The sequence below is a fragment of the Sphingomonas sp. P4_G3 genome, assembly GCF_056401105.1.
Genome location: NZ_JBFUJZ010000015.1, coordinates 1 through 56547 on the forward strand (window position 1 = coordinate 1; position 56547 = coordinate 56547).

Annotated in this window: 50 protein-coding genes (1 of these 50 only partly in view); 17 read left to right on the top strand and 33 right to left on the bottom strand. The window is 65.2% G+C overall.

Annotated elements, in window-relative coordinates; translation table 11 throughout:
• Positions 1-107 precede the first annotated feature (107 nt).
• The 14 genes from AC1DQQ_RS21535 to AC1DQQ_RS21600 all read right to left on the bottom strand — a co-directional run bounded on the left by AC1DQQ_RS21535 (position 108) and on the right by AC1DQQ_RS21600 (position 16286).
• Positions 108-1487, bottom strand: a complete 1380-nt coding sequence (locus AC1DQQ_RS21535; protein ID WP_478046718.1) for a glycoside hydrolase family 28 protein — start codon at positions 1485-1487, stop codon at positions 108-110.
• 333 nt (positions 1488-1820) lie between these two features.
• A complete protein-coding gene (locus tag AC1DQQ_RS21540; RefSeq protein WP_478046719.1) occupies positions 1821-4352 on the bottom strand; it encodes a TonB-dependent receptor in 2532 nt (843 codons plus the stop codon).
• 29 nt (positions 4353-4381) lie between these two features.
• Entirely contained in the window at positions 4382-5116 is a 735-nt protein-coding gene (locus AC1DQQ_RS21545; protein ID WP_478046720.1) for a phosphatase PAP2 family protein, read from the bottom strand.
• Between the two features lie 209 nt (positions 5117-5325).
• Positions 5326-6729 (bottom strand): sensor histidine kinase, encoded by a 1404-nt coding sequence (locus tag AC1DQQ_RS21550; RefSeq protein ID WP_478046721.1) that lies wholly within the window; start codon positions 6727-6729, stop codon positions 5326-5328.
• The gene (locus AC1DQQ_RS21555) at positions 6720-7400 is read right to left on the bottom strand and encodes a response regulator transcription factor (RefSeq protein WP_478042724.1); all 681 of its coding nucleotides are present in this window, start codon (positions 7398-7400) and stop codon (positions 6720-6722) included. Before AC1DQQ_RS21555 ends, AC1DQQ_RS21550 begins: the two co-directional genes overlap by 10 nt.
• Before the next feature lie 95 nt (positions 7401-7495).
• Positions 7496-7900, bottom strand: a complete 405-nt coding sequence (locus AC1DQQ_RS21560; protein ID WP_478042725.1) for a RidA family protein — start codon at positions 7898-7900, stop codon at positions 7496-7498.
• On the bottom strand, positions 7893-9542 hold the full coding sequence (locus AC1DQQ_RS21565) for an AMP-binding protein (RefSeq protein WP_478042726.1): 1650 nt from the start codon (positions 9540-9542) through the stop codon (positions 7893-7895). The genes AC1DQQ_RS21560 and AC1DQQ_RS21565 overlap by 8 nt, the downstream gene beginning before the upstream one ends.
• Entirely contained in the window at positions 9542-10354 is an 813-nt protein-coding gene (locus tag AC1DQQ_RS21570; protein WP_478046722.1) for an enoyl-CoA hydratase family protein, read from the bottom strand. Before AC1DQQ_RS21570 ends, AC1DQQ_RS21565 begins: the two co-directional genes overlap by 1 nt.
• Positions 10351-10818, bottom strand: coding sequence for a MarR family winged helix-turn-helix transcriptional regulator (locus AC1DQQ_RS21575; RefSeq protein ID WP_478031958.1), 468 nt, complete (start codon positions 10816-10818; stop codon positions 10351-10353). Before AC1DQQ_RS21575 ends, AC1DQQ_RS21570 begins: the two co-directional genes overlap by 4 nt.
• On the bottom strand, positions 10812-11561 hold the full coding sequence (locus tag AC1DQQ_RS21580) for an SDR family NAD(P)-dependent oxidoreductase (protein ID WP_478046723.1): 750 nt from the start codon (positions 11559-11561) through the stop codon (positions 10812-10814). The genes AC1DQQ_RS21575 and AC1DQQ_RS21580 overlap by 7 nt, the downstream gene beginning before the upstream one ends.
• On the bottom strand, positions 11558-13834 hold the full coding sequence (locus AC1DQQ_RS21585) for a bifunctional salicylyl-CoA 5-hydroxylase/oxidoreductase (RefSeq protein WP_478046724.1): 2277 nt from the start codon (positions 13832-13834) through the stop codon (positions 11558-11560). Before AC1DQQ_RS21585 ends, AC1DQQ_RS21580 begins: the two co-directional genes overlap by 4 nt.
• 82 nt (positions 13835-13916) lie before the next feature.
• A complete protein-coding gene (locus AC1DQQ_RS21590; protein WP_478046725.1) occupies positions 13917-14153 on the bottom strand; it encodes a hypothetical protein in 237 nt (78 codons plus the stop codon).
• Positions 14150-15607, bottom strand: a complete 1458-nt coding sequence (locus AC1DQQ_RS21595; RefSeq protein ID WP_478046726.1) for a radical SAM protein — start codon at positions 15605-15607, stop codon at positions 14150-14152. Before AC1DQQ_RS21595 ends, AC1DQQ_RS21590 begins: the two co-directional genes overlap by 4 nt.
• Entirely contained in the window at positions 15552-16286 is a 735-nt protein-coding gene (locus AC1DQQ_RS21600) for a prolipoprotein diacylglyceryl transferase family protein (protein WP_478031965.1), read from the bottom strand. Before AC1DQQ_RS21600 ends, AC1DQQ_RS21595 begins: the two co-directional genes overlap by 56 nt.
• Before the next feature lie 77 nt (positions 16287-16363).
• Here AC1DQQ_RS21600 and AC1DQQ_RS21605 point away from each other — a divergent pair, with 77 nt between their 5' ends.
• Complete coding sequence (locus AC1DQQ_RS21605) at positions 16364-16516, top strand: hypothetical protein (protein ID WP_478031966.1); 153 nt, start codon at positions 16364-16366, stop codon at positions 16514-16516.
• 9 nt (positions 16517-16525) lie between these two features.
• On the opposite strand, the gene AC1DQQ_RS21610 is transcribed toward AC1DQQ_RS21605, so the two are convergent.
• Entirely contained in the window at positions 16526-16906 is a 381-nt protein-coding gene (locus tag AC1DQQ_RS21610; RefSeq protein WP_478031968.1) for a VOC family protein, read from the bottom strand.
• A gap of 144 nt (positions 16907-17050) precedes the next feature.
• Complete coding sequence (locus AC1DQQ_RS21615; RefSeq protein ID WP_478046727.1) at positions 17051-17653, bottom strand: LmrA/YxaF family transcription factor; 603 nt, start codon at positions 17651-17653, stop codon at positions 17051-17053.
• Between the two features lie 134 nt (positions 17654-17787).
• On the opposite strand from AC1DQQ_RS21615, the gene AC1DQQ_RS21620 reads away from it, so the two are divergent.
• Complete coding sequence (locus AC1DQQ_RS21620; RefSeq protein ID WP_478046728.1) at positions 17788-18462, top strand: hypothetical protein; 675 nt, start codon at positions 17788-17790, stop codon at positions 18460-18462.
• A gap of 56 nt (positions 18463-18518) precedes the next feature.
• Here AC1DQQ_RS21620 and AC1DQQ_RS21625 read toward each other — a convergent pair whose 3' ends face one another.
• Entirely contained in the window at positions 18519-19598 is a 1080-nt protein-coding gene (locus AC1DQQ_RS21625) for a DUF3667 domain-containing protein (protein WP_478031973.1), read from the bottom strand.
• A 77-nt stretch (positions 19599-19675) separates the two neighbouring features.
• Between AC1DQQ_RS21625 and AC1DQQ_RS21630 the strand changes: the two genes are divergently transcribed.
• Positions 19676-20950: a glutamate-5-semialdehyde dehydrogenase gene (locus tag AC1DQQ_RS21630; protein ID WP_478046729.1), complete on the top strand. Its 1275-nt coding sequence runs from the start codon at positions 19676-19678 to the stop codon at positions 20948-20950.
• Between the two features lie 52 nt (positions 20951-21002).
• On the opposite strand, the gene map is transcribed toward AC1DQQ_RS21630, so the two are convergent.
• Together map and AC1DQQ_RS21640 are read right to left on the bottom strand one after the other, a co-directional pair.
• Positions 21003-21830 (bottom strand): type I methionyl aminopeptidase, encoded by an 828-nt coding sequence (map, locus tag AC1DQQ_RS21635; protein WP_478046730.1) that lies wholly within the window; start codon positions 21828-21830, stop codon positions 21003-21005.
• Between the two features lie 92 nt (positions 21831-21922).
• Complete coding sequence (locus AC1DQQ_RS21640) at positions 21923-22327, bottom strand: DUF2147 domain-containing protein (RefSeq protein WP_478042738.1); 405 nt, start codon at positions 22325-22327, stop codon at positions 21923-21925.
• Between the two features lie 126 nt (positions 22328-22453).
• Here AC1DQQ_RS21640 and AC1DQQ_RS21645 point away from each other — a divergent pair, with 126 nt between their 5' ends.
• The 3 genes from AC1DQQ_RS21645 (at position 22454) to AC1DQQ_RS21655 (ending at position 25287) form a co-directional block, all read left to right on the top strand.
• Positions 22454-22597, top strand: coding sequence for a hypothetical protein (locus tag AC1DQQ_RS21645; protein WP_169804917.1), 144 nt, complete (start codon positions 22454-22456; stop codon positions 22595-22597).
• Between the two features lie 53 nt (positions 22598-22650).
• Positions 22651-23508, top strand: a complete 858-nt coding sequence (locus tag AC1DQQ_RS21650; RefSeq protein WP_478031978.1) for an ion channel — start codon at positions 22651-22653, stop codon at positions 23506-23508.
• Positions 23509-23703: 195 nt separating this feature from the next.
• On the top strand, positions 23704-25287 hold the full coding sequence (locus AC1DQQ_RS21655) for a Na+/H+ antiporter (protein ID WP_478031979.1): 1584 nt from the start codon (positions 23704-23706) through the stop codon (positions 25285-25287).
• A gap of 156 nt (positions 25288-25443) precedes the next feature.
• On the opposite strand, the gene AC1DQQ_RS21660 is transcribed toward AC1DQQ_RS21655, so the two are convergent.
• Both AC1DQQ_RS21660 and AC1DQQ_RS21665 read right to left on the bottom strand, forming a co-directional pair.
• Complete coding sequence (locus AC1DQQ_RS21660) at positions 25444-27069, bottom strand: alkaline phosphatase D family protein (protein ID WP_478031980.1); 1626 nt, start codon at positions 27067-27069, stop codon at positions 25444-25446.
• Between the two features lie 34 nt (positions 27070-27103).
• Positions 27104-30307, bottom strand: a complete 3204-nt coding sequence (locus tag AC1DQQ_RS21665) for a TonB-dependent receptor (RefSeq protein ID WP_478046731.1) — start codon at positions 30305-30307, stop codon at positions 27104-27106.
• A gap of 122 nt (positions 30308-30429) precedes the next feature.
• Here AC1DQQ_RS21665 and AC1DQQ_RS21670 point away from each other — a divergent pair, with 122 nt between their 5' ends.
• From AC1DQQ_RS21670 to AC1DQQ_RS21680, 3 genes are read left to right on the top strand one after another with little or no spacing between them, the layout of a single operon-like run.
• The gene (locus AC1DQQ_RS21670; RefSeq protein ID WP_478046732.1) at positions 30430-31035 is read left to right on the top strand and encodes an RNA polymerase sigma factor; all 606 of its coding nucleotides are present in this window, start codon (positions 30430-30432) and stop codon (positions 31033-31035) included.
• Entirely contained in the window at positions 30969-31196 is a 228-nt protein-coding gene (locus AC1DQQ_RS21675; RefSeq protein WP_478046733.1) for a sigma factor-like helix-turn-helix DNA-binding protein, read from the top strand. The genes AC1DQQ_RS21670 and AC1DQQ_RS21675 overlap by 67 nt, the downstream gene beginning before the upstream one ends.
• On the top strand, positions 31165-32184 hold the full coding sequence (locus tag AC1DQQ_RS21680) for a FecR family protein (protein WP_478046734.1): 1020 nt from the start codon (positions 31165-31167) through the stop codon (positions 32182-32184). The genes AC1DQQ_RS21675 and AC1DQQ_RS21680 overlap by 32 nt, the downstream gene beginning before the upstream one ends.
• Positions 32185-32203: 19 nt before the next feature.
• On the opposite strand, the gene AC1DQQ_RS21685 is transcribed toward AC1DQQ_RS21680, so the two are convergent.
• Both AC1DQQ_RS21685 and AC1DQQ_RS21690 read right to left on the bottom strand, forming a co-directional pair.
• Entirely contained in the window at positions 32204-32608 is a 405-nt protein-coding gene (locus AC1DQQ_RS21685; RefSeq protein ID WP_478046735.1) for an MAPEG family protein, read from the bottom strand.
• Positions 32609-32662: 54 nt separating this feature from the next.
• Entirely contained in the window at positions 32663-34702 is a 2040-nt protein-coding gene (locus tag AC1DQQ_RS21690; RefSeq protein WP_478046736.1) for an amidohydrolase family protein, read from the bottom strand.
• 167 nt (positions 34703-34869) lie between these two features.
• On the opposite strand from AC1DQQ_RS21690, the gene AC1DQQ_RS21695 reads away from it, so the two are divergent.
• Positions 34870-35082: a hypothetical protein gene (locus tag AC1DQQ_RS21695; RefSeq protein ID WP_478046737.1), complete on the top strand. Its 213-nt coding sequence runs from the start codon at positions 34870-34872 to the stop codon at positions 35080-35082.
• 33 nt (positions 35083-35115) lie between these two features.
• On the opposite strand, the gene AC1DQQ_RS21700 is transcribed toward AC1DQQ_RS21695, so the two are convergent.
• A complete protein-coding gene (locus tag AC1DQQ_RS21700) occupies positions 35116-36213 on the bottom strand; it encodes a glycosyltransferase family 2 protein (RefSeq protein ID WP_478046738.1) in 1098 nt (365 codons plus the stop codon).
• Between the two features lie 113 nt (positions 36214-36326).
• Between AC1DQQ_RS21700 and AC1DQQ_RS21705 the strand changes: the two genes are divergently transcribed.
• On the top strand, positions 36327-38120 hold the full coding sequence (locus tag AC1DQQ_RS21705) for an ABC transporter ATP-binding protein (RefSeq protein WP_478046739.1): 1794 nt from the start codon (positions 36327-36329) through the stop codon (positions 38118-38120).
• A gap of 4 nt (positions 38121-38124) precedes the next feature.
• Complete coding sequence (locus AC1DQQ_RS21710; RefSeq protein ID WP_478046740.1) at positions 38125-38889, top strand: 2OG-Fe(II) oxygenase; 765 nt, start codon at positions 38125-38127, stop codon at positions 38887-38889.
• On the opposite strand, the gene AC1DQQ_RS21715 is transcribed toward AC1DQQ_RS21710, so the two are convergent.
• A complete protein-coding gene (locus AC1DQQ_RS21715) occupies positions 38886-39701 on the bottom strand; it encodes a Stf0 family sulfotransferase (protein WP_478046741.1) in 816 nt (271 codons plus the stop codon). The two genes, AC1DQQ_RS21710 and AC1DQQ_RS21715, sit on opposite strands and share 4 nt — an antisense overlap.
• Positions 39702-39745: 44 nt before the next feature.
• Between AC1DQQ_RS21715 and AC1DQQ_RS21720 the strand changes: the two genes are divergently transcribed.
• The 3 genes from AC1DQQ_RS21720 (at position 39746) to AC1DQQ_RS21730 (ending at position 42567) form a co-directional block, all read left to right on the top strand.
• Positions 39746-40525, top strand: coding sequence for a hypothetical protein (locus tag AC1DQQ_RS21720; protein WP_478046742.1), 780 nt, complete (start codon positions 39746-39748; stop codon positions 40523-40525).
• Positions 40522-41403, top strand: coding sequence for a polysaccharide pyruvyl transferase family protein (locus tag AC1DQQ_RS21725; protein WP_478046743.1), 882 nt, complete (start codon positions 40522-40524; stop codon positions 41401-41403). The genes AC1DQQ_RS21720 and AC1DQQ_RS21725 overlap by 4 nt, the downstream gene beginning before the upstream one ends.
• A gap of 384 nt (positions 41404-41787) precedes the next feature.
• Positions 41788-42567 carry a right-handed parallel beta-helix repeat-containing protein gene (locus tag AC1DQQ_RS21730; RefSeq protein ID WP_478046744.1) on the top strand — a complete coding sequence of 260 codons (780 nt, stop codon included), beginning with the start codon at positions 41788-41790 and terminating at the stop codon, positions 42565-42567.
• 200 nt (positions 42568-42767) lie between these two features.
• Here AC1DQQ_RS21730 and AC1DQQ_RS21735 read toward each other — a convergent pair whose 3' ends face one another.
• The 3 genes from AC1DQQ_RS21735 to AC1DQQ_RS21745 form a co-directional block, all read right to left on the bottom strand.
• Complete coding sequence (locus AC1DQQ_RS21735) at positions 42768-44117, bottom strand: DEAD/DEAH box helicase (RefSeq protein WP_478046745.1); 1350 nt, start codon at positions 44115-44117, stop codon at positions 42768-42770.
• Between the two features lie 216 nt (positions 44118-44333).
• On the bottom strand, positions 44334-44720 hold the full coding sequence (locus tag AC1DQQ_RS21740) for a hypothetical protein (RefSeq protein ID WP_478046746.1): 387 nt from the start codon (positions 44718-44720) through the stop codon (positions 44334-44336).
• 1 nt (position 44721) lies between these two features.
• Positions 44722-45072, bottom strand: a complete 351-nt coding sequence (locus AC1DQQ_RS21745; RefSeq protein WP_478046747.1) for a hypothetical protein — start codon at positions 45070-45072, stop codon at positions 44722-44724.
• A gap of 194 nt (positions 45073-45266) precedes the next feature.
• Here AC1DQQ_RS21745 and AC1DQQ_RS21750 point away from each other — a divergent pair, with 194 nt between their 5' ends.
• Entirely contained in the window at positions 45267-46841 is a 1575-nt protein-coding gene (locus AC1DQQ_RS21750; RefSeq protein WP_478046748.1) for an ABC-F family ATP-binding cassette domain-containing protein, read from the top strand.
• A gap of 19 nt (positions 46842-46860) precedes the next feature.
• Here AC1DQQ_RS21750 and AC1DQQ_RS21755 read toward each other — a convergent pair whose 3' ends face one another.
• The 3 genes from AC1DQQ_RS21755 to AC1DQQ_RS21765 all read right to left on the bottom strand — a co-directional run bounded on the left by AC1DQQ_RS21755 (position 46861) and on the right by AC1DQQ_RS21765 (position 52518).
• Positions 46861-48081 (bottom strand): NAD(P)/FAD-dependent oxidoreductase, encoded by a 1221-nt coding sequence (locus AC1DQQ_RS21755; RefSeq protein WP_478046749.1) that lies wholly within the window; start codon positions 48079-48081, stop codon positions 46861-46863.
• 111 nt (positions 48082-48192) lie between these two features.
• A complete protein-coding gene (locus AC1DQQ_RS21760) occupies positions 48193-50796 on the bottom strand; it encodes a TonB-dependent receptor (protein ID WP_478046750.1) in 2604 nt (867 codons plus the stop codon).
• A gap of 105 nt (positions 50797-50901) precedes the next feature.
• Positions 50902-52518, bottom strand: coding sequence for a tetratricopeptide repeat-containing sulfotransferase family protein (locus AC1DQQ_RS21765; protein WP_478032007.1), 1617 nt, complete (start codon positions 52516-52518; stop codon positions 50902-50904).
• Between the two features lie 88 nt (positions 52519-52606).
• Between AC1DQQ_RS21765 and AC1DQQ_RS21770 the strand changes: the two genes are divergently transcribed.
• Positions 52607-53893 carry an APC family permease gene (locus tag AC1DQQ_RS21770; protein ID WP_478046751.1) on the top strand — a complete coding sequence of 429 codons (1287 nt, stop codon included), beginning with the start codon at positions 52607-52609 and terminating at the stop codon, positions 53891-53893.
• Here AC1DQQ_RS21770 and AC1DQQ_RS21775 read toward each other — a convergent pair.
• Both AC1DQQ_RS21775 and AC1DQQ_RS21780 read right to left on the bottom strand, forming a co-directional pair.
• On the bottom strand, positions 53873-55480 hold the full coding sequence (locus AC1DQQ_RS21775; RefSeq protein WP_478046752.1) for a phytoene desaturase family protein: 1608 nt from the start codon (positions 55478-55480) through the stop codon (positions 53873-53875). The two genes, AC1DQQ_RS21770 and AC1DQQ_RS21775, sit on opposite strands and share 21 nt — an antisense overlap.
• A gap of 161 nt (positions 55481-55641) precedes the next feature.
• A protein-coding gene (locus tag AC1DQQ_RS21780) for an aromatic ring-hydroxylating oxygenase subunit alpha (RefSeq protein WP_478046753.1) crosses the window boundary here: on the bottom strand, positions 55642-56547 show its 3' portion. The gene runs 294 nt beyond the window's last position; 906 of the gene's 1200 nt are visible here — the last part of the coding sequence; the start codon falls outside the window, past its right edge — the gene reads right to left on this strand; its stop codon occupies positions 55642-55644.

A 56547-nucleotide genomic window follows, 5' to 3' on the forward strand; every position in this document is an offset into this window, starting at 1 on the left:
CCTCTCCCCCTCTCCCCCACCCGGCCTCCCATAGAATACCCTGATTGGGAGGTCGGGTGGGGGAGAGGGCCGGCACCGCTACCGTTTCAGCTTTGCTGAAACAAACTCTAGGCCACCAACACCTGTCCATTCACCCGCACGCCGTCCAACCGCAGATCCCGGGTATGCGCGATCACGTTCCGCTCGCGCGCTTTGCCGACCGTCACGTCGCGGATCAGCACGTCCTCGACCGGCGCCGCTTCCACGCCGACGATGCGCAGCGCGCGGCCAGTATTGTGGCAATCGACGCGCTCGACGGTGAATTGCTTGTAGGTCGGGGGCGCGTTGCCGCCGCGGCTATGGTGATAGGCGGTGGTGAAATCGATCAGCGTGTCGCTGTCGCGCACCTTCACATCGCGCACGCGGACCTGGGCGATGGTGCCGCCGCGGTCGAGATTGGCCTTGAAGTACAGCGCCTGCTTGGCGTGGTGGACCTCCAGCCGTTCGGCGAAGATGTTGGACGCGCCGCCCGACATCTCGCTGCCGATCGCGATCGCGCCGGCGATATGGGTCGACATCTGGCAATCGCGGATGACGACGTTACGGGTCGGCCGACCGACCCGCCAGCCGTCCTGGTCGCGGCCCGATTTGATCGCGATACAGTCATCGGAAACGTCGAAGCGGCAATGTTCGATCAGCACGTCCTGGCACGAATCGGGGTCACAGCCGTCCGAATTGAGGTGGTGGCTGATCACCGTGACGTTGCGCACGATGACATTGGTCGAATAGACCGGGTGGATCGTCCAGAACGGCGAATCGACGAATTTCGGCCCGTCGATCAGCACATTGGTACAGCGGAAGAACTGGACGAAGGCCGGACGCAGGAAATGGCCGGGACCGAAGCGGCGATCGGCGACCGGCGTGCCGGCCTCGCCCATGTCGCGCAGCGCCGCCTTGTCGCGATCCTGGTGCGGGCGCCATTGGAAGAAGCCCTGCCCGCCCTGACCATCGCACACGCCCTGCCCGGTGATCGCGACGTTGGTGCAATCGCGCGCGTAAATCAGCGGCGAGTAATTATAGACTTCGATCCCTTCCCAGCGGGTGAGGACGATCGGCAGCACGATCTCCCCCGGTTTGCCGAAACGGAGCACGGCGTCGCGATCGAGATGGAGATCGACATTGGAACGGAGATGGATCGCACCGTTGATCCGCCACACCCCTGCCGGGACGAGCACGCGGCCGCCGCCGGCCGCGGCGCAGGTATCGATCGCCGCCTGGACGGCGAGGTGCGCCGGGGTGCCATGCCTGGCGCCGTGATCGAGGATCGAGAAGGTGGCGGCGGGGAAGACCGGTGCCCGCATTCGCGCGACGATCGCGTCGACCGGAGCCCAATCGTCGCGGGCGATATCGCGCGGATCGGAGCGAGGATCGGCGGCACGGCCGATCCCGGCGCGCGCCGCGGCGGCAAATGCCAGAGATCCCGCGACGACCGCGCGGCGATTGACCATCAAACCCCACCCTCTGCCGGGCAGTGCGCAACGACCTTGGCCGTCGCCGCGCCCGGACCCTATACGTGTCGGTCGGCGCGCCCGAACTGGGGACGCCCAATGAGCAACGCCCAGTGAGCAGCGGATGCGACCCCGCGCCGACCGATCGTGACTGGTCCGCCCATCTCGCGTGCCCCCACAGCCGCGAGTACCCGGGCAACTGACCGACCCTCGATCTACCTGACCTTACCAGCCGGCTGCAGTCCGGAAAAGACCGGAGGCGCGGCGCGACGTGCCGATCTTTTTGCTTGCTGGCTGTTTTTGCACGGCCGGCCGCAGGGCGCTGGCGCGCGATCAGAACTTCAGCCGCGCCGAGACCTGGAACGAGCGCGGTGGCAGGTAATTGAACTGGTCGAGCTGACCATAGCCGCTCTGATAGCTGGTGCCGTTGATCGTGACGGTCGGCGCGCCCGACGAGCTGTTGGCGATCGCGGTGACAGCGCGGCTGTTGAACACGTTGTTGACGGTTACGCCCAGCCGCAGGTTCCTGCCGATCTCCTGGCTGATCGCGAAATCGCCGATGCTATAGGGCTTGATGCGATACAGCCGCAGGTTCGGGTTGCCGTTGAACTCGGTGGCATATTGCGGACCGGTATATTTCTGATTGAACGACAGGCGGAAGCCGCCGTTGCGATAGATGAACCCCGCCGCCGCGGTGGAGAATGGCGCCTTGGCGATCTGCGCCCCGGTCGAAACGCTACGCGCATAATTGTACGATCCGTTGGCGAACAGAGTCAGGCCGGTGAGCGGCATATAGCTGACCTGGCCCTCGACGCCCTTGTACCGGACCTGGCCGATATTCACGAGCAGGGTCGTGTCGCAGCCGACCGTGGTGCAGGTGCCGATCTTGTTGTTGACGTTGATGATATAACCGTCGGCGTCGACCGAGAACTTGCTGCCGTGCCACACGGTGCCGATTTGATAATTGGTCGTGGTCTGCGGCTTGAGGCTATCGAGCGCGGTCGAAAGCTGGCCCGAGGACGAATAGAAACTCGACAGATCGGGGACGTACATGCCCTGGGCATATTGCGCGTAGAACGACCAGTTGGTCATCGCCTGCCAATTGACCGTCAGGAACGGCAGCGTCTTGGTCCAGGTCGCCGAGGTATCGAGCGGCAGGCGCGACTTCTGGTTGACCGCGGCATCGATCGAGCGGTTGAAATGCACGTATTTGACGCCTGGGGTGATCGACAGGCTGGCGATCGGCCGGAATTCGAATTCGGCGAACAGCTGATACTGGTTCCATGTCGAATGCTGGACGTAGCCGATGTTGGCAAGTGTCGTCGGAGGCAGCGCGCTCGTCGCGGGGGTGCCGAGATTGGCTTTCTCATTATAGCTCGGTTGGCCCGTCGTGAGATCGAAATCGATATTGTGGCGGTCGGTGACGGCATATTCATACCAGCCGCCGACGCGAATTTTGCCCATCGAGAAATCGTAGTTGAGCTGGCCGATATAGCCGAACACGCGATATTTGTTCATCTTGCTATAGCCGAGGATGTCGGTCGCCGGCCCCGCCACCGCCTTGTATGGCGAGGCGGGCGTGCCCGCGCCGGAGAAGCCGGTGACGACATTGCCGGTATTTCCCGACCAGGTATTGTTGGTGTAGCCGTACATGTACGCACGGTTGTCCATCGAGAACCCCGATCCGACATCGCTCTGCAGCCGCAGGTAGGAGAAATCGGTGGTCTTGTCGGTGCGGTTGTACTTCCAGTAATCCTGCTGCGTCGGATCGTTGCCCAGGCCGTAATTGCGGCCATAGACTCCGACGTTCGAAGCGGTCGAGCAATTCTCCCCGGTCAATTGGGACAGCGGCTGGCCGTCGGCGCCGAGGGCCGCATTGGCGAAGGTTACCGTCTTTCCGGTGACGGGATCGACGGTCGTGTAACCCTTTTGCGCGCTGCCGCAGGTCGCACCTTTCAGCACGTCCGACTGATAATAATGGTTGCGGTTCCACGTACTCATGATGGTCAGCGTGTTGGCGCTGCCGATCGGCACCACCGCCTTGGCATAGAGGTTCTTCGAGCCGACCGGCGAATAGGTCAGCGCGCCGTCGGAGCGCAGATACTGGCCGGTCAGCACGATACGCGTGCCGCCCAGGCTGTCGATCTTGCCCGATTGGAGCTCGGCGCGGGCGACGAAGGTGTTCCAATTGCCCAGGATCGCCTCGACCTGGCCGCCCATCTGGTCCTTCACGCCGCGCGAATACATGTTGATGTTGCCGCCGAAGCTGGCCTGACCGAGCTGGCTGGCATTGCCCGGACCGCGGTCGACGACGACGGTCTCGATCGTGTTCGACGGGAAGAACGAGGTCGAATGGTGGGTCGGGTTGTTGGTATCGGCGAAGGGGATCGAATCGTAAGTGACGTTATATTCGCCATCCTGGAACCCGCGGATCGTCGCCTTGGTCTCGCCCAGGCCATAGCCGTTGCCGGCACCCGAGATCGACACGCCCGGAGTCAGCGCGATCAGCTCGTTGAAGTCCGAAGTCGCGGTCGCATTGTCGATATAATCGCGGCTGACCGCCGATTGCGGCTGGGTGGTGGTAAGCGACGCGGTGATCGGCGCGCTTTCGGCGGCCCGCGACCCGGTGACGATGATGTCGGAGGAGGTCAGCGACTGCTTGTCGTTGGCCTGCCCCTTCTGGTTGGCACTGGTCGACTGGTCGTCGGCAGCGGGGGTCGACGCGTCCTTGGCGGGTGCGTTGGCATTGGCATCCTTGGCCACGGGCGCGGCGGCATCGGGGCCTGCGACCGCGGCCGCGGGAAGCAGGAAGGCGCCGGTCGCGGCGGCCGCGAGCAAGGTGGCACGGAAAACACGTCGGTTCATCGTCATCCCCAGTTCGGCAAATAGGTCGGTTACGGTCGGGCGAGTTCGCGGCGCGCGGCGGCGACCTGATCGGCCAGGCGCGGATCGGCGAGCAGGCGGTCGGCGATCATCACCGCGACGCCGTGGCTGGCTTCCAGATCGGACTGGAAGTGAACGCCGCAGATTTCGCGGCTGAGCGAATAATCCTGCGCCCGCGCGATGATGGCGGGCGCGCGGTCGGGCATCAGCCGGGCGAGCGCCCAGCCGACCGACCAGGCCATGCCGCCATGGCCGCTGGGATAGCCGCGATCGGCGACCTTCCCCTTGCCGCAATGCGCCATCTGCGGGTCGACACCATAAGGCCTCAGCCGCCGAAAATAGTCTTTGCCCGCGCTGACTACGCGGTTGGTTTCGCGCTGGATCCGCGTGAGCAGCGCGTACGTCGCGGGAAGCCCGGCGAGGTCGCGCCCCGCCGCCTGATCGAACGCGGTGGGATTTTCAGTTTCGCCGTCGCGCTCGGCCTGGGCGAGGCGCTCGGGCGAGGCGGCGGCACGCAACGCTTTCACCCGCTGGAGCTCGAGCGCTTCGAGCCGCGAATTGCGTGGCGGCGGGGGCGCGAAGGTGCGGTCAGGCGCGAATTCGGTGGGGTCGAGCAGCGGCGGCGTGGCGTCCTTCTCGGCGGCGGCGGGCGCTGCAGCCATTTGCGGCGGCAACGGGCTCGCCTGGACGCACGACACGGCTAGGCCCGCCGCGAGCGCGGACGGCACCCAGTATCTGGCGATCATCACTGCTTCCTTCGTTGTCACCCCTGGGACCGACGGTGCCCGAAAGCGCCGACGTCATGAGCGGCCGCTAGGTGCGCGTGATGACGGTTCCGTGACTCTGCGGCCCGCGACCGGGTCGAAAGTGGCAACATTGCAAACTTAGAATTTTGCCATCACCGGCTTGTCACATCTCCGGTGTCAAATCGGACCAGCGCCAACGACAATATGGATCAGACAGCCGCAGCGCCGGCGTCGGCGAGCGGGCCAGGCGAATCGTTGGCGGGGATGCGCACGCGCACCTCGAGCCCTGGCGCGGCGTCGGCCAGGTCGATCCGCCCGTGGTGGAAGCGGACGATCGCCTGCGCGATGGCGAGCCCGAGCCCGCTGCCCCGCGCGGCCGACGCGCTCGCCCCGCGCTCGAACGGGCGAGTCACCCGTACCAGGTCGGCGGCGGCCAGGCCCGGCCCATCGTCGCGGATCGTGATCACCGCGCCATCGGCATCGCGTTCGAGCGACAGCCGCGCGCGCGTCCCAGCGGGCGTGTGCGTGGCTACATTTTCGAGCAGGTTGATCAGCAACTGGTTGATCAGGTCGGAATCGCCGGTGATCGAAACGTCGTCGAGCCGCCCGACTTCGAGCGTGCCGCCGCGATCGGCGATCACCGGGTCCATCGTGTCGGCGACATCCTCGATCAGCGGCCGGAGCGACAGCGTGGCCATCGCCGAAGGATGCCGGCCGGTCTCGATCTCGGCGAGGCGCAACAACGCGTCGAAGATCGCGATGATCGACGCGCATTCGCGTTCGGCCCGCTCGAACGTGCCCGACAGGGCCGGGTCGCCATCGGCGACACCGCGCGCGAGCGTGCCGCGCAAACGGGTCAGCGGCGTGCGCAAATCGTGCGCGAGGTTGCTCGAGAACAGGCGCTGGGCGCGGACCAGTTCCTCCATCCGGTCAATCATGCGGTTGAGGCTGTCGGCCTGGACCGCGAACATGCCGTCGAGCCGGTCGGTCGGAATGCGCCGGCTGAGATCGCCCGCGGCGATGGCGTCCGCGGTGCTCTGCGTCTCCGCGAGCCGATTCGCCGTCAGCCGCGCGAACAGGAAGGTCGCCGATACGCCCATCACCAACGCAACCAGCGAGATCGCCAATACGATGCCGGGCAGCAGCGCGTGAAGGCTGGCCGCCGCCTCGCTATGCTGGACGATCACCAGCAAGCTGCCGCTCGGTAGCCGCGTCGCAAGAGCGCGCCCTTCCTGATAGTTATGGCCGCCGCCGAGAAAACGAACGTCGGAAAAGCCCGGCGGCAGTGGCGTGATGTCGAGCCGTCCCGCGATCCGGGCGCCGTCGCGGCCGAACAGCACATAAGTCCGCTCGCTGAGCACCTTGCGGCGCTGCCAGTCGAGGATCTTGGCCGCCACCGCGGCATCGTCCGCACCATGGCCGTCGACCGGCTGGAGATATTTGGCGGCGTGATAGCGCAGCGACGCGTCGATGCGGCTCGACACCCAGGAATCCGCCGCGCTGAATCCGATCATGCCGACCGCGAGCATCGCGATCGCGAACGCCATGCCGAACTGGATCGCGAGCCGGCCGACACGCGGCGACCGCGCCAAAGCCCACGGGATCAGGCGCACCGATCCGACCGCAAGATATAGCCGGCGCCGCGCTGGGTCTCGATCGGGTCGCAGCCGAGCGCCAACAATGCCGTGCGCAGCCGGCTCATATTGCTCTCGACGATATTGGTGGTCGGCGAGAAGGAATAGGCCCAGACGCTTTCGAGCAGCATCGACCGGGTGACGAGGCGATCGGTATTGCGCATCAGATGGGCGAGCAGCGAATATTGCTTGCGGTTGAGCGCGGCCGAGGCGTCGCAATAGCGCGCGCGGTGACTGCTCGGGTCGAGTTCGAGCCGACCGACCTGGAGTCGCGATCCTTCCGGCCGGGATACGTTGCGGCGCGCGATCGCGCTCAGCCGCGCGGCGAGCTCGTCCATGTCGAACGGCTTGGCGAGATAATCGTCGGCGCCGACCTCGAGCCCCTCGATCCGGTCCTTGACCGAGCCCAATGCGCTCAACATCAGCACCGGCACCGTATTGCCTTGGCGCCGGACATGATCGATCACCGACAGGCCATTGATGTCGGGCAACAGGCGATCGAGCACGACGGCGTCGTGCGGCCGCCGGTCGAGCATCAGGATCGCCTCCGACCCGGTCTGAGCGAGCGTCGTCTCGTGGCCATGCAGACCCAGCCCGGCAACAATATGCTCGGCGATCACCGGATCGTCCTCGACTATCAGGAAGCGCACGCCCGTCTCCGTCGTCCGGATCCTTCGTTGCGTCCGCCATGTGACAGGCCGATGTCAGCACCGTGACGGTTTGCAGTCGCTCCGACGTTCGGGTTCTAGGCCGGGTCGCTTGGCACCACTGCCATCGCCTGGATCTCGACCTTGGCTCGTGGTTCGACCAGGCGGACGACCTGGACCAGCGCCATGGCGGGGAAGTGTTTGCCGATCGTGTCGCGATAGGCGCGGCCGATGTCTTTTTGGCGCGCGACATAGTCCTCGATATCGGTGACGTACCAGGTCAGCGAGACGAGATGCTCGGGCGCGGCGCCGCCCGCGGCGAGCACCGCGACCACATTGGCGAGCGTCTGGCGCACCTGATCGACCAGGTCGTCGCTGTCGAATTGCTGCTGGGCATTCCAGCCGATCTGACCGCCGACGGCGATCAGCCGCCCTTCCGCCGCGACGCCATTGGCATAGCCGAGCGGGGGCGCCCAACCGGCGGGCTGCAATATGTCATGCATGATCGGCCTTTCGCGAAGCGGCGGCGGCCTGGCGCAGCCGGAAGCGCTGGATCTTGCCCGTCGCGGTCTTGGGCAGAGCGTCGACGAAGCGGATCGCGCGCGGATATTTGTACGGGGCGATCACCGCCTTGACGTGATCCTGGAGCAATTTGACGGTGAGCGCGTCGGGCGCGGCGTCCTCGATCAGCACGACATGCGCCTCGACGATCTGGCCGCGATCGGGATCGGGCGCGCCGATCACCGCGCATTCGCGCACGATCGGATGCGCAAGCAGCGCCGCCTCGACCTCCGGTCCTGCGATATTATAGCCGGCCGAGACGATCATATCGTCCGAGCGCGCGGCAAAATGGTAACGGCCATCCGCGTCCTGGCGGAAGCTGTCGCCGGTCAGGTTCCAGCCGTCGCGGACATAGTCGCGCTGGCGCGGATCGGCGAGATAGCGGCAGCCGGTCGGCCCGCGCACCGCCAGGCGGCCGACCTCGCCCACCGGCACATCGCGCATCGCATCGTCGACGATCCGCGCTTCGTATCCGCCGACCGCGCGGCCGGTCGCGCCCGGCGCGCGATCGTCGACCCGGTTGGTGATGAAGATGTGGAGTAATTCGGTCGAGCCGATGCCGTCGAGGATCGGCTTGCCCGTCCGCCGCGCCCATTCCTCATAGACCGGTGCGGGCAAGGTCTCGCCCGCCGACACCGCGAGGCGCAGCGACGAGAGATCGGCGCCTTCCTCCATCGCCGCCATCATCGCGCGGTAGGCGGTCGGCGCAGTGAAGCTGATCGTCGCGCGGTGGCGTTCGATCAACTCGACCATGTTGGCGGGCGAGGCCTGTTCGAGCAGGGCGGCGGCAGCGCCGAAGCGCAGCGGGAAGATCGCGAGGCCGCCGAGCCCGAAAGTGAAGGCGAGCGGCGGCGAGCCGACGAAGATGTCGTCTGGCGTGACTCCCAGCACTTCGCGGGCATAGCCGTCGGCGATGATCAGCAGGTCGCGATGGAAATGCATCGTCGCCTTGGGCTCGCCGGTGGTGCCCGAAGTGAAGCCGAGCAAGGCGACGTCGTCGCGCCCGGTGCGAACCGCGTCGAACCGCACCGGCTTGGACAAAGCGGCACGGTCGAGTTCGGCATCGTGATTGGCGGTGCCGTCGAAGCCGATTACCTTGGCAAGGAATCTGCTGCTTTTAGCGCAGGCGACGAGCTCGTCGAGCGCTCGCGTGTCGCACAGCGCCAGGCTTACTTCCGCCTTGTCGACGATCTTGGCGAGTTCGGCGGCGCGCAGCATCGGCATGGTGTTGACCACCACCGCACCCGCCTTGGTCGCGGCGAGCCAGCAGGCGACCATCGCCGGGTTGTTGGGGCCGCGGATCAGCACGCGATGGCCCGGCACGACGCCATAATCCTCGACCAGCGCATGCGCGATGCGGTTCGACCAGTCGGCGAGCTCTTTGTACGTCCGCGCGCGCCCATTGCCGATCAGCGCGACGCGGTCGCCATGCCCGGCGACGACCTGGGCATCGCACAATTCGACCCCGGCATTGAGCCAATCTGGATAATCGAACCCGTCGAGCAACAGATCGGGCCATTGCTCGGGCGGCGGCAGATTGGCGCGCGCGAAGCCGTCGACATGACCGGTGGGGCCGAGCGCCATCAGTTGCCCTCGAACACCGGCTGCTGTTTGGCGACGAAGGCGCGATAGGCGCGTTCGAAGTCGCGCGTCTGCATGCAGATCGCCTGTGCTTGTGCCTCCGCCTCGATCGCCTGGTCGAGCCCCATCGACCATTCCTGGTTGAGCTGGGTCTTGGTGATACCGTGCGCGAAGGTCGGTCCGGCGACGATGCGCGCGGCGAGCGCCAGCGCTTCGTCCTCGAGTGCATCTGCGGCGACTAGCCGGTTGTAGAAGCCCCAGCGCTCGCCTTCCTCGGCGCTCATCGTGCGGCCGGTATAGAGCAGATCGGCGGCGCGACCCTGGCCGATGATCCGCGGCAGCATCGCGCACGCGCCCATGTCGCAGCCGGCGAGCCCGACGCGGGTAAACAGGAACGCGGTCTTGGCCGCGGGCGTGGCGAGACGCAGGTCGCTTGCCATCGCCATGATCGCGCCGGCGCCGACCGCGACACCATCGACCGCGGCGATCACCGGCTTGCCGCAGCCGATCATCGCCTTGACCAGGTCGCCGGTCATCCGGGTGAAGCGCAGCAGGCCTTTCATGTCCATGCCGACCAGCGGGCCGATGATGTCGTGGACGTCGCCGCCCGAACAGAAATTGCCGCCATTGGGCAGGATCACCACGGCGTCGACATCGTCGGCATCGACCAGGCCACGGAACGTGTCGCGCAGTTCGGCATAGCTGTCGAAGGTCAGCGGGTTCTTGCGCGCCGGATTGTCGAGCCGGATGCGCGCGATGCGATCGGCCACATCCCAGCGGAAATGCGCCGGCTTCAACTCCGCCATCGCGGTCATGCGTCATTCTCCCATTGGCTGCGGAACGTGGCGAGCGTGGTGCTGAGGTCGCGCGCGGCATCGGGGTCGATCGGGCCGAGCAATTCGTCGATCCAGCGCGCATGCGCCGCGGCCATCGCGGCGAAGGCGGTGCGGCCGGCATCGCTCAGCCGCACGATCGCGGCGCGGCGGTCACCGTCGCGATGGCTGCGTACAACCAATCCGTCGGCGACGAGGCGCTCGACGATCCCGGTGACGTTGCCGTTGGAGACGAGCAGGAAGCGCGACAATTCGCCCATCATCATTCCCTCGGGCGCGCGGTCGAGCGCGGCCATGACGTCGAAGCGCGGCAAGGTGGTGTCGAACACATTGGCAAGGCGTTCGCGCAATTCGCGCTCGATCGCGCGCGTCGTGCGCAACAGGCGCAGCCACAGCCGAAGCCGCGCGCGGTCGTCGTCGGCGACGCGGGCGACCGCGCTCACCATGTCTCGCCGCCCGACACCGAAATCGCCTGGCCGGTGACCGACCCTGCCCCCTTGCTGATGAGCCATAGCACGGCCGCCGCGACTTCCTCGGGGGTAACAAAGCGCCCTTGCGGGTTGACGAGCGCGGCGCGCGCCTCTTCCTCGGATCGGCCGGTCTTGGCAGTGATCTCATCGAGCGAACGTGCGAGCATTTCGGTCTCGGCAAAACCCGGGCACACCGCATTGACGGTGACGCCACTCTTGGCGGTTTCGGCAGCAAGCGCGCGCATCAGGCCGACCACTCCATGCTTGGCCGCGACGTAAGGCGCGACATAGGCATAGCCCTTCAAGCCGGCGGTCGAGGCGACGAACACGATCCGGCCCCTGCCGGCTTTGGTCATCGGCGCGATCGCCGGCTGGACCGAGAGGAACGCGCCGGTGAGGTTGACCGCGAGGCTCGCCTGCCAGTCGTCGAGCGTCACCCGCGCGGCGGGCGCGCTCATCGCCGCACCGGCATTGGCGATGACGATATCGAACGGCCCGCGCGCCAGTTGCGCGGTCTCGTACAGTGCGGCGATCGAGGCCGGGTCAGTGACGTCGGCGGCCACGCCATGGATGCGCGGATGCTCAACCGCGTCGAGTGCGTCCTGACGGCGGCCGCAGATCGTTACCTCGATCCCAGCCTCGGCCAGCGCCAGCGCGATCGCGCGGCCGATCCCGCTGCCGCCGCCGGTGACCAAAGCATGGCTGCCCGCGATCGTCATGGCATCTCTCCGCGCTCGGCAAGGCGATAAAGCTGGTCGCGCCCGGCGAGATACGGGTCGGGCCAGCGCGTCCCCTGGTCACCGAGCCGGGCTGCGGCATGAAGCGTCCAATAGGGATCGGCGAGGTGCGGGCGGGCGAGGCAGACGAGATCGGCGCGCCCCGCCATCAGGATCGAATTGACGTGATCGGGCGAATAGATGTTGCCGACCGCCATCGTCGCGATGCCGACCTCGTTGCGGATACGGTCGGAGAACGGCGTCTGGAACATGCGGCCATAGACCGGGCGCGCCTGGAGCGAGGTCTGGCCGGCCGAGACATCGACGATATCGACCCCAGCATGTTTGAGCATCCGCGCGATCGCCACTGCTTCCTGCGGCGTCACCCCGTCCTCGCCGACCCAGTCGCTCGCCGAGATCCGCACCGAGATGGGTTTGTCCTCGGGCCACTCGGCGCGCACCGCGGCGAACACCTCCAACGGGAAACGCATCCGGTTGTCGAGGCTGCCGCCATAGTCGTCGTCGCGGCGGTTGGTCAGCGGGGTGATGAAGCTCGACAGCAGATAGCCATGCGCCATGTGCAGTTCGATCATGTCGAAGCCGGCGCGGTCGGCCATGCGCGCGGCGGCGACGAACTGGTCGCGCACCATGTCCATGTCGGCGCGGTCCATCGCCTTGGGCATTTGATTGGCGGGCGACCAGGGGATCGCCGACGCTGCAACCACCGGCCAATTGCCCTCGCCAAGCGGCGCGTCCATTTCCTCCCAGCCCAATTGGGTCGAGCCCTTGGCGCCCGAATGGCCGAGCTGCGCGCAGATCTTCGCGTCGGTCTCGGCATGGACGAAATCGACCAGCCGCTTCCACGCCGCTTCGTGTTCGGGGGCATAGAAACCGGGACAGCCCGGCGTGATCCGTCCGTCGGCGCTGACGCAAGTCATCTCGGTATAGACCAGCCCCGCGCCGCCTTTCGCGCGCTCGGCATAATGCGCGAAATGCCAGTCGGTCGGGCAGCCGTCGATCGCCTTGTACTGCGCCATCGGCGAGACGACGACGCGGTTGACGAGCGTCATGCCGCGGAGCGTGAACGGCGCGAACATCGGCGCGCGCGGGGCGTTGCCGGCGCCGGCCTGTTGCTGGAACCAGCCTTCGGCAGCGCCCAGCCAGGCATGGTCGCGCAGGCGGAGATTCTCGTGGCTGATGCGCTGCGAGCGGGTGAGCAGCGAATAAGTGAACTGGACCGGGTCGAGGTCGAGATAGCGTTCGACTTCCTCGAACCATTCGGCCGAGTTGCGCGCCGCCGATTGCAGCCGCAGCACTTCGATCCGCCGCGCGTCCTCATAGCGCACCAGCGCGTCATCGAGCGGGCGATCGGCGTGGAGTTCCTCGGCCAGCGCCACCGCGCTTTCGAGCGCGAGCTTGGTGCCCGAGCCGATCGAGAAATGCGCGCTCGCCGCGGCATCGCCCGCCAGCACCACATTGCCGCGGCGCCACGTCTCGCACAGCACGCGCGGAAAGCTGATCCAGGCCGAACCGCGCAAATGGCCGGCGTTGGACATGAGGGGTTGGCCGCCGAGATGCGCGGCAAAAATGGCCTCGCACGTCGCGATGGACTCCTCGCGGCTCATGTCGCCAAACCCGGCGCGTGCCCAGGTCTCGGCCGAGCATTCGACGATGAAGGTCGCGGTTCCAGGCTCGAATTGATAGGCGTGCGCCCACATCCAGCCATGCTCGGTAGGCTCGAAGATAAAGGTGAACGCGTCGTCGAACGTCTGGTGCGTGCCGAGCCAGACGAACTTGTTGGCATAGAGCTGCACATCAGGCCGGAAGGTATCGGCGAATGCATCGCGGACGCGTGAATTGAGCCCGTCGGCAGCGACGACGAGGTCGTAGTCGGCCGCCAGCGCCGCGACGTCAGCGACCTCATTCTCGAACTTCAGCGCGACGCCGAGGTCCCGCGCGCGCTCCTGCAACAACAGCAGCAATCGCCGCCGCCCGATCCCGCAAAAACCGTGCCCGGTCGAGACGGTGCGGGTGCCGCGATGCACCACCGCGACATCGTCCCAATAAGCGAAATGCGCACGGATCGCCGCTGCGCTGACCGGATCGTTGGCGGCGAGGTTCTGGAGCGTCTCTTCGGACAGCACGACGCCCCAGCCGAACGTGTCGTCCGCGCGATTGCGCTCGAATACGGCGATGTCGTGGCGCGCATCGCGCAGCTTCATGCTGATCGCGAAATAGAGTCCCGCCGGGCCCCCGCCGACAATCGCGATCCGCATTCGACTCCTCGCCTGATTATCGCGGGAGGGTCGGCCTGTCGGGAAAAAGTTTCAAGTATAAAATATTCGCGGTAAGCGCCGCTTACGGCTGCGGCGGCGTCCTCGATGGATCGGTGCGCAACAACCACCGTCCCCACCAGAACAAGCCGAAGCCGATCGCGAACGGGACGCCGCCGACGACCAGCGGCAGCATGATGATCGAGGGATCGCGCATCGCCTCGCTGAATCCCATGAACACGACCACCAGCGAGCACAGCCCGCTGCACGTCATGATCAGGATACCGATGCCGAGCAGCAGGCCGCCGAACAATCCCCTCATCGATCCCTCCTTGCGTCTTGCCGTGCCCTAGCCACGACCGCAGCGCCTTCCGCGCCCGGGCGGTAGAAAGTGTTGTAGGTGTCGAAGGGTATTATCTGCCGGTCCGGCGTGACGAAATGGACGCAGCTGCGCTTCACCGTCGCCAGGTCGAAATTGTAGCGGTCGAGGAATTGCAGGATGACGACGCGGAAGCTGTTGGCATAGCCGAGCTGCTCGGGCACCAGCGCCTGGGGCAGGCAGCACAAAACGCCGGCCAGTTTCTCCTCGGTATTGCATTGCGTGGTGGCGAGGCTGAGCAGGTCGAGCACGCCCTGGCGCAGTGCCGGATAGGCTTCGTAGCTGATCGTGTTGGGGCCGTTGAGGATCAGCTCGCGCGGCAAGAGCGAGGTGATCGGCGTCACGCTGCGCCCGGCGCGCAGGCCGTAGCCGATACAGATCTGGTCGGGATTGCACGGCAAGGGGATCATGTCCTCGATGCCGAACACACCCGCCTTGGCCACTTCGCGCCTGATCTGCGACAGCAGCACGCGGTTGGCCTTGGCGTCGAATCCTTCATTGCGGCCGGCATCCTGGACCGGCTGGAAGGTCACGCCGCGCACGCACGACCAGTCGAGCGCATGATCGACGATCGCCGCAACTTCGTGATCGTTGACCCCGCGCTTCACGACCGCGACCAGGGTGGTCGACAGCCCGACGCGTTCGAGTTGCTCGAGCGCGGCCTGGCGGATGCGCGACAGCCGCGCGCCGCGCAGATTCATCAGCGCATCGTCATTGAGGCTGTCGAACTGGAGATAGACTTCGAGCCGCGGCGCGTAGCTGGCCAGCCGATCGACGAATTCCGGCTCCTGCGCGATCCGCAGGCCGTTGGTGTTGATCATGACATGGCGGATCGGGCGGCGCTTCACGGCGTCGAGGATGTCGAAGAAGCGCGGATGGAGCGTGGGCTCGCCGCCCGACAGCTGAACGAGATCCGGCTCGCCTTCGCTCTCGACCAACGCGTCGAGCATCCCTTCGATCACCTCGAGCGACAGATGCCCTCCATGCATGTCCTCGGCATCGGCGAAGCAGACCGGGCAAGCGAGGTTGCAGGCTGAATTGATCTCGACGATCGCCAGGCAGCTATGCTGTTCGTGGTCGGGGCAGAGACCACAATCGAACGGGCAGCCGGCCTCGGTCCTTGTCTGGGTATGCAAGGGGCGGTCGCCGGGCTTGAGCCAGTCCTTTTGCGAGCGCCAATAGGCCAGGTCGTCGCTGATCAGCGTCTTTTGCACGCCGTGCGTTCGGCAGCGCTTGAGGTAATAGACGCACTCATCCTCGATGATGACCTTGGCCGGCACGGTCTCGAGGCAGGTCTCGCACAGGCTCGTGGTCTGGCCGTGGAAGATATAGGGCGCCGCCTTACGGTCGGGCGGGGAGTGGAGCGGCGCGTCCGCGAGCGATCCAGAGGAGTGCATAGGCGCTGAGTCCGATCATCACGAAGTGGAACACGTTGAACGGGCCGATCAATGTTGGATAGGGCTTGAGGAACTCCCAGGCAAATCGCTGGACGGCATAGAAGAGGACGAAGGCGTGAAAGCCGTGCTCGACCGCCCAGCGGCGATGGCGGACCAGCGCGCGCCAATAAAGTGCGAGGAACAGCGCCATCGCCAGCGATTCGTAGATCTCGACCGGGTGGCGCGATACGCCGTCGCCAAGATCGACTCCCCAGGGGAGCGCGGTCGGCACACCATAAGTCTGGTCGCCTAACCCCGCGAACAGGCACCCCCAGCGGCCGACGACGATGCCGAGCGCGAGCGGGATGACGAACGGCCCACCGGTCGACCCGCGCACCCCGCGCGCCCATTTCCACAGCTCAACCGCGACGATCGCCCCCGCCAGCGCGCCGGCGATCGAATGCGAGACGACCGGGCGCGTATCGCGAAGCGTGTTGAGCGAACCCAGCAACCAGGCACCGAGCGCGCCCCCGACCGCAAGGTTGACGAAATAGCCTGGAGCAGTCTGACTCGCGAGCCCATCAACGCTGGCGCGACGGTGGCGATAGACCCACCGCGCACCAAGGAACGCCGCGACCCACGCAGCGAGATCGCCGACATAATGGTACCAAGGCGCGGTCAGGACATGGATCACGCGCATTGGGTAGCATGATCGACATAAGAGGCGAGAGAGCCAGCCCTATTTGCGGGCGCGACGACCCTCGCTATAGTTGTCTGATGGAAGACATAGTCTTCATCTCGTTGGCCGAAACTCTCATCCACCAGGTCGATGACAGGTTCGGGCGTGCGGCGGCGTGGGCAGTCGCCGTTATCATGTGCGTCCTGCCTATCGCGCTGATCGCCGGTGCGGTGGTCTGGCTGAAGGCTTAGAAGGGGGCATTACTCCCAACTGATCGCGTCGTCCGAAAACCCGTCGCGCTGCACGCGGACCACGCAAAAGCGCTGGCCGCTCGGCGCGCGCATCACCACCCAGCGCTCCAATTGCTTATCGATCGTCGCGCCGAGTTTCTGCAGACGCTCGACTTCGGCGGGAATGTCGTCGGTTTCGATATCGAGATGGATCCGGCTGTCATGCTCGACGCGCTGAATCTGCACGCTGATCTCGCCCTCCGGGGTTGCCAGCATCCGGTAATTGCCCCGCGTACCGGGATGATCGGGGTCGACCGGCCGGCCCAGCGCTTCCGCCCAGAAGTGCGCGGCGGCGTCGATATCGTCCGTGTTGCAGTCGATCAGAATGCCATTGATGCGCGATCTATGCACGACAACATCTCCAATGCGGGCATGAGGCAGGCAGACGCCTCTGCCCTATTATCGCGAGCAGTTTAGGCATGGCTGTCCGTGGTTTACAAATCAACGTCGCGAGCATCCGGATAAACGGAGCTTATCGATCTCCGCCGCTCGCCCCTATCGCATGATCGCGCGAAGCTGGCCGGCAGCGGCCTTGAGCGCGGTACTATCCTGTTCGGCCTTGGCGATGGTCATCGCGCCCGTGAACAGGGCGATGACGACATTGGCGAAAGCCTCCGGATCGGGAGCATAGGACGCCTCGCCTTTTTCGCGGTCACGGCGGATGCGGTCGGCGATGGCGTCGCGCCAGACGCGATATTCGCTCGCCAGCGCGCCGCGTAGATCGGCATCGGCCAGCGACAATTCGAGCGCGAGATTGCCGAGCGGGCAGCCCGAGACGGAGCCCTGCGCATCGAGTGCGGCGGCGACCGTGTCGAATGCCTGCAGGATGCCGGCGGCGGCGCTCGGCGCATCGCGGACCGTGGCCACCCAGGTTTCGCCCAATTCGGCCGCGACCCGCTCGCCGATCACCGCCAGCGCGAGCGCTTTCTTGGTCGGGAAATGATGATGGAGCGCTCCGCCGGTAACCCCCGCCATGCGCACCAGGTCATGCGTGCTGGTCGCGGCGAAACCCGACGACTGGAACGATCGCGCCGCAACGTCGAGCACGCGATTGCGCAACCCGATCGGATCGTTGGTGCGGATTTTCGATCTAGTCATGCCGCCCTTTCCTTTCTGCTGACCATATCGCCAGGATAGATACCGGGCAACCGGTCGGTTCGAGGCGCCACCCGACCTTTGCGAAGGATTAACTATCGGCGTCCATCATTGCCGCGACATCACGGATTAAAGGCATGTTCGAGCGCAAGATCATGTTTTCGGACAGGCAAAGGCGGCGTCCGGCACTGCCGAACGACGTGCGCCTGTCGCTCGACGAGGTCGATCGGTACGTCATCGCCGCGGCGCGCGCACGGGGGTATCCCGAAGATTTCCTGACCGACGCGGCCAGGCAGGTGCGCTTCCTGGAAGCGCGCGGCTTGCCGGGCTTCGCTTCGTTCCGGCGCGAAATGCTGGAACATGGCACCGAGACGCTGACCCAGCGCGGGCAGCTTACGCGGCCCGATGGGCAACGGGGCGGACACTGCCCGATGATCGACGCGCTACGGATCGCCGAGCGGTTCGACCGGATCGTCGCGCTGCCGCCCGGCCGCGAGGCCGATTACCCGATGCCGTCCAATCCGCTGCTCGCAATACCCGTGCTGGCCGAATGTGCCGGACGCCACGGCGTCATCATGATGACGACCTTCTACATCCACGAGCGGCCCGGGGCGTATGTGTTCGTCGACGGAGATCGCGCCGCGCTGCACGGAGCGTACCACGCGCTGTTCGAGGCCGATTCCTGGGGTATAGCGCGCTTTCCGGAGGAGACGCACGGCGCGCCACCGCTGCGCGAAGCTCATGTCGAGGCGATCGACTTTCCGGCGGACGCGCTACGCGACCTGATGACGCTGATCGAAAGCCAGCCGTAACCGGCGCCGGCCGCCACTCCGGGAAGAGGACGAACAGTGACGGCGGCTGCCGCGCTCTACTCCATCAACCCCAGTCCGAGCAGCAGGATCCCGAACAAGGTCAGCGTGATCGTGGCGAAGATCAGCAGCGCGAAGGTGCGCCACAGGGCCGAGAACCAGTTGAGCTGATAGGCGCCGCGCAGCTGGAAGAAGATGTGTACCGGCGGGCCAAACGCGATCAGATTGCCGTAGAGCCAGGCCGGCGCGCCGATCGTCATCAGCAGCGAGATGGTCGTCGCCAGCAGCATCATGAATGCCAGCGAATAGGTCACGAAGATGGCGTGGTCGTAGAGCTTGAAGCGCCGCCGCCACAGGAACAGCAACGCCACGAACGGCACCGAGATCGGGATCAGCGCCCAGCTATATTTGTACGCCGAGGACTGCAGCTTGTAGAGCGCGAGTTCGGGATTCTCGTTGGCTTTGCGGATGCCCTTGTCGAGCGCGGGCCACCCGGTGCTGACGTTGTTCACCGCCTCCTTGCGGCCCTGCTCGGGACCCGCCGCGATGCTGGTGCGCGCGACCCGCAGTCCGCTGAGCGTCGCCTGATATCCGACGATATCGCCCTGATCGTCGTCATCGGCCTTGCCCTGGGCGACGCGCTGTTGCGCGCGGTCGAGCTTGGCCTGGGTGCTGGCAATCTCTCCATCCAGCTTCGCCAGTTTCTCGGCCTTGGTCGCCGGCGTTTTGTCGAAGTTGAAGTTGGTGCCGCTTTCCAGCGAATGGAAAGTCGCGAACATCAGAAAGACGAAGAACAGGAACATCGCCAGCGGCGACACGAAGCGCGCGCGCTCGCCATCGATATAGCGCCGCGTCAGCCCGCCGGGCCGCGTGACCAGCATCGGCACGGTGCGCCACACCTTGCCTTCGAAATGGAACACGCCGTGAAGGAGATCATGCCCGATCGAGGTCAGGGTCTTGTGGACATGCCCGTTCTGGCCACAGGCATGACAGAACGAGCCGATCAGCGCGGTGCCGCAATTGAGGCAGACGCCGTGCGCACCCTCCCCGACCCCGTGTTCGCCCGCGCTTGGTTCGACCGCACGCCCGATCAGCGCCCCGGTGGCGATATCGCCTGCTGCCGCAAATTCCCCGCTCATGGCGCGATGGATAGCATTGGCCGCAGGAAAGGCGATAGGGCTTTGGCGACCGGTTTCGGCGTGATAATCGGCCCGCCATGGAAACGACCGTCGACATCGAAATCGATCCCGTCGCGCTGATCGCGTCGATGGGCCGGCATGCGCGATCCGCGGCCCTGGTACTCGCCGGGCTGTCGAGCGCTGATAAGGCGCGCGCGCTGAACGCCATGGCGCAGGCGATCCGCGATGCCGAGCCGGACATCCTGGCCGCGAACAAGATCGACATGGCCAACGGCACTGCCGCCGGGCTGTCGGCGGCGCTGCTCGACCGGCTGAAGCTGACGCCCGAGCGCGTCGCCGCGACCGCCGACGGAGTCGCCACCGTGGCGACACTCAAGGACCCGGTCGGCGAGATAATCGACGAGATCGAGCGGCCCAACGGCCTGAAGCTCGCGCGCGTGCGCGTGCCGATCGGCGTGATCGGCATCATCTATGAAAGCCGGCCCAATGTGACCGCCGACGCTGCGGCGCTCTGCATCGGATCGGGCAATGCGGTGATCCTGCGCGGCGGGTCCGAGGCGATCGAAAGCAATCGCGCGATCCACGCGGCGCTGGTCCGCGGGCTGGAGGCCGCCGGCCTTCCCGGCGAGGCCGTGCAATTGGTGCCGGTGACCGACCGCGCCGCGGTCGGCGCGATGCTGGCGGGCGAAGGCGTGATCGACATGATCGTCCCGCGCGGCGGCAAGGGACTCGTTGCGCGCGTTCAGGCAGAGGCGCGGGTGCCGGTGCTCGCGCATCTCGACGGGATCAACCACATCTATGTCCACGCCTCGGCCGATCAGGCAATGGCCGAGGACATCGTCGTCAACGCCAAGATGCGCCGCACCGGCGTGTGCGGCGCGATGGAGACGTTGCTGATCGACCGCGACTATCCCAACGCCGGCCGGCTGATCCAGAAACTGCAGGCGGCGGGGTGCGAGGTCCGCGGCGATCCGTTGCTCAAGCAATTGGTGCCCGGCGTGGTGTCGGCGGGCAGCGAGGATTGGGATACCGAATATCTCGACGCGATCGCTTCCGCGCGTTTGGTCGGTGGGGTCGACGAGGCGCTGAGCTTCATCGCCGCGCACGGTTCGCACCATACCGATGCGATCATCGCCGAGGACGCAGCCGTCGCCGAGCGCTTCCTGGCCGCGGTCGACAGCGCGATCGTGCTGTGGAACGCCTCGACCCAATTCGCCGATGGCGGCGAGTTCGGATTGGGCGCCGAGATCGGCATCGCCACGGGACGACTGCATGCGCGTGGACCCGTCGCGCTCGAAGGACTGACGACGTACAAATGGATCGGGCGAGGGACCGGACAGATCCGGCCATAAGCGGAGCGGTATCGCCAATCGCCGGTCGGACTAATCGGGCCGAGCCATCACCTCACGCGTAAGGCGGGCGGTGACGCCCCATCGGGCTGGTGGTGAAGATCTCGCAGCCGGTTTCGGTGATGCCGATCGAATGTTCGAACTGCGCCGAGAGCGAGCGGTCGCGCGTCACCGCGGTCCAACCGTCGTCGAGCATCTTCACGTCGGGGCGTCCGGCGTTGATCATCGGTTCGATGGTGAAGATCATGCCAGGCCTCAGTTCGGGGCCAGTGTCGGGCCGGCCATAATGCAGGACATCGGGCGCGTCGTGATAGACGCGGCCGACGCCATGGCCGACAAAATCCCGGACGACGCCATAGCGATGACGTTCGGCATGCTGCTGGATCGCATGTCCGATATCGCCCAGCCGATTGCCCGGTCTGGCCTGCTCGATCCCGCGCATCAGGCATTCGTAGGTGACGTCGACCAGTCGCCGCGCCTTCACCGACACGTTACCGACCAGATACATCCTGCTGGAATCGCCGTGCCAGCCATCGACGATCGAAGTCAGGTCGATATTGACGATATCGCCGTCCTTCAGCGTGCGCGCGCCGGGAATGCCGTGGCAAACGACATGGTTGATCGAAATGCAGCTGGTATGGGCATAGCCGCGATAGCCGATATTCGCCGGAACCGCCCCGGCGGCCACGATCGCGTCATGGGCGAAGACGTCGATCGCCTCGGTGCTGACGCCGGGTTGCACTATGTCGGCGAGAGCGTCGAGCACCGACGCTGTCACCTGCCCTGCCTTGCGCATGCCGGCGAAATCCTCGGCTCCGTGGAGCTTGATCGCGCCGGTGCGGCGATCGGCGCCTTTCGACGCCGCGGCGACATAGTGGGTCATCAACGTCTCTACTGTCCAAACAGGCGCCGAAGCGCGATCATTCGTGAGTATGACCGCGGATTGGCGGACGCAAGGTAAGGGCCAGGCGGCGGCTAACCGATCCTGACCAGCACCTTCGACTTGCAAAGGATGCGGCCGACGAGGCAACCCGCACCCTTCAGCGTATTGTGGTCGACCAGCACGATGGTGCCGGAAAACGTCCTGTTGAGATCCGGGACGAATACCTTGCCGCGCCAATTGCCCGCGGAATCCTGTCGGAAATCGCGAAAGACCTGGGTACCGATCAGGTCGTGCGTGCCGCCGCGGCGAGCATCGGCGATCGCCTGATCGCTTGCCCAGACGACCTTGCCGCACACCGATTCGCCGCAATGGCGGATCTCGATATGCATCGTGTCGCGAAGGTTGCGCCATGTGCCGATTGCGGCGTCCTGTTCGCCGGCATTGGCGGAGGAAAAGGTCAGCAGGCTCAGAATGACGGCCAGGATCGCGCGCGGCATCCGGTACTCCAAATTGGTTGATCGCCGCTGCGATATAATTTCGGCGGCGACATCCGCCAGAGGCCGCCCGCAAGGATGGCGCCGCTAGACCGTGCGCCGCCCCTCGCTTTGGTGTAAGCAATCACGATGGCCGACGACACCATCATCCAGACGCCCGACGGGCCGATGACCTGGGCGGAGTGGAAGAAGAAACACCCGATTCAGGTCCCATCGCGCCGCACCAAGGGCAAGGACCTGCCCAATAAGATCAAACGGCGCACCGATGACTAACGCGCGAACGCCAGACGCTTGACCGCTGCTCGATCCTGCCCAACCTAGGCGGCATGGCCAGAAAACCACGCCGCCAAGTCATCAATCTCGGCGGCTTCCCCGCGATCAAGATCGGCGCGCCCGCGCCGTTCGCCGACCTCTATTACTGGGTCATGGAGATGTCCTGGCCGATGTTCATCGGCCTGGTGTCGCTGTTGTTCCTCGTCGTCAACATCGTGTTTGGCTTGATCTACGCGGCCATGCCGGGCGCGGTCGTCAATGCCCAACCCTATTCGGTGGTCGACGGGTTCTTCTTCTCGGTCGATACGCTCGGGACGGTCGGCTATGGGGTGATGGCACCCGCGACCCGTTTCGCGCACGCCATCGCGTCGATCGAGATTCTGACGGGCCTGTTCTTCTCGGCGACGATGACCGGGCTGATCTTCGCGCGGTTCGCGCGGCCGCGGCAAAGCCTCGAATTCAGCCGCGTCGCCGTGATCGGCCGCCACCAGGGCAGCAAGGCGCTGATGGTGCGGGTGGCATCGACGCGATCGCGCGCGCTGGCCGACGCCCAGGCGCAGATGTCGTTCCTCGAGACGCATCATCTTGGCGACGGCCGCTTCTTTCGCAGTCTCGTCACGCTGCCGCTGGTCCGGGACACCAATCCGCTGCTCGGCCTGTCCTGGACATTGGTCCATCTGCTCGCCGATGACAGCCCCGTCCTGGCCGCGCTGGCGAGCGAGGACCGCTTCCTGCTGACCGTCACGATCGGCGGGGTCGACACGCTGCTCGCCGGGCCATCGCTGGGCGGGGTCCGCTATGACCGCGATCACATCCGGGCCGATCACGAATTCGTCGATATCATTTCCGAGGAGGATGGCGTCGTCCGCCTCGACATGACGTTGCTCCATGAAACGGTGCCGATCGGCTGACTGACCGGCGCGAGCCCGGGGTCGATCTGCGCGAGAATGGCCGGGGTGCCGCGCGCTCAAGCGACAAGTTTTCCGTACGGCTGACCCGCCGCCTTGAAAGAAGAGGCCTTCCGCCCTGCCTCCCGCGGTGGCACGATCGGGATCGGATCAGGCAAGGAAGCGGGTCAGCATCGGCCCGGCGAGATGGGGAAAGCGATGCGTCCTGTCGAGACTTTCGAACTCGTCCTGGCCCTGCTGGTCGGTGTCGTCGCGCTGCATTGGGCGGCGCGGCGACTGAAGCTGCCGCCATCGACTGCCTTGCTGGTGGGCGGCGGTGGGCTTGCCTTCATCCCCGGACTGCCGCCCGTGGCGCTCGATCCCGAACTGGCGCTGGTCTTGTTCCTGCCGCCATTGCTGATGGACGGTGCCTATTTCACCGCGTTCGGACGGTTCCGGCGGCATTTGCCGGGAATCCTGTCGCTCGCCATCGGGGCGATCATCTTCACCACGCTGGCGGTCGGGGTCGTCACGCATTGGCTCGTCCCCAGTCTGCCCTGGGCAGCATGTTTCGCGCTCGGCGCGATCGTGTCGCCGCCCGACGCGGTCTCGGCGCGCGCGGTGCTGCAGAACGTCAAGCTCCCGCGCCGGCTGTCGGCGCTGGTCGAGGGCGAAAGCCTGCTCAACGACGCGACCGGGCTGGTGCTGTTCCGCTTCGCCGTGGCGGCAACGTTGAGCGGCACGTTCAGCGCCGGCGCCGCGGTCACCAGTTTCTTCCTGCTCGCGCTCGGCGGGGTGGTGGTCGGGCTGGCGGTTGCGGCGGGTTGGCTGTTCGTGGTCAAGCGGCTGAAGGACCAGACGCTGATCATCATGGCCAATACCTTGATGTGCTGGGTCGCCTATATCGCCGGCGAGCGCGTTCATGTCTCCGGCGTGATCGCGACGGTGGTCGCCGGGCTGATGCTCGGCTGGTATCAGCATATCGTCTTTTCCGCTCCCGTCCGGCTGCGCGGCAGCGCCTTCTGGCAGACGATGGTGTTCGTGCTCGAGGCGATCGTCTTCATCCTGATCGGCTCGTCGTTGCGCGGGGTGCTCGATCGGGTCGGCGGGGTCGAGGCGGTCACCGCGACGATGACGATCCCGATCCTGGGCGTCATCCTGACCATCGTCGCGGCGCGCTTCGCCTGGATCTTCGCCAATGACGGCCTGCTCTCTGCCCTCCGCGCGATGGGACTGAAGCGCGCGCGGCCGCTCGGCGTGCGCCAGGCGACAGTGCTGAGCTGGACGGGCATGCGCGGCGTCGTCACGCTGGCGGTGGCGCTGTCCCTGCCCGCGGCGATGCCGGGGCGCGACCTGATGCTGGTCACTGCCTTCGCGGTGATCTTCGCCACCGTCGTCGTACAGGGGACGAGCCTGGGCTGGCTGATCCGGACGGTCGAACCCGAGGACAAGGACCCGCCGGCGAAGATGACGATGGCGGAGACCGAGGCGGCGATCGCCGGCGCTCGCAACGCGGCGGTCGAAGCCAATGCCTATGACCAGGACGGCACGCTGATCCACCCGCAATTGCTCAAGCAATCACACAAGCGGCTAGAGGCGATCCAGCGCTACGCGGCGGACGCGGATACGTTCATGGAGAATGTCCGCCCGCATTTCGACGTGATCCTGACCGCGATCGCCGCGGGCCGCGCCGAACTGATCCGCGCCCACCGCGCTGGGCTGATCGAGGACGAGGTATTGCAAGAACTCGAACGCGATCTCGACGTCGAGGAATTGGGGATCATCCTGCAGCGCGGAGAGTAGGCGGCCCGGGTAGTTGAGCAATCACTGCTAGAGCATCGCGCGGAAAAGTGGGTACCGGTTTTCCGCAAAAAGCGATGCGACGACAAATAACTAGAACGGAGCGCGTGATTCAGAAATCACGCGCGACGCTCTGGGGCAACGCGCCGAAGAGATCGTTCAACCAGCAAATGCCCTTCGACCACGGTCGACATGCATCTGATGCGACCCTGCGAGCTCGACGCTCGGAGATTGGATCGTCCGCATGAATAGCCACTCGCCCGTTACGCGCTGCGGCGTGATGTCGATCATCATATAGCCCCGCTGACTCGTGTCGGCCCATTGCAGCTCGGGATTGGCGGCGACGAAGCCCCGGGCGACACTCTTTGAGTCGGCGCGGAAACTACCCTCCAGGCCGCCCGAGGTGACGCTGTGGCCGGCGAACTCGACGCCGGCGCGCTTTCCGTCCTCGACCAGCGAATAAGCCCAGGCGTTATGACTGTCGCCCGACAGCATGACGAGATCCGCGTCCGCCTCCTGCGCCGATTTCAGCAATCGCGACCGCGCGGCGGGATAGCCGTCCCAGCGATCCATCCACATCGGCAGGCCGATCCGCGCCGCGCGAACATCGTTCTTGAAGCGGCTCACGACCTGATCGCTGGCGTCGGAGCGGAGCCAGCCGACCGCGTCGCCGGGCATCACCGTCCGGCCAAGGATCGTGCCCATGCCGACCAGCTGCCAGGCGGTCGACCGGGCGCCGGCCTTCAGCGCATGCGCCAGCCAGCTTTCCTGGGTCGACCCGAGCATGGTCGCGGAAGGATCCTGCCACACGCCGTCGCGAAACGCCTTGAGCGCGCCATCGGTATCAGGGGCGTGATAAGCGGCGGCGATATCGGCCTGTTTGGTGCGCGCCAGCAACCGCGATTCGGTGCGGTAGAGCGTTGCCAGCGTCCCGATCGGATAGGATTTCCAGGGTTCGTCGGACACCGGCATCCATTCGCGATAGACCTGCATCGCGGCGGCGCGGCGCGGGTTCCAATCGCCTTCGGTCTTCGGCTGATGGTTTTGCGCCCCGCCTTCCCAGCTGTCATTGGCGGATTCGTGATCGTCCCAGAAGGCAACCATCGGCGCCATCTGATGCAGCCGCTGCAGATCGCCATCGGCGCGATAGCAGGCATAACGCAGGCGATAATCGGCGATCGCGAGGATTTCATGATCGGGTTCCACCGCCCGGCCGGCGATAATCTTGTCCTTATAGGATGCGTTGCCGTATTCGTAGAAATAGTCGCCGACATGCATCCAGAGATCCAGGTCGGTCCGCTTGGCCGCATGGCCATAAGCGTTGAACCAGCCGACCGGCATGTTCGAGCAAGAGAACACCGCCAGTCCGAAGCGAGCGGCATCGTCCGTCGGCAAGGTCTTCGTCCGGCCGACCGGCGAGCGGCTGCCATCGGGGGCGACGAAGCGATACCAGTAAACCGTTCCCGGTTTCAGCCCGTCGACCGTGATCTTCGCCGTCCAGTCCCGATAGACGCCGGTGCGCACGCTGCGGCCAGACATCACCTTGGTGAAATCAGGATCGAGCGCGACTTCGGCATCGAGCCGAACGATGTCCTCGCCCGTCGCGGGCACGTACCGCGTCCATAGCAGCATGGAATCGGGGCCGGGCTCTCCGCTCGCCACGCTATGCGTGAACCCCTTGGCGGCGAGCAGCTGGGCGAGGCTCCGGCCCGGCGCTACCAGCAGCGCGCCCAGGCCAAAGCCGGCACCCAGAACGAGGCTACGCCTATCGATCGTCAACATCATGAAACTCCGCAAAACTGATCGATGAAATGGCGGCTCAGAAAGTGGCCTTGAACGCGACGTTCCACATCGATCCATAGATGCTGTAGAGCTGCACCCGGCTGCGGATGTTGGAATAGACGATGTCCGGCGCGTTGAAGATGTTTCGGCCGGCGATCTGCACCGCGTATTTCTTGGAGATCTTGTACGTCGCGCTGACGTTCCACAGCGTGCGGTCGGCGTGATAAAGGATACCGTTGGTGGCAGTCGTCGGCGTGTTGCTCAGCGCGCTGGTGCGGTAGGACGACTGATAATTGCCGGTCAGCTGGAAATCGATCGGACCGCGGCCATAGCGGATGCCCCAATTGGCCGAATATTTGGGCAGGTTCACGCGCACGCCATCGGGGTCGACCAGGTTGAACGATCCGCGAAGCCCGAAGCCTTTCAGCGCCCCCGGCAGGAAGGTCAGCTGCTGGTCATATTCGAACGTCACGCCGTTGGTGCTGCTCACGCCCGGCTGATTCACCGTGCTGACGAAGGTATAGCCGCTATAGTCGCTGTCGCTGTAGCCGGCGTCCTTGGGATCGATGGTGATGCCCGTCACCTGCATGTCCTTGACGTCGAGCCGATAGGCCGAAATCGCGATGATGCCCGCCGGCTCGAGATAATATTGCAGGCTGGCATAATATTTCGTCGAATGCTCGGGCTTGAGCAGCGGGTTGGGCACGGTGACGATCTGGGTCGTGTCGTTGACCGAGATGGCGCCGCCGAGATTGCCATAGTCGGGACGCAGGATCGCCTGGCTGAAGGCGAATTGCGCGACCAGATGTCGGTTGAAATCGTATTTGAGCCCGCCGCTCAGGAACCAGTCGCCATAATCGCCGGTCTTCCACAGCTGCTGGCCGTTATAATATTGATAATTCACATAATCGACGGTGCCGGCCTTGTACCCCGCGGCGAGGACATCTTTCGCCGGGCGGACTTTCGCGATCAGCGCGCCTTCGCGGGTTCCTTCATAACGCAGGCCGAGGTCGAACTTGAGTTTGTCGACCTGGCCTTGCAGCTCGACATAGCCGGAGCTGATCGTTTCGCGGACGCGATGATTGTTGAGGTAGTCGCGCTGCAAATTGCCCACGACGTCGGGCACGAAATATTCCGGATGCTGCTGATAGAGCGCCCAGGTCGCGTAATTGCTGTCGGCGCGCCAGCCCTGATCGTTGAAATTGCCGGCGTCGAAGCCGCGGATCTGGAATTGGTAATTGGTCGTCGCCGGGAGGGTCGACCCCTTGGGGCCGACATAATTGAACAGATTGTAGGACCCTTCGGTGGTCGACCATTCGTTGGTGCGGATGCCGCCGCCGGCCAGCAAGGTGGCGCGAACGGGGCCCACATCGAACTTCTTCTTGATGTCGAGATTGCCGCCATATTGACGGCCGGCGGCATTGGACTCCGCCGACCGCACGGTATTGCTGACCGGCAGCCAATTGTCGGGATTGCTCCACGACGGCCCGGCGGTCTGGGTCAGCGTATAAGCCGGGGACTCGGATGAGGCGCGATCGAGCGTGAAGCCGATCCCCGAATCCTTGGTGTCGTCGCGCTGGAAGAAGCCCTTGCTGCCGTCGCGGAAATGGTATTCCGAGCTGGAATAAGCGCCGCGCAGCACGATGTCCCAGCTGTCGCCCTGATATTCCAGCTTGGGGGCGATGATCCCGGCCGGCGTGCCGGCGTAGCGATGCGAATATTGCGTGTTGACGTTGGTGTTGGCGCCGTTCGGATTGACGACGATATGGGTCGGCGTCGAATCCGCGGTGGCATAGCTCTTGGCCGAGGTGCCGAACGTCAGGAAAGTGTATTGGTTGAAATATTCGACGTCGTAGAATGAGTAGGTTCCGCGCAGCGAGAAGACGAGCTTGTCGGAGAATTTATAGTCGATCGCGCCGTTCACCGCTTCGCGGTGCGTGAACTTCGGCCCGGGGCGCCACATCACCTGATAGGGCAGGACCGTACCGTCCTTCAGGTAGGACCAATCGGTCTGGACGCGATCCTGCTCAACATAATTGGCGTTGTAGCTGCCGCTGAGCGCGACCCCGAGACGACCATTGAGGAAGACGTCGGCGAAGGAAACCTGCGCGGACGGAAAGATCGTCGCATGCTTCTTGTCGTCCGGCATGTACCGCGCGGCGAATTGGGAATCGGACGTGCCGATCGCCCCGATTTGCAGCTGCAACAGGCGCTTCTTGCGCTGGAAGGCATATTTGCTGACCAGGTTGATCGAGCCCCCCGGGGCGTCGGCGTCCATCCCGGCGGTCAGCGTGTTGTTGAGTTCGATCCGCGAGATGCCGGTGATCGACATCTGCTCGAACGAGTTCTGGCGGCCGGCATTGTTGTTCGAGGTCGCGGTCGCCATGCGGGCGCCGTCGGTCGTGAACAGCGAATATTTGGGATCGAGGCCGCCAATGCGCACGGCATTGGTATCGACCTCGACATAGTCGAGCGAGATGCCGGGCATGTTCTTGAGGAATTCGCCGACGTCGCCCATCGTCAGCGCGCCGAAATTGTCCGCGTCGACCGCATTCATGGCATTGGGCGCGGAACGCCGCTTCATCAGCGCGGCGGCTTCGCCGGAGCGCACGCCCACGACCGTGATATCCTGACTGCCCTCGTTCCCGGCATTGAGCGCCTGCGGCCGCATCGCGATGTCGACCGACGCCGGCTTGCCGATGGCGATATTGGCGGTGGTCCTGATGTCCTGCAAACCGGCATAGCGCACCACGATCGTGACCTCGCCGTTCGGGACGTCGGTGATGCGGAAGCTGCCGTCGTCGTCGGTATAGGTGACGATATCGGTGCCTTCGACGCGCACCTCGGCATTATGCAGATACTGGCCGGTCGCCGTGTTGAGCACACGACCGCGGATCACGCCGTTCCCGACGCTACGCCCCTTGCCATTGTCAGACGCACGGTTCGACCGCAGCGTGACCGTCTGCCCGTCGTCGCCGACGATGCGGAGCGGCGTCCCCGCGATCAGGCGGCGCAACGCTTCGCGCGCATCCATCGTGCCCTTGATCGCCGGCGTGCGAACGCCGGCCAGGTCGCGCGCCGAGGCCACGATCTGGATCTGGCCCTGCCTGGCGAGCTCCGGGATCGCCTTCACCGCGGCCTGCGCGGGGATATCGAAGCTGCGGCCCTGCGCATAAGCGGGCGCCGACACGACACTGGCGGCGATGGCGCTGCCGCACAGAATGGTATGACGCGAAAACATCTTCATCCCCCTTTTGCATGCGACGATCGTCGCCCTGTTGGGGACTGAGAGCCTTGGGCTGACCGCTTCCGCCACCGGGCGGAAGAAAATTTTGCGCTGCTGGTCCGGCGCGCGAGCGCGACGTGGGCCGCGTGCCGTCCGTTGCCGCCATCGCGTCTGGAAGCGCCGCCCGCGCGACGGACTGTCACATATTCAGGCTAGCGGAGGTTCGAATCGACACGGCGCGGCCTGGTTCCACCATGTGGATCGCGGGCGGTCGCGGGATACCCATTTCCCTTGCCTACGGATACCAGATGAGCGGATTCGACCAGGAACGAACACGCTGGTTTCTTCGAAACATCCTGCCGCATGAGCCGGAACTGCGCGCATGGCTGTCCCGATCCACGGTCGTGGGGCTCGAGCCGGACGACGTCATCCAGCAATCCTATGCGATCTTCGCCGAGATGGAGCGCGTCGATACGATCAGCTATCCGCGCGCCTATCTGTTCCAGATCGCCCGCTCGCTGATCACGCGCCACATCCGCCGCGCCCGGATCGTGCCCCTCCACGCGATCGACGAGCGGTTCGATTGCCCTGACGACAGTCCCTCACCCGAACAATATGCCGTGGATCGCGACGAATTGCGCGAACGGCCCACGCGATCGCGGCGATGCCCGATAAAATGCGCGAGGCCTTCATCTTGCGCCGGGTCCACGGTTTGCCCCAGCGCGAAATCGCTTCCCAAATGAACATTTCAGAGAATACCGTCGAAAAGCATATATCCAGAGGCATTCGTTTCCTGATCGAGTGGTTTGGACATGGCGGAAGAGCGCTGTCTCGAGGCTCTAGAAGCAAGGGTGTGGAGATTGCCTCGCTAGATGCCGACATTCGAATCCAGTCGAAGCATTGATGAAACCGCGTCCGATTGGACGGCGCGGCTTGATCGTGGACAGCTGACCCCAGGCGAGCAGGCTGAGCTCGAAGCGTGGCTGCATGGCGATCCGCGGCGGCGCGGCGCCATGTTGCGGGCACAGGCGATCGCGCTGAAGAGCGAGTCCGCCCAGGCATTGGGGTCGCGCTTCGATCCCGCCGATTTTGCCCCTCCCATGCCTGCCGACAAGAACGGGATTTCGCGCCGCCGGACCTTGATCTGGTCGGGCTCGGCCGTCGCCGGTGCGACGTTGATCGCGTTGGGGGTCGGCATGCCCGCTGCCGGCACGACGATCAGCACGGGCCGGGGCGAGCTTCGCCTGGTGCCGTTGAAGGACGGTTCGACGGTCATGCTGAACACCGATACCAGCATCAGAATTCGCGACGGCGCGGACGAGAGGCGCGTGACCCTGCTCAAGGGCGAGGCTTTCTTCTCGGTCGCGCGGGGCAGGACGAAGCCGCTCGTCGTCGAGGTCGACGGGCGTCGCCTGATAACGGGCCAGGCCACATTCAACGTCCGCAAGCTGACCGGCGCGCCAGTCAATCTGCTGGTTCACCAGGGAGAGGTCAGGCTGACCGCGCCAGCATGGGGCGATCAACGCGTGGTCGCGGTAACATCCGATATGAAGCTGGATCTGGCCGAGCCGCACTTGTTTCGGCCAACGCCGCCCGAGCGGCCTTTACCGGTTCCGTCCGATGCCGTGACGCGCGGGTTGGCATGGCTGGAAGGCAAGATCGCGTTTGAAGGCGAGACGCTGCAGACTGCGGCGGACAGCTTCGCCCGCTATAGCGACACCCGTATCCAAATCCGCGATGCCAGCCTGGCGCGCGAGCCGGTCACCGGCCTTTTTGCCGCAAACGACCCGGCGGGATTCAGCCGGGCCGTCGCCGCCATATTCGATGCCAAGGTCGATCGACAGGGCGATACGATCATCCTGTCCAGAGACCGGCATCCCGATAAATTCTAAGCCCGCGACGCAAGGTCCATCAGACCCCACCCGTCACCAAGGTATAGACGATCCTCCCCAGCGCCCCGAGCAGCAGAACCCCGCTGGCCGCGAACTGAATCAGGAAGCCGGTGCTGCGCTTGCCGGGCTCGGCCATATAGCCGGCGGCATAGATCAGCCGCCCGGCGATCCACACCACACCGAGTCCGGCGGCGACATATTCGTTCCAATAGATCGCGAACAGCCACAAGCCGCCCAGGAACAGCGGCAGCCCTTCGAGTGTGTTGATATGCACCCTGACCGCACGTTCGAGCAGCGGGTCGCCGGTCATGGCGGGCGCGGCGATGCCCGATGTGCCGCGCACGCGGCCGACCTGCAGGCTCATGTAGAAATAGACCAGCAACGCCACGATCGTGACGATCGCGGTCCAGCGATGTTCCATCATTGATATTCCCCAAGATTACCGGCCGGTGCGAGTGCCGCCGGTCGTGCGTGATCGCTATTTCGGCATGCCGCTGAGGCCGCTCGCCTGGCGCAGCGCGGCGCCGTCGAGGCGATAGCCGTCGAGGAACACCGTCCGGACATGGCGGAGATTGGTCAGGTCCTTCGACACGTCGCCATCGACCAGAATGATGTCCGCGGTCTTGCCCGGGGCAATCGATCCGACACGGCCGTCCATCCCGGTCATCCGCGCCGGCACGATCGTCGCGGTCTGGAGCGACTCCGCATTGGTCAGCCCGGCCAGCTGATAGAGTTCGAGTTCACGCACCAGCTCAAGTCCATAGCCATCGGTCCCCGCGACGATGCGCACGCCGGCCTGGTGAAGGCGGCCGACCAATCCCACCATCTTGTCGAAGCTCTTGCGGAAATCGTCGCGCGTCAGCCCGCCGAACAGCGGATAGCCCGGGATCTTCCAGCCGCGCACCACCGATGGCGGCGCGACCTCGGCGAATGGCGCATATTCGGGCGACATCGCCGTCCCGTCCGAGGTCATCAGCGGCTCCCAGACGGTCAGGGTCGGATCGATGATCGTCCCGCGCTTCGACAGCTCGGCATAGAACGCCTTCATCGTGGGGGAGTCGAGATCGACATCCTTGCCGTATTTGGCCGGCCCCTCGAGCCGCGCGGCGGTATTGGCCTTGTCGACCACGTCCTGCGGCATCGCCTGCATCATGATGAAGTTGATGTGCGTGACTTCGTCATAGCCCGCGCGCACCGCGTCGAGCGGGCGCATGCCCGCCGGGACGTGGCCATGGACGTGGAGGCCGAGCTTGTGCGCCTCGGCAGCGCCCGGAGCGATCCAGGCCGGATTCATCGAGGTATAGAATTTGACTCCCCACAGACCGGCTGCCTTGATCTTGTCGACCGCGGCGATGGTTTCGGCAGCCGACGACACGGTGAGCGCACCCTGCGCGGCGAGCGGGTCCTTGCGATCGATGATCACCGATATCTTGCCGTCGGGCGCGAGCAGGTCGCCGGCGGCGCGGCGCTTGTAGATGCTCAGCGCCTCGTCGATCATCGAACCGGGGCTGCGGTAATTGGTCATGCCCGTGGCGAGGTTCTGCAGCAGGTTCCAGTCGTCGCCGACATGCTGGTGCGAGTCCCACAGGCCGGGCAGCAACGTCTTGCCTTTACCGTCGATCACGACCGCGCCCGCGGGCGCCTTGATCGACCCGGCGGCGCCGACCGACGCGACCTTGCCGTTCGAGATCAGCACCGCGCGGTCGGGCAGATAGGTGCCCGCGACCGAATCGAACATCAGCACGTGGTCGACCAGGGTCGGCGTACGGTTGGCCGGCGCCAGGAAGCTATGGGCAATGTCGCGGACCATCGCCGCGATCGCCTTGTCCTGGATGTCCTTGAGCTTGGGCCCGTCACTCTCATAGCCTTCGGGCAGCAGCGAGATCTGCCCGGCATTGCCGAAGAAACGGTTGTCCTGATCGAGCCAGACCGGCGACGGAGAGAAACCATAGCCGGTGATGAAGGCAAGTTTGACGGTCTTCTTGCCTTGCGGACCGTCAATCTGCACCGGCTGGCCGATCTTGATGCTGGCATGGCCGGTCGGCAATAAGTCGATGCCCTTGGCGCCCGCCGCGACTAGCGCGTTGACGTCCATCTCACTGGCGAGCCAAGGGCCGCCATAGCTATTGTAGCGCCGCGCGGCGAATGGCGCGGAGCCGGAATCGACGGCGGTCTTCCAGCGCGCGACGCCGGCGGTATCAACATCGAAATTCTCGGTGGCGTCGCCCGAATCGGTAAAGCCGCGGATCGCGATCGCCGATGGCCGCTTGTCGGGCGCCAGGGTCACGAGCTCGTCGGTTTCAGTGACCCAGCCGCGCAGCGACATCGACATGCGATAGGCGACCCGGCCATCGGGCATCGTCCACGACCAGACGTCACCATGCTTCCCAGCGGTCGAGCTGATCGTATAATGCCGCACGCCCGCCGGCGGGGCCATCAGCTCTTCCTTGGGCGTCGACGCGGCCCCGGCGATCGACGCGGTGGCGGCGAGCAGTGACGCGAGCAGAATCCGGCGCATATTTTCCCCCTGTGCAGGCGCGCCGAGACTGACGCGGTCCGCTCGCCGAGGCAACCGCATATCTGCGGGGCCGGCGTGCAAGGTCAGGCAGCGAAAGATGTCGAGGGCCGGAGCGCTATTCAGCGAACGACGTTGCCGCCGCCTTTGCCGCCGCGCTGGGGAAAGCCGTGACGGTCCAGGTGACGCCCCGCGATCGCTGGGTGGACGCGTATCGCGCGCTCGGCTTTTCGGACGCGGCGGCCGATTCCTATGCGCGAATGACGGCGGTGAGCGTCGACGACGGCTTCGACACGCCGGCTGCCCCCGAGCGCGGCGGAACCGCGCTCGCTGCCTATATCAATACGCTGGTCGGCGCAGCCGACGGACGAGCGCACGACTGATCGTTGCAACACCAAAAAAGGGCGCCGGATCGCTCAGGCGCGGCCGGTGATCGCTAAGTCGCCGTCGCTGCGCGGTTGGTTCGCGCGACCCGCGAGCGATCCTTCGGCCACGGACCGGCCGGACTTCATGACTGGACCAGGACCATCGGTGCCGATGGCCATGCGCGGCTGCCATTCGACCATCGTTGCGCTGCCGATGCGGCGGCGCGTGGCGCGCGTGCGCAGCACGCCGGCCAATCGCATGCTCGCGCGCAACGTACCCGGACTGATCGCTCCCCATGCAGCCCACGCCAACACCTTGACGGCATTCAGGTTCCAGCCCAGCGCCCGGCTCCTCAGCAATTGTCGCAATATCCCGGGCCGCCCGCCCGACCATAACCGCAGCGAGCCGACCACGCGCAAGGTTTCAGGCCGCAGATCGACGACCGATGGGGGAATCGGGGGCAGACGGCGGTATGCGCGCTGCTTGGCGCGTTTGACGTCGAATGCGTGCTGCAATTGCGCGACGGGAATGTTGAGCCGCGCGCTCGTCTCGCTGAACCGGTATCGATACAGGGGTTCGGTCAGCACGATCAGCTTGCCCGCCGCGGCAATGCGGTAATACAGGTCGACGTCCTCGAAATAATCGGTGCCCGCGGCATAGCCGCCGACCTGGTCGAATGCCGCCTTTCGGTACATGATCGAGCCGTGTGCGATCGGCGGCGCGTCGCCGGGATCGATCGCCCGCGCTCCGCTCCGCCGGGTCAAACGCCCCTTGGCGTCGATCGCTTCGAACAAGGTGCCAACCAGCACCACGTCGGCCCGCCCGTCGAACAGGTCGATCTGGCGCCGGAGCCGGTCGCGATGGGCGACATCGTCAGCATCCATCCGCGCGACGACCGGCGCACGGGCGGCATTGGCGACCCAATTGGATGACCCGACCGGTCCACCGGACTGGCTGCGATGAAGCAACCGGATGCGACAGTCGCGCGCCGCCCATGCCAGCAGACGTTCGGTCGACCCGTCAGTCGACCCGTCGTCGCCGATCACCAGTTCGAATTCGCCAAAGCTCTGCTCGAGAATGCTCGAAATCGCTGCATCGAGAAACGGCAATGCGTTTCTGACCGGCATGACGACGCTCAATCTGGTCAACAAATCCCCCCCGGGTTGACGTCAGTCTAACAGTGGCGTCGGGCAGTTGCTAGGAAGGATCTGATAGCGCCGAATTTGCTCCCGGCTGTTCGATCGGATAACCGATATTTGACATGCCGGGGGGGCGATCATCATCGGGGGAAGCAGCGACTGGCATCCTGTCGCTGATCGGCGAATTCGCGCGCGATCTCGCGCGCTCGTCGGGCCGACGCGGTACGCTCGGCATAGCGGCGACGCTGCTGGCGGCGATGATCGAAGCGGCTGGATTGATTCTGATCATGCCGATGGTATCGATAACGCTCGACCGCGGATCGCGGCAACCGGTGCTCGACCGCCTGGTCGATGCCCTCTTCACGCGCATCGGTATTCCCAGCCAGTCGGGCCAGGTGATAGCCATGCTCGGATTGTTCGCAGGGCTGTTCATCATGCGCGTGGTCGTCGTCGCGGCCCGGGACGTCCTATTGTCGCGATCAACCATCGATTTCGTCGATGCGCGGCGCAAGCGGGTGGTCCATAGCGCCGCGCATGCACGCTGGGAGGTGATCTCACGCTTGCACCAGGCGCGGGTCGCGCAGATTCTGGGTGCCGACGTACAGAACGTCGCGACAGCGGCGCGGATGATGCAGTTTTCGCTGATCGCGGCGATCACGTTGTTGGGCCAGTGCATCGCCGCGATTGTCCTGTCGCCGCAACTGTCGCTGCTGTGTCTTGCCGTGCTCGGGCTGGGTGGTGTGCTGCTGACTCGGACGATGCAGCAAGCGCATTCGCTCGGCCAGACCAATGTCGAGGGAAATCTGGCGGCGATGAATACCATCGTCCAGTTCTTCGGTGGGCTCAAACTCGCCGTCAGCCAGGACCTCCAGGCGAGCTATGTCGCCGAGGTCGAGACGGCACTCGACAATGTCGCCGGCCATCAACTGGCTTTTGCCCGCGGCCAGGCGCGGCGCCAGGTCGTGATCGGTACGATCGCGGCGATCGCCGGGATGATTGTGGCGGCGGTAGGCCTATTGGTGCTTCATCTGGCGCCGGCGGTGCTGGTTGGACTGTTGCTGATTCTGCTAAGAATGACCGGCCCTGCCGCGACGCTGCGTCAGCATAGTCAGCAGCTTGCCAAGCTGCTCCCCGCCTATCGCGCATTGACCGATCTCGAGGAAGAACTTGCCGCGGCGACGGCCGTCGTCGCGAGGAGCACGAATGCCGCTCCCGTCTTTCGTGGAGAGATCGCGTTTCGCGGGGTCAGCTTTGCGCATGTATCGGGTGGCGCCGATGGCGGCGGACTCGACAATTGTTCCTTGGCGATCGCCTGCGGAGAATTTGTCGGGCTGACCGGTCTGTCGGGCGCGGGGAAGACGACGCTGGTCGACCTGCTGGTCGGCTTGTACGAGCCGCTCGCTGGCGCGATCCTGATCGACGGCGTGCCGCTAACCCCGGCCGTCTTACCGGCCTGGCGGGCTCGCATCAGCTATATCTCGCAGGATCCCTATCTGTTTTACGATACCATCCGGCGCAACTTGCTTTGGGCGAACCCGGCGGCGAGCGAGGCTGCGTTGTGGCATGCGCTAAAGTTGGCGGGCGCCGATGCAATGGTACGGCGGATGCCCGATGGACTCGATGCCGTGGTGGGCGAACGCGGCACATTGATTTCGGGCGGCGAACGTCAACGGCTGGCGATCGCGCGAGCAATGATCCGCAACCCTCGCCTGCTGATTTTGGACGAGGCCACCAATGCCCTCGACGTCGCCGCCGAACGGATGTTGATCGGTAATCTGCTCGACGTGACGCCGCGGCCGACGATCTTGATGATCGCGCACCGCAAGGAGAGCCTTGCACGGTGCGACCGCGTCCTGCGGCTCGAGGACGGCAAGATTGCTGCACTGGACGCCAGCGTGCGCGAAAGCATAGACTGAGCGTATGGAGGCGAGCCCGAACCGCGCGACTGTCAGCGATTGGCCGTTTCCGCACGTCATGGTGGACGGCTATCTCGACGCCGACGACTATGACGCGCTGCGTGGATCCTTCCCGCCGTGCCCGCACAATAGCGGGCCGACCGGCTATTCGCGATTCTGGGGCGATCCCGAATTCGATGTGCTGCTCGATGCCCAACCGGCGTGGCGGCGGCTCTTCGACTGGACCCAGAGCCAGGCGTTCGTCGATCTGTGCCTCGCGCCGTTCGCCGACGTGATCGCGCGCGAGGCGGTGGTCGGCCTGTCGCGCGCGCGCTTTGTCTCGCATATCGAAGCACGAGGCGAAAAGGAGCGGCGGTTTCTCGCGCCCACAGGTCTCGCTCCCGATCAATTGTTCGTCCGCACCGACATCCTCCAGGGCAAAGTCGGTTACGAGCGGGGCGCGCATGTCGATCACCGCCGCCGCGCCGCGACGATGCTGATCTATCTGTGCGACGGCGACGAGGACGAGATGACGGGCGGCGATTTGATCTTGCACGCTGCCGATGGTGAAGCATTGACGATCCGTCCGCGCCATAACCGCATGATATTGTTTCCATGCATCAATACGTCGCTGCATTCGGTGTCGCGGATCGACGCACAACGGCGCCCGCGCAATTTCGTGCAGCTGACCGTGTCGAGCTCGGTCGATTTGTGGGAGGACGAGCGCGTCGGCGGGCTTGCTGGGATTCGCCAGGCCCTGGGCCGAGGGATGCGGCGGCTGGTCGCCTAGGGGCGGCGAGCTACTCTTGCCCAGCCCGTTTCGCCGCGACGGTTCGCCAAACCCCCAAGTCGGTCGATCAGCCGCTCCCATCGTCCAGTGACTAGTGCCGGCATTTGATCGAGCGTCTGCTGCTCCGCCAGGAAACGGGTTCGCCATTCCGCATTGGTCGCGTCGCGCTGAATGGTCAGATCGATCTTGCCGGCGTTCGGTTGCACGCTACCGCTCACCCCGAGAAAGGCAGCAACCCCGATCAGCACGGCCGGGGCGTCGGCGAGCAGATCCTCATACGCGATCTCGAGCGGCGCGATGTCATGGAGAGCGAAATATTGCTGGACGCGAGCCTCGTTCACCGCCTGGGCGAGGATCATGTCGCGGATCATCGCGGCGCTGTAGCGCGGCTCGCCGCGCGCGGTCGAGCTGGCGCGAAATTGCCGGGTCTGCTGCGCTTTCACGTCCGACAGCGCCCGCGCCAGCCGATCACGACGCACGAGATGGATGAAGCGACGCTCGGGAAAGTCTTCCGCCCAGCGATCTGGCCAGAGGTCGTCGAGACGCTGCGGTGAGAGCTTGACGCCGAACACCCCGTTCTCGGTCATGCCGCGACTGAGCATCATGGCACGCTGGCCGGCGCGGTCGAGCGGATAGTCAGCGATGCCACGGTCGCGATACCCTTGACCGTTGAACCAATCCTCGGGCCGACCCAACGCGCCGGTCGAGCCCAGCAATTGCGCGAACCAGCTGCCGCCCGAACGGGGATAGGTCATCACGACATAGCCCCGGTGAGCGGGAGCGCGGTCGACCTGTCGGATCATGTCGGTCATGGCCGTCTCTTGATCGGAATTGCCAGGCGGGTAAATACCCGCAGGTGAGCGATCAATTGCCCGTTTGCGTATCGCTCTGGATTGGCGAGCGGCTGTCGCCGGTCGAACGAGCCTGCCTCCGCTCGATGCTGGCGATGGGGCACCAGGTCGAACTCTATTGTTACGAGCCACTGCGGGATGTGCCGTCCGGCGTCCGCGTCGTCGATGCCGCGACTATCCTGCCTGCCGACACGATCATTCGCCACCGCAGCGGCAGCGTGGCCCTGTTCTCCGACCGGTTTCGTTTCGAGCTGCAGCGGCGGAGCAAGGGGCTCTGGGTCGATCTCGACGTCTACATGCTGGCGCCGGTGGTGTGTCGCGAGGGGCAGACGCTGTTCGGCTGGCAAGACCATGCGACCCTTGGTTCCAGTGTTCTGCAACTGCCGTCGGACAGCCCGGTGATCGCGCAGGTGCTGGAGCTGTTCGAGCATCCCTACGTGCCGGACTGGCTGCGGCTATCGGATCGAATCTGGGCATATTGGCGGTCTAGGAAGGACGGCACGGTAGAGCTTGCCGACCTTCCCTGGGGCGTTGCGGGTCCGCTTGCCCTGACCGGGCTGGCGCGCCGGTTCGGGTTGCTCGATCACGCGGAACCCCGTGATGTCTTCTACCCTTGTCACTGGGATGATGCCGGGTGGATTTTCGATCCCGGCCAGTCGCTCGACCGACACGTGACGTCGCGCACGCGCGCGCTCCATCTCTGCAATCATAAGATCGCAGCGCGAAAGGATGAGCCTGCGGCAGCTGGCAGTTTCATGGACCGTCTGCAGCAGGAAGGTGCGTGACCTCGCCGCGCTTCGGCCTGCTCGACTATCCCGGGCTCACCAACCTGGGCGACACGATCCAGGCATTGGCCGCCCGTCGGTTTCTGCCGCGGGTCGACGTCCTCGTTCCGCGCGAACGCCTGTCGGCGCCACTCGCCGCGCATGACGGATCGGTCCGGATGATCCTCAATGGCTGGTTCATGCACGATACCAACTTCTGGCCACCCAATCCGGCGATCGAGCCACTGCTCATCTCGATGCATTTCGTGCAGGGTGGCAGGCCGCGGCTAAGGCGCTGGGTCCGGTCGCGGCTTGAGCGGATGCTCAGCGGGCCGGGCGCGGAGTTCCTGCGGCGCTGGGGTCCAGTCGGCGCGCGCGACGCCTTCTCATTGGAGCAACTCGAACGGCGCGGCATTCCAGCCTACCATTCGGGCTGCCTGACCCTGACGCTGCCACGCCGCGAGGATATCACCCGTACCGGCACGATCATCGCATGCGATGTGCCGCCCGACGCGCTCGCACATCTGCGCACGACCGCGACCGGGCCGGTGGAAGAGGTCACGCATCTCATTGGCGAGCAGCTCGACGCTGTCGCGAGAGAAGTGGCCGCCAACGCCCTTCTCGACCGTTATGCCGCTGCGGCCGCCGTCGTCACCACGCGCATCCATGCCGCGCTCCCCTGCCTGGCGTTGGGCACGCCCGTGCTGCTCGTCCACGACGCACGTCCGCTGCGCCGCGTCGGAGACATGACCGCATTGCTCCACAGCTGCCCACTGGACGATTTCGCCGCCGGCCACAGCGCCTTCGACTTCACCAATCCGCCGCCCAATCCGGATGGCTTCATCCCTCTCGCGCGTGACATGATCCGGCGTTGCGAGACGTTCGTGGCGAGACCTTGATTAAGTATGACAAGTAAGCCGCGCGGTTGGGCGCAGCCCTAACGTCATGTCTTTGATCGAAACAAAATAAATCGGTTAACTTCGAACTTGTTGAAGGGCACCGCTCTCCACTCCAGAATTGGCTGATGGCCATTCTTCGGCAAGTCTAGGGAGAGACGCGACTTGCGGCGACCGACAGCGTCGCAAAATTCCCATAAAACTTCATTTCGGCATGCTCTTTAACCATGACGAAATGAGTGATAGCATCACCTCCGATAAGTGTCGTTATCGACCCGACTCTAACAGGGGTAGGGTTTTCGCGACGCGATATCTTACGACTTGAGGGAAGTTATTTTCGCCGACTCACTGATGGGTTATGCGATGTTTCGTGGAGGGGAGCTGAACATGAAGAGAGCGTGGATAAAAATTCTGGGGGTAGGAATCGCCGGACTGGCATTCCAGGCGAGTCCCGCGGCGGCCCAGGCGACCCGTACGTGGATTTCCGGCGTTGGCGATGACGTCAATCCGTGTTCCCGCACCGCGCCCTGCAAAACGTTCGCGGGTGCGATCAGCAAGACCGCGGCGAACGGCGAAATAAACTGCATCGACCCTGGCGGCTTTGGTGGCGTGACGATTACGAAGGCGATCACCTTGCGTTGCGATCAGGTCGAAAGTGGCGTGCTTGTCGCCGGTACCAACGGCATCATCATCAACGCCGGGGCGAACGACAAGGTGGTGATCGACGGGCTCGACATCGAAGGACTTGCTTCGAGCGGTAACTCGACCAACGGAATCAACATCCTTTCGGCGCGCGACGTCGTCGTGCGCAACACCAGCATTCGCGGGTTTACCGCGGCCGGCACGGGCAACGGAATTGTGGTGAACGGTGCGAACCAGATCGCCTTGACGGTCGAGCATTCGTTCATCTTCAACAATAATGTCGGAATCTTGGTCAGCTCGAGCGGCGGCAACGGCGCGGCGCGAATCTATGATTCGGTCATCGCCGCCAACGCCAATGCCGGAGTTCGCGTCACCGGCACGGGCAACCGGATCGAAATATCCGGGGACAAGATCATCCGGACACCCAAGTCGATCGAAATCCTGAGCGGCGGCACCGTCAGCTCGTACGGTGACAATGTATTGTCGACGGGCGGAGACGCGCCGACGATCATCCCGAAGGGCTGAAACTCGGCTAGCCGGGTTTGCGATAGAACCGCTCCTGCTGCCAAGCAGGGGCGGTTTTTTCTTAGCGTCGCGGGAAGGTCGGCTGGCTAGCCCGTTGCGGGGTGGCAGGCGCCCTAAAAAAAGGGCGCCGGATCGCTCCGACGCCCCTTTCGGTACGCTTACTCACCCTCGGTCGAGCCGAAGCTCGCGAGGAATTCCGATCAGACGCTCGCTTGGTTCCGGCCGCCGCCCTGGCCACCGCGACCGCGACGGCGATTGCCGCTCCGGCCGCGCGGCGCATAGGGATTGGCCGGCCGCGCTTCGTGCGTCTTGCGTGGCGGGCGAACGCCACGCGGGCCGCGCGGACGCTCGTCGCGTTCCTGCTGCGCGGTGACCGACTGCTTCGACCGGGTCGAGACGATCTTCGCCGCCTCGGCCAGGAAATTCTCCGGCAGCGCCTTGAGCGCGATCTTCTGGCGCGTCAGCCTTTCGATGTCGCGCAGATAGGGACGCTCGTCATCCGCCACGAAGCTGATCGCGATGCCGTCATTGCCGGCGCGCGCGGTGCGGCCGATGCGGTGGACATATTGCTCCGCCACGTTGGGCAGCTCGAAATTGATCACATGGCTCACACCCGACACGTCGATGCCGCGGGCGGCGATGTCGGTCGCGACCAGGACCTTTACTTCGCCGGTCTTGAACGCGGCCAGCGCGCGCTCGCGATTGGCCTGGCTCTTGTTGCCGTGGATGGCGTTGGCCGCGATGCCGTTGCCACCTAGCAACCGGACGACGCGGTCGGCGCCGTGCTTGGTGCGGGTGAAGACCAGCACGCGCTCGATCGCCGGATCGCGCAGGGTCATGGTCAGCAGCGCCTGCTTCTCGGCCTGGTTGACCAGGGTAGCGAATTGCTCGACGCGCTCGGCGGTGGTCGCCGCCGGCTTGATCGAGACGAGCGCCGGGTCCTTGATGAACTGATCGGCCAGCTCGCGGATCGACTGCGGCATGGTCGCCGAGAAGAACAGGGTCTGGCGCTGACGCGGGACCATCTTCACGATCTTGCGCAGCGCGTGGATGAAGCCGAGGTCGAGCATCTGGTCCGCCTCGTCGAGGACCAAAGTCTCGATCAGATTGAGGCTGACGAAACGCTGCTCGATCAGGTCGAGCAGACGGCCTGGCGTCGCCACCAGGATGTCGACGCCGCGCGCCATGTCCTGGCGGTTCTTGTTGATGCTGGTGCCGCCGAACACGGTCGCGACCGTCATGCGGCTGAACTTGCCGTAAGCGCGCGCGCTCTCGGCGATCTGGCTGGCGAGCTCGCGGGTCGGGGCGAGGACGAGCATGCGGCAATGCGTCGGCAGGACGCGCTTGTCGGCCTCGACCAGGCGCTGGATCGAGGGCAGGACGAACGCCGCGGTCTTGCCGGTGCCGGTCTGCGCGATGCCGAGCAGGTCGCGGCCTTCGAGCACATAGGGAATGGCCTGCGCCTGGATCGGCGTCGGCGTGGAATAGCCTTTGGCCTCGAGCGCGCGAACGAGCGGCTCGGCAAGGCCGAGATTAGTGAAATTGGTCATGGAAACCTTATGCAAAAATGCCTCTCGCATGTCCGATGGACACACGGGCGGCGGGGAGAAATGACACCCCGCGTGACTTGGGAAGCCTGTCGCTTAAACGACCGAGGCGGAGCCTGAACCGTAGCCATAAGGCCGGGTTCGATCACGCTGCATTACGCCTCGATAGCGGCCAAATAGATGCTGCACCGCAAAAAGTCAAGATCGGGAGGTGTAGCGCTAGCGGCCGAGATCCGGGTTGCGCAGCATCCTGAAGATCATCCAGCCGATCACCGCGACCCAGGCGATGCCGGCGATCGAGGCGATGATCGTGCTGCCGCCATGGAAAAGCCGCCACAACACGACCCCCGACACGATCGCGAGGCCGCCGATCCTGCCCCATAATCGCGCCCGGCCATGGAGCAGGATTTCGATCGCCGCGAGGATCGCCAGCAAGACGGCGACGATCACCAGGGTCAGCAGCGATTCCCGGAGCGCGGCGAGCAGCGCTTCGCGATGCCAATTGTTGAACACCGATCCGGCGATGACCAACACCGCCGCGGCCGCGATCAGGCCGGGCGGGATACGGCGCGAGCTATCGCGCGGGTTGCCGTCCTCAGCATCCATCTCAATAGGCGCAGACCGAGAAGTCCTCGCCGACCCAGCAGGCGCTGTCGCGGCGCGAGCGGACGGCGCGGCCCCAGCGCGAATTGATCCCGTCTCGGGTCAGCCCGCGAACATCCGCCACGCCGCGCTGGGTAACGTAGACGGTGACGCTCACCACGCCTTCGCCAAACGAGCGGGCATGCGCCGGGCTCAGCGTGAAAGTGCCGCCTCGCGCGACAACATACTGGCAGGGGCCGCGATAGCTGGTGCCTTCGGAATCGATCACGCAGCGGGCGATCCGGGCCTGGGCGGGTGCGGCGGCGATTCCGGCGGCGATCAGGATTGAGGCGAAAGCGAGCTTGCGGATGGTCATCGGACGACTCCCTGTATCGAACGAGCGGAAGGAAATACCCAACCCGCCGCAGGGTCAACCGACCGCGGGTTTGCGCGCGCTTTCAACCATCCCTATGTGACGGCACCAAGACGGGTATTCCGCCCGCCAGCGAAGGAGACCGACCTTGGACAAGACCGCGATCGCCCGATCCGTTTCTCTTGCCCAGGTGTCTTATGTCTTCGTTCGCAACCTTGGATTCGCTGTCGCTCTCGACGCCTGACGGCCGTCCGCTTTTTTCCGATCTGACGCTGTCCTTCGGCCGCCAGCGCACCGCTTTGGTCGGGCGCAACGGCTGCGGCAAATCGACCCTGCTCCGCGTCTTGGCGGACGAGATCGCGCCGGCTTCGGGAAGCATCGCGCGCACCGGCAGCGTCGCGCTGCTGCGCCAGGACTGGCCCGACGACACGATCTCCATCGCGGCGGCGCTCGAGGTGGCCGGTCCGCTCGCCCTGCTCCGCCGGATCGAAGCGGGCGAGGGAGATGCCGATGATTTCGCCGCCGCCGACTGGACGCTCGACGAGCGGATCGGCGGCGCGCTTGCCGAGCTTGGCTTGTCCGGGCTCGATCTCGATCGCCCGCTCGCCAGCCTGAGCGGTGGGCAGCGCACGCGGATCGCCATCGCGCGTGCCGTGATCGCGACGCCCGATCTGCTGCTGCTCGACGAGCCGACCAACAATCTCGATGCCGATGGCCGCGCCGCGATCGCGGGACTGATCGCCGGGTGGAAAGGCGGCGTGGTGGTCGCCAGCCACGATCGCGCGCTGCTCGAGGCGATGGATATCATCGTCGAACTGGCGCCGATCGGCTGCCGGTCGGTCGAGGGCGGCTGGTCCACCTTCGTCGCGCTGCGCGATGCCGATCGCGAGCGCGCCGCGCAGGCGCTCGACCGTGCCGAGGCCGGATTGCGCCAGGCCGAGCGCGGCGCACAGGCGCAACGCGAGAAGAAGGCACGCCGCGACAAAGCCGGCCGCGCGTTCGGCGCCTCGGGCAGTATGCCGCGTATCGTCGCCGGCATGATGAAGGAACGCGCCGAGGGCAGCGGCGCGCGCGAGGGAGAGATTGCGCGGCGGCTGGTCGGCGAGGCGGAGGCGGCGCGGGCGACCGCACGCGAGCGGGTCGAGATCGTGACGCCGCTGCGTATCGACTTACCGCCCAGTGGGCTGTCGTCGTCGCGCGAAGTGCTGCGGATCGAGGACGCGGTGATCGCGCGCGGCGATCGGCGGATCGGTCCGGTCAGCCTGACCATCCGCGGTCCCGAACGGATCGCGCTGACGGGATCTAATGGCACCGGCAAGACCAGTGTTTTACTGCTCGCGGCGGGCGTGATCGAGCCGATCAGCGGGACGGTGACGCGGTCCGACAGCATCGCCTTGCTCGACCAGCATGTCGGGTTGCTCGACCGGGACGCGACGATCCTCGCCAACCTCCGCACGCTTAATCCCGAGCTCGGCGAGAACGAGGCCTATGCCGCGCTCGCCCGCTTTGCTTTCCGCAATCAGGCCGCGTTGCGCGTCGTCGATACCCTGTCGGGCGGCGAGCGTCTTCGCGCCGGACTCGCCTGCGTCCTGTCCGCCGTCCGGCCGCCGCAATTGTTGTTGCTGGACGAGCCGACCAATCATCTCGACCTCGACTCGATCGAAATGCTCGAAGCGGCGCTGCGCGGCTATGACGGCGCGGTGCTGGTAGTCAGCCACGACCCCACGTTCCTCGAAGCGATCGGGATCGAACGAGAAATCGCGCTCGCGTGACGCAAGCCGCGGCCGAGGCTCAGATCATTTCCTTGAGCGGCACGGTCGTGTCGGCGAGCCGGACAGGATCGATCACTGCGCCTGTTTCGACCAGCTTGCGGCCCTGGACATAATCCTTGGTCGCGTTGACGCAGTCGAGCGCGATCACTTTGCCCTGTTTCAGGTGGACGACCGAGAAACTGCGCGTCGCCGGGTCGCCGCGAACGACCGCCTGATCGTAACCGATCGAGAGTCCGATCGTCTGGAGCTTGAGGTCGTATTGGTTCGACCAGAACCACGGCGTCGCCTCATAGGCGACATCCTCGCCCAGGATCGTCTTGGCCGCGACCGTCGCTTGGTCGGTCGCGTTCTGCACCGACTCCAGCCGCACCGCCGCGCCGTCGGCAAAGCGGTTGGCGTGGAGTGCACAGTCGCCGACCGCGAAGATATCGGGCAGCGAGGTGCGGCATTGCGCATCGACGCTGACGCCGTTGCCGCCCTCGGCGCCTGCCGCAATCAGCGGCTCGACCGCGGGAACGATGCCGATCCCGACGACGACCAGATCGGCGGGCACGACAGTGCCATCGGCGAGGCGCACGCCGGTCGCTTTGCCGTCGCCCTCGATCGCGGTGACCGCGACGCCCAGGCGGACGTCGACGCCGTGCGCGCGATGCTCGTCCTGATAGAAATCGGACAGGTCCGGGCCGGCGACGCGCGCCATGACGCGGTCGAGCGCTTCGAGCAAAGTCACCTTCTTGCCGAACTTGGCGAGCACCGCCGCCGCCTCCAGCCCGATGAACCCGCCGCCGATCACCACGGCGTTGGTCACGTCGGGCAGCTCGGCGATCATGCGATCGGCGTCGGCGCGGGTGCGGACGGTATGAACGCCGGTCAGATCGTGGCCCTGACACGATAACCGCCGGGCATGGCCGCCTGTCGCCCAGATCAGCTTGCCATAAGCGATCTCGGCGCCGTCGGCGGTGGTGACGCGATGGGCGGCGGGATCGACCGCGACGACGCGGCGGCCCGGCAACATCGTCACCTGGCGTTCTGCCCAGAAGGCCGGCTGGCGGATCAGGATACGCTCGAAGCTCTTGTCGCCGGCAAGATATTCCTTGCTCAGCGGCGGGCGCTCATAGGGCAGCTCTGGCTCGTCGCCGAGAATCGCGATCGATCCGGCGAACTTGCCCTGTCTCAGGGCGATCGCCGCCTGCGCGCCGCCATGGCCCGCGCCGACGATTAGGACGTCATAGTGCTCCATCGCGGTCGCGATACGCACAAAGTCCGGGGCGCGCCAGCATGGCGAAGTGAAGGTCGCCCTAGCGAAACTATTGAGGGCGCGACCGTCACCCGACGGCCGCGCCCGCCATTCCTAGAATTTCGACCCCAGCCTGACACCGACGGTCTGCGGCCGGATCGGGACGATATAGGGCCGCTGTCCGCAGCTTCCGCACTCCTGGAACCGGGAGAGCTGGCCGCGCGTGTCGAAGGCGTTTTCGATGAACAGCTCGATGTCGAAGTTCTTGAATTCGGCCCCCAGCGCGAAGTTCGCGGTGGTGAACGCCTTCAACTCGCCCAATTGCGCTGCGGGACTGATGACGTTGCCGCTGAACGTCTCGTAAATCGCCGTACGGATGTCGGACGACGCCGAGCTCTGATACGACACGACCCCCTGACCATAGATTTTGGCATCGCCCATCGGCACGGTGTAGCGCGCGGTGCCGTTGAGCTTGACCTTCGGGGTGATCGGCAGTCGCGTGCCCTTGGGCGCCGAGATCATGTTACCGTTGCCGGTATCGGCGCAGGTAAAGGTCGGATCGTCGAACAGGCACAGATTCTTGGTCGTCTTGGCATCGGTATACGACCCCGATGCGGTCAGGCTGAGCCCGCCGAGCGTCAACGAGCTGTCGAATTCCGCGCCCCAGATACGAGCGTTGGGGCCGTTATGGATTTCGGTGAAGCTGTTCTGGCCAAGGAACGAGAACTGGAATTTGTCCCAATCCTGACGATAGAAAGCGGCGTTGAAGCGCAACTTGCCGCCCAGCCAGGTCGTCTTCGCACCGACCTCGTAATTGGTCAGGAAGTCGGCGGCATAAGGCGACACGTCGGCGCGGCGATTGATGCCGCCCGGCCGGAATCCGCGCGACACCGTGCCATACATCAACAGGCCCGGCCGTGGCTTCCAGCTGAGGTTGAAGCGATAGGTCACGCCTTGACCCGATGCCTCGACCGGGATGACGCCCCCATTGGTATAAACGCCCAGGTTGGTGCACGGCGCCCCCGCGACCGCGGGCGGCAGCAAGGTCGTCGACCCGCCACTGGCCAAGGCATCGCGTAACCGCTGCCCGCCCGTCGTGAAGCACTGGATGAAGCCAGTCCTCGAACTGAACGCACCGTTCGGCGGCGAGTCGGTATAGCCGCCGCCCGGATTACGCCCGAACCCGAAGAAGCCGATCAGCGTGTTGTCGTAGATGAACGCGCGGCCGCCTGCGGTGAAGGTCACCGTCGGCGTGATGTCGTAGCTGGCCTCGCCGAACATCGCGTAATCCTTGTCGACGCGATGCTGCTGGGTCAGCCACAAGGTGCCCGGCCAACCATTGACCGACAGTTCGGGAGCGAGCCCGGTGATCTGGTAATCCTGGTGGATGTCATTGCTCTGACGCTGGTAGAAGGCGCCGGCGACGATGCGGAACCGGTCGGTCGACGGCGACGCGACGCGGAATTCCTGGCTCATCTTCTTGAAATGATCGGTGCCGACGACGCGCTGGCGCGGGTCGATATTGTTGCCGTTCTTGTCCCAATAGGCGAAATAATAGGCCAGGCCGCCGACCGACGAGTAGAGATTGTCATAGGCCTCGGCATAGTCGGTATAGTCGCTCGACTGCAGATCTTTGCGATCGAGATAGGCGGCGGCGTAGGTCACATCCCAATTGCCGACCTTGCCCTCGATCGTCAGCCCCGCCTGCCAGAATCGGTCGCGGCGATATTCCGGGAAGAAATGCTGCACTTCCAGGTCGCCCACTTTGGGGTCGAAGCCGTAGGAACCGTGGCTGCGCGTGTCCTGGTAGAGGAAGCTCGGCGTGATCGTCCAATTGCTGTCGAGGTCGACCTTGAGTGCGGCACGGCCGCCCCAGATTTCGGTGTCGTTATAGTCCTTCTTGACGAAGGGCGCATTGTTGACGCTGATCCCGCCATCCGGGCGGATGGTGTTGTTGGGATAGGTCGCGACCGCGGGCGGCCCGCCGGCAACTGCGGGCGAAATGAAGTCGCGCGTGCCCGGCACATTGTCGATGAAGCCGGCATCCTTCTCGTAATACCCGACCGCGCGAAACGCGATGTTGGGCGACAGCGGCAGGTTGATCATCCCTTCCGCCTTGCCGCCCCAGCCGCCCTTGCTGACCTTGTTGCCTTCGACATCGATCCGGCCATAGGTCTTCGACGTATCGGGCTTGTTGGTGATGATGCGGATCGTGCCGGCTTCGGACGAGGCGCCGTAGAGCGTGCCCTGCGGCCCCGACAGGCTCTCGATACGGGCGATGTCGTAGATATGGACGTCGAGATTGCCGCCGATCGTCGTCACCGGCTGTTCGTCGAGATAGACGCCGACCGAGGGCAGCGAGCCCGAATGGTTGCCGTCGCCGCCCGAGGCGACGCCGCGCATATAGACGACGTTGGTGCCCGGCGTGCCGCCCAGTGCCTGGAACGACACCGACGGCAGCGACGCGACATAATCCTGGAAATTCGAGATATTGAGCTCGTCGAGCTTCTTGGTGCTCAGCGCCTGGACGCTGATCGGCACGTTCTGCAGGCTGTCTGACCGCTTCAGCGCGGTGATGATGATGTCGCCATTGTCGGGCTGGTTATTGGCCTGGCTGTCGGGCGCCGGCGGGGCGTCCTGTGCCAGGGCCGGAGTAGCGGCGAGTGCTGCCGAAGCGAGCAACCCGCTGACGGCAAGACGGCGGCGAAGGAGTGACATGGAAAGCCCCTTTTGCGTTTTTGTTACGGCAGCGTGTTAGCAGGCGCAGCATTCGTCAAGCGCAGACGGGACAGCACGATATTTACGTGCCGACGCGTTGCGTTTTTACAACGCGGCCGGAGCGGCCGGATAGGCATCGAGCACGTCGCCCAACGCGGTTTTGAGCGGATCCAGCCACGGCTCGAACGGCTTCCAGGCCTCTGTCCCTTCACGGAAAATCGGCTGGCGAACCTGTTCCGAACTGGCCGTGCGCACCGCGCGCTCTGTCTCGTGAAAGGCCAAACAGGCGGGCTCGAACTCCAGCCCGCAATAGTCGAGCAGGCTGCGCACTTCGCGCTCGGTATGCTCGACCATGTCCTCGTAGATCACGCGATGGACGCGCCCCGGCAGCACGCGGTCGACATGCGCCATCAGCCGCACATAGTCGCGATAATAACGCCCCATGTCCTCCAGCGCGTAGCTGAACGCCTGGCCGCGCGCGAAATGCTGTTTGTAGTTGGAGAAGCAGCAGCCGAGCGGATGGCGCCGCGCATCGATGATCTTCGCGTTGGGCAGGATCAGGTGGATGAACGGCAGATGCGCCCAGTTATTGGGCAATTTATCGATGAAGAACGGTCGGTCGGTGCGGCGCTGGATGCGCGTGCGCTTGAGATATTCCTCGCCCAGCGCGCGCAGCTTTTCGGGCGCGAAATCGGCGAGACCTTCGGGATAATTCTGATCGCGCCGCGCCAGGGTCGGGATGTCGGGCAGTTCCGACGTGCCCTCGACCGAGCTGTGGCTCGACAATATCTGTTCGATCAAGGTCGAGCCTGCGCGCGGCATGCCGAGGATGAAGATCGGGTCGGGCGCGCCGCATCCCTGGTCGGCGCGCTCTGCCAGGAAATCGGGGGTGAACAGCGCGATCGAGCGATCGACGAAGCGCCGCGTCTCGTCGGGGTCGTAGACCAGCTTCGTGCGCCGCAGCGCATTGCCGGCGTCGTAATGGCGGAACGCGGCCTCGGCCTGGCGACGGTCCTCGAACGCCTTGCCCAGCGCGAAATCGAGGTGGAAGCGGTCCTCGTCCGAGATCGCGGAGTCGGCGAGCGCGCCTTCCATCGCGGCGATATCCGCGTCGTCGAACTTGACCGTCTTGAGGTTGGCGAGACTCCACCACGCCTCGCCCAAGGCCGGCATCAGCGCGAGCGCGCGGCGATAGGCGGCGATCCCGTCCTGCTGGCGTCCGACGGTCTTGAGGATATGGCCATAGGTCATCCAGATGCGCGGCTGGTTAGGCGCGTCCTTGAGCACGCGGTCATAGAGCGCGATCGCGCCGTCGAAATCGCCGACCCGGCCGAACGCCGCCGCCTGGAGATTGGCATGGCCGGGATTGTCGGGATCCTCGGCGACCACCTGCTGAAGTTCGTCGATCGCCTCGGCCGGGCGATTGAGGCGATACAGGACCAGCGCGAGATTGGCGCGCGCGGCGGTGAAGGCCGGCGACAGCTCGATCGCGCGGCGCAGCAACGCCTCGGAATCGCGATAACGCCCGATCCGCCCGGCGAGTTCGGCCAGCATGCGCATCGCCGCGACGTCGAACGGGTCGTCCTTGAGATGCTGTTTGAGCAGCGGCTCGGCGATATGGAGCGCATTGTCGTTGAGCGCCATCGCCGCCTCGACGAGGCGCGGATGATAGCGGCCGCCCATCGCCATCCCGCCCGTCCCGCCTGCTGCTCCGCTCGCCATGTTGAGTGTCCTAGCCCAGGTCGCGGGAAAAGGACCAGTGGCGCCGCGTCGGATGACGTGCTTTGCTGCGCGCCGAGGGAGCCGGGCGATGGATACCAGCGACAAAAGGCCTTTCGGATTCTGGACCGCGACCGCGCTGGTCGTCGGCGGAATGATAGGATCGGGCATCTTCATGATGCCCGCCGCGCTGGCGCCGTTCGGCTGGATCGGTTCGCTCGCCTGGATCGTCAGCATCGCCGGCGCGCTGGCGATCGCCTATACGATCGGCCGGCTGGCGCAGGCGATGCCCGAGGCGAGCGGCGCGGTGGCGATCACCGGCGCGGCGCTCGGCGAATTGCCGGGCGTGCTGGTCGGCTGGAGCTATTGGGTGTCGGTATGGACGGCGAATGCCGCGATCGCCACCGCGGCGGCGAGCTATCTGGCGGCGATCTTCCCGCCGCTCAATGCGACTCCCTGGCTCGGCGCGCTGACATCGATCGCCTTGCTGTGGCTGCTGACCTTGCTCAATCTTGCCGGCGCCCGCGCCGCCGGGCGATTCCAGGTGGTCACGACCATCCTGAAGCTGGCGCCGCTGATCGCCGTCGTCGTGATCGCGGTGTCGCTGGGCGCAGGCGGCGACGTCCATCTGCCGGTCTTGCCGACCGGGCAGGCGGTGATGGCGAGCATGGCCACCGCAGTGACGCTGACGCTGTTCCCGCTGGTCGGTTTCGAATCCGCCGGTGTCGCCGCCGAACGCGTGCGCGACCCCGCGCGCAACATCATGCGCGCCAGCATGGCAGGCACCGTCGTCACCGGATTGCTCTATATCCTGGTCTGCTCGGCGATCGTGCTGATCCTGTCGGCCGACGCGGTCGCCAAATCCTCGGCACCCTTCGCCTTGTTCGTCGGTCAGTTTTGGGGAAGCGGCGCCTCGCTGCTGGTCGCGTTGTTCGCCGCCATCGCCGCGATCGGTGCGCTCAACGGTTGGGTGCTGATCCAGGGCGAAGTACCGCTCGGCATGGCGCGTGCCGGATTGCTGCCTGCCTGGTTCTCGCGCGTATCGAGCCGCGATGTCCCGATCCGCGTCCTTATCGTCTCGTCGGCACTCGCGACCGTGCTGATCCTCTGCACCACCAGCCCGACCCTGGGCGGCGTGTTCCAGTTCATGGCGATCCTGGCGTCTTGCGCAACCTTGTGGCTCTACCTCGCGGTGTGCGTGGCCGCCCTCGTTCGCCGGATCGCGATCCCCGCCGCGGCGATCGGTCTGGTCTTCTCGCTGTTCGCCTTCTGGGGCGCGGGTTGGCAGGCCGCCGGCCTCAGCGTCGTACTGATGCTGAGCGCGATCCCGCTCTACTTCCTGCGCCCCAAAGCAATTCTAGCCGAACAGCCGGCCTAGCACCGAACGGTCGCGCAGAATCTCGTGCGCGGCATTGTGGCCCGGCGCACCGGTCACACCGCCGCCCGGATGCGTACCCGCACCGCACATGTAGAGACCCTTGATCGGGCTGCGGTAATCGCCGTGGCCGAGCACCGGGCGCGCCGCCCAGAGCTGATCGAGCGACATGTTGCCATGCATGATGTCGCCGCCGATCAGCCCGAACTTGCGCTCAAGATCGAGTGGCGAGTGGATCTGGCGCGCGATGATCGCCGCCTTGAAATTGGGCGCGTGCTCATTGACCGTATCGATGATCAAATCGGCCGCGGCCTCGCGCTCGTCATCCCATGAACGCCCGTCGGGAAGCGTGGGAGCGAATTGCTGGCAGAACAGGCTGGCGATGTGCATCCCCGGCGGCGCCAGGCTGTCATCGACCGAGGTCGGCAGCTTCATCTCGACGATCGGTTTTTTCGACCAGCCGAACGCCTTCGCGTCGGTGAACGCCTGGTCCATATAATCGAGCGTCGGCGAGATGATGATCCCGCAGGTATGATGCTCGGCCTTTTCCTTGCCGGGCAGCACGGTGAAGTCGGGCAATTCGCTGAGCGCGACGTTCATCCGGAAGGTGCCCGACCCGGCCTTGAATCGGTCCATGCGATGCGCGAATTCGGCAGGCAGGTCGGCGCGGTCGACCAATTGGCGGAAGAGCAATGCTGGCCCGGCGTTCGACGCAACGATCGATGCCGCGATTTCCTCTCCGCTTTCCAGCACGACGCCCGCGACCTTGCCGCCATCGACCAGCACCCGGGCGACTGGCGCCTCAAGGCTGATCTCGACACCAGCCTCTTCGCATGCCTCGGCCATGTACTGGGTGATCGCGCCCATGCCGCCGACCGAATGGCCCCACATACCCTTCTTGCCGTTGATCTCGCCGAACACGTGGTGGAGCAGGACATAGGCCGAGCCCGGCGTGTCGGGGCTGGCGTAATTGCCGACCACCGCGTCGAAGCCGAACGCAGCCTTGATATATTCGTTCTCGTACCAGCCATCGAGGAAGTCGCGCGCCGACTTGACGAACAGGTCCATCACGTCGCGCTGCGCCTCGATATGCATGCCGGCGAGCTTCTTGCCCTGCACGGCGGCGGCAATCAGCGCGCGCAAACCTCCGCCGGCATTGGGCGGCGTCTTGAGCGAGAGATCGCGCAATACGTCGGCGACGCGTTCGAGCGCTTCCTCATATTTGGGGAAGGTATCGGCGTCCTTCTGGCTGTAGCGCGCGAATTCGGCGCGCGTGCGGTCTTCGCCGCCGCCGAGCTTGAGATAGCCATTCTCGTGCGGAAAGAAGTTGCTGATCGTGCGCTCGATGATCCGCCAGCCGCGCTCGTGGAGGCGCATATCCTTGATCACCTTGGGGCGGAGCAGGCTGACCGTATAGCTCGCGGTCGAGTTGCGGAAACCGGGATGGAATTCCTCGGTCACCGCCGCACCACCGACGATATCGCGGCGTTCGAGCACGCGGACCTTGAGCCCGGCGCGCGCGAGATAGAAGGCGCAGACTAGGCCGTTATGGCCACCGCCGATGATGATCGCGTCGTATTTCTTGGTCATTCGCTCACCTTGCTCTTCTAGCCCTCTCCCGCTTGCGGGAGAGGGTTGGGTGAGGGTCTTCTTCTTTTTTCAAGTCGCCCGAAGAAGGAAGAAGGCCCTCACCCTCCCACCGCCTGACGGCGGCGGGCCCCTCCCTCTCCCGCACGCGGGAGAGGGGTTGTTTAATCGACCACCCTCGGCCGCCGCGACCATCCCGGCGCCGGCGCGCGATGCTGGCGGGCCTCCGGGATCAGATGCCGGATCTTCCTGGCGAAGCTGCGCAGGCACACCTCGCTCGCGCCGATCGGACCGGCGGTGTAGCTTTGCGACGCCATGCCCTGCTGGACGCGTTCGATCAGCCAGGTATCCTCGGCATTGACCACGCGGTTGATCCGCCAATTGGCGTAGCGCACCAGCTTCATCTCGCGGCGCTTATTTTCAGGTGTAAAGGCATCGGGCAGCGCGAACGCCATTTCGCGCAGCACGCTGGTGGTCGGCGTCAACGGCAGCCATTGCATGAAGTCGATCTGGTCGGCGTAGATGTCGAACGCCATGTTCGGCCAGAGCTTGTAATAGAGCCACAGCCGCTGGTTCGCCTCGGGCAAATGCTCCGCGCGCGGCAAATGCTTCTGGTAGAAGCGCTCCCAGACATTGTCCGACACGCGGTCGACGAGCCCGCCCGACATCTTGTCGACCCAAGGCTGGGCCTCGATCGCATAGCTCTTGCCGAACAAGCGGGTCAGCCCGTCATGCGCGACCGGGATGTGGAGATTGTCCGAATAATTGTCGCCGACATTCTTCCAATTGACCTGGCGCTCGCGCAGCCGGATCGGGCTGATGCAGCGCATGTCCTCGAAGCGATACGGCGCGATCTCGTGATCGTACGGCGCCATCATCGCCGCGACCGAGGGGCCGCCATTATCCTCCAGCCGGACGAACACGAAGCCGCGCCAGATCTCGACGTCTACTCCGGCGAGCCCGTTATCCTCCAGCCGCAGCGTTGGATAATCGCCCTTCATCGGCACACCCGACAGCCTTCCATCGGTCTCATAGGCCCAGGCATGGTACGGACAGACCAGCTTCTTCGC

What these genes read in the sequence shown, in the direction of transcription:
- AC1DQQ_RS21705 (WP_478046739.1), top strand. Translation starts at nt 36,327, where the DNA reads ATGCCGGGGGGGCGATCATCATCGGGGGAAGCAGCGACTGGCATCCTG.
- AC1DQQ_RS21745 (WP_478046747.1), bottom strand. Translation starts at nt 45,072, where the DNA reads ATGACCATCCGCAAGCTCGCTTTCGCCTCAATCCTGATCGCCGCCGGA.
- AC1DQQ_RS21630 (WP_478046729.1), top strand. Translation starts at nt 19,676, where the DNA reads ATGGAAACGACCGTCGACATCGAAATCGATCCCGTCGCGCTGATCGCG.
- AC1DQQ_RS21715 (WP_478046741.1), bottom strand. Translation starts at nt 39,701, where the DNA reads ATGACCGACATGATCCGACAGGTCGACCGCGCTCCCGCTCACCGGGGC.
- AC1DQQ_RS21655 (WP_478031979.1), top strand. Translation starts at nt 23,704, where the DNA reads ATGCGTCCTGTCGAGACTTTCGAACTCGTCCTGGCCCTGCTGGTCGGT.
- map (WP_478046730.1), bottom strand. Translation starts at nt 21,830, where the DNA reads ATGACCCACTATGTCGCCGCGGCGTCGAAAGGCGCCGATCGCCGCACC.
- AC1DQQ_RS21675 (WP_478046733.1), top strand. Translation starts at nt 30,969, where the DNA reads ATGCGCGAGGCCTTCATCTTGCGCCGGGTCCACGGTTTGCCCCAGCGC.
- AC1DQQ_RS21660 (WP_478031980.1), bottom strand. Translation starts at nt 27,069, where the DNA reads ATGATGTTGACGATCGATAGGCGTAGCCTCGTTCTGGGTGCCGGCTTT.
- AC1DQQ_RS21690 (WP_478046736.1), bottom strand. Translation starts at nt 34,702, where the DNA reads ATGCGCCGGATTCTGCTCGCGTCACTGCTCGCCGCCACCGCGTCGATC.
- AC1DQQ_RS21760 (WP_478046750.1), bottom strand. Translation starts at nt 50,796, where the DNA reads ATGTCACTCCTTCGCCGCCGTCTTGCCGTCAGCGGGTTGCTCGCTTCG.
- AC1DQQ_RS21595 (WP_478046726.1), bottom strand. Translation starts at nt 15,607, where the DNA reads ATGCACTCCTCTGGATCGCTCGCGGACGCGCCGCTCCACTCCCCGCCC.
- AC1DQQ_RS21775 (WP_478046752.1), bottom strand. Translation starts at nt 55,480, where the DNA reads ATGACCAAGAAATACGACGCGATCATCATCGGCGGTGGCCATAACGGC.
- AC1DQQ_RS21710 (WP_478046740.1), top strand. Translation starts at nt 38,125, where the DNA reads ATGGAGGCGAGCCCGAACCGCGCGACTGTCAGCGATTGGCCGTTTCCG.
- AC1DQQ_RS21730 (WP_478046744.1), top strand. Translation starts at nt 41,788, where the DNA reads ATGAAGAGAGCGTGGATAAAAATTCTGGGGGTAGGAATCGCCGGACTG.
- AC1DQQ_RS21765 (WP_478032007.1), bottom strand. Translation starts at nt 52,518, where the DNA reads ATGGCGAGCGGAGCAGCAGGCGGGACGGGCGGGATGGCGATGGGCGGC.
- AC1DQQ_RS21750 (WP_478046748.1), top strand. Translation starts at nt 45,267, where the DNA reads ATGTCTTCGTTCGCAACCTTGGATTCGCTGTCGCTCTCGACGCCTGAC.
- AC1DQQ_RS21640 (WP_478042738.1), bottom strand. Translation starts at nt 22,327, where the DNA reads ATGCCGCGCGCGATCCTGGCCGTCATTCTGAGCCTGCTGACCTTTTCC.
- AC1DQQ_RS21680 (WP_478046734.1), top strand. Translation starts at nt 31,165, where the DNA reads ATGCCGACATTCGAATCCAGTCGAAGCATTGATGAAACCGCGTCCGAT.
- AC1DQQ_RS21685 (WP_478046735.1), bottom strand. Translation starts at nt 32,608, where the DNA reads ATGATGGAACATCGCTGGACCGCGATCGTCACGATCGTGGCGTTGCTG.
- AC1DQQ_RS21545 (WP_478046720.1), bottom strand. Translation starts at nt 5,116, where the DNA reads ATGATCGCCAGATACTGGGTGCCGTCCGCGCTCGCGGCGGGCCTAGCC.
- AC1DQQ_RS21535 (WP_478046718.1), bottom strand. Translation starts at nt 1,487, where the DNA reads ATGGTCAATCGCCGCGCGGTCGTCGCGGGATCTCTGGCATTTGCCGCC.
- AC1DQQ_RS21755 (WP_478046749.1), bottom strand. Translation starts at nt 48,081, where the DNA reads ATGGAGCACTATGACGTCCTAATCGTCGGCGCGGGCCATGGCGGCGCG.
- AC1DQQ_RS21615 (WP_478046727.1), bottom strand. Translation starts at nt 17,653, where the DNA reads ATGACTAGATCGAAAATCCGCACCAACGATCCGATCGGGTTGCGCAAT.
- AC1DQQ_RS21590 (WP_478046725.1), bottom strand. Translation starts at nt 14,153, where the DNA reads ATGAGGGGATTGTTCGGCGGCCTGCTGCTCGGCATCGGTATCCTGATC.
- AC1DQQ_RS21625 (WP_478031973.1), bottom strand. Translation starts at nt 19,598, where the DNA reads ATGAGCGGGGAATTTGCGGCAGCAGGCGATATCGCCACCGGGGCGCTG.
- AC1DQQ_RS21580 (WP_478046723.1), bottom strand. Translation starts at nt 11,561, where the DNA reads ATGACGATCGCGGGCAGCCATGCTTTGGTCACCGGCGGCGGCAGCGGG.
- AC1DQQ_RS21740 (WP_478046746.1), bottom strand. Translation starts at nt 44,720, where the DNA reads ATGGATGCTGAGGACGGCAACCCGCGCGATAGCTCGCGCCGTATCCCG.
- AC1DQQ_RS21645 (WP_169804917.1), top strand. Translation starts at nt 22,454, where the DNA reads ATGGCCGACGACACCATCATCCAGACGCCCGACGGGCCGATGACCTGG.
- AC1DQQ_RS21560 (WP_478042725.1), bottom strand. Translation starts at nt 7,900, where the DNA reads ATGCATGACATATTGCAGCCCGCCGGTTGGGCGCCCCCGCTCGGCTAT.
- AC1DQQ_RS21650 (WP_478031978.1), top strand. Translation starts at nt 22,651, where the DNA reads ATGGCCAGAAAACCACGCCGCCAAGTCATCAATCTCGGCGGCTTCCCC.
- AC1DQQ_RS21735 (WP_478046745.1), bottom strand. Translation starts at nt 44,117, where the DNA reads ATGACCAATTTCACTAATCTCGGCCTTGCCGAGCCGCTCGTTCGCGCG.
- AC1DQQ_RS21600 (WP_478031965.1), bottom strand. Translation starts at nt 16,286, where the DNA reads ATGCGCGTGATCCATGTCCTGACCGCGCCTTGGTACCATTATGTCGGC.
- AC1DQQ_RS21770 (WP_478046751.1), top strand. Translation starts at nt 52,607, where the DNA reads ATGGATACCAGCGACAAAAGGCCTTTCGGATTCTGGACCGCGACCGCG.
- AC1DQQ_RS21575 (WP_478031958.1), bottom strand. Translation starts at nt 10,818, where the DNA reads ATGGTGAGCGCGGTCGCCCGCGTCGCCGACGACGACCGCGCGCGGCTT.
- AC1DQQ_RS21605 (WP_478031966.1), top strand. Translation starts at nt 16,364, where the DNA reads ATGGAAGACATAGTCTTCATCTCGTTGGCCGAAACTCTCATCCACCAG.
- AC1DQQ_RS21570 (WP_478046722.1), bottom strand. Translation starts at nt 10,354, where the DNA reads ATGACCGCGATGGCGGAGTTGAAGCCGGCGCATTTCCGCTGGGATGTG.
- AC1DQQ_RS21585 (WP_478046724.1), bottom strand. Translation starts at nt 13,834, where the DNA reads ATGCGGATCGCGATTGTCGGCGGGGGCCCGGCGGGACTCTATTTCGCG.
- AC1DQQ_RS21620 (WP_478046728.1), top strand. Translation starts at nt 17,788, where the DNA reads ATGTTCGAGCGCAAGATCATGTTTTCGGACAGGCAAAGGCGGCGTCCG.
- AC1DQQ_RS21540 (WP_478046719.1), bottom strand. Translation starts at nt 4,352, where the DNA reads ATGAACCGACGTGTTTTCCGTGCCACCTTGCTCGCGGCCGCCGCGACC.
- AC1DQQ_RS21665 (WP_478046731.1), bottom strand. Translation starts at nt 30,307, where the DNA reads ATGTTTTCGCGTCATACCATTCTGTGCGGCAGCGCCATCGCCGCCAGT.
- AC1DQQ_RS21565 (WP_478042726.1), bottom strand. Translation starts at nt 9,542, where the DNA reads ATGGCGCTCGGCCCCACCGGTCATGTCGACGGCTTCGCGCGCGCCAAT.